We start from the raw sequence: 56,362 nt of genomic DNA on the forward strand, positions 1-56,362 counted from the left end.
CCGAGCGGTTACCCTCTGGCCCGGCTCTGCATGCGGCTGCGCCGAATGAGGCTGGAGCATGGCCGTGTGCGGAGTTGCCGCCTCTCTGCTTTGCTCCTCCTGCCGGTGTATCAGCTCCTCGCCGGGGAGAAGTTCCCCCAATCGCCGCTCCGGCTGGGCTGCCTGCTCCCCGGACTCCGGAATCACGGTTCGGATGTCTCGGGCGGTTACTTTCTGGCCCGCCTCTACATGCGGCTGCACCGAATGAGGCTGAGTCATGGCCGTGGGCGGAGTTGTCGCCTCGCTGCCCGGCTCCTCCTGCCGGTGTGTCAGCTCCTCACCGGGGAGAAGTTCTCCCATTCTCTGCTCCGGCTGGGTCGCCTGTTCCCCGGACTCCGAAATGACAGTTCGGATATCCCGGGCGGTTACTTTCTGGCCCGCCTCTATATGCGGCTGCGCCGAATGAGGCTGAGTCATGGCCGCGGGCGGAGCTGTTGCCTCTCTGCCCGGCTCCTCCTGCCGGTGTGTCAGCTCCTCACTGGGAAGAAAATCGGCTCTGTGCTGCTCAGGCCGGCTTTCCTGGTTGTCAGAGTCAGGAATGACCGTTCGAATGTCTTTGGCTGTGACCGTCCGCGCTTCTTTTCCTGGTGGCTGCTCCGTCAGAGGTTTGGCAGAAGTCTGCCTCTGCGGCTCCATCTGCGGAAGCAACGTCTCCGCAGTCCGCACCGCACGCTCCACGGCACGGCTTATCTCGCTCTGCTCCTTCAAAGAAGGCGGTTCCAATGTATGTAGGCTGCCGGTAGGTTCCCCACCCTGTCGGGCAGAGAATTTCGGCAGATCATGTCCTTGCTCGGGGCCCGTATGTTGAGATACGGGCGTATGCTGTGTCTGCTGTATGGTCTGCGTTTTGGTAGGACGGACATCTTTCTGCCGGAGCTTCCGCTCCAGCTGTTCCGCCGTCTGTATCAATCTTTTGGCGGCCTGAGCGCCGCCCTGTTGGGCGGTTTCCGCCGCCTGCTGCGCGGGAAAGGATTTGCCCTCCTCCCGCAGAGTCTGCAGCATCTGGGTAAACACTGCGGTCTTCTGCCCCAACTGGCCAGGACGCCCGGTCTCCCCCGCTGCGGCTCCAGGCTGCTGCCGGAACCCTTCACCCGTCCGATATCCATCCGGGCGCTGGAATAAAAAAGTCTGATGCAGGGTCTGCATGATGTTCTGCTGGAAACGCAGGGCCGCCTGGGCCGTTGCAGCGGGCGCCACAACGGCGGCTGCCGTTGGAGCGGACCGTGCCGCCTCCCGCTGAACCTCCTGCCGCTGAACAATACGCTCCACAATACGTTCGGTGGCCCGCAGATACTCTGTATTCGGTCTGTCTTTCCGCAGGGCGTCCAGCACCAGCTTGAGATTGAACTGGAGCACCGTCTGGGCCGGCGGAACCGGCGAGACAGGCGGTTCTTCCGCCTCCTGAAGCAGCTCCAGAGGCACAAAGGACCAATATCCCTCCTCCTGTCCTGCCCGGGCCATCAGTACCTCCGCAAAGGACTGGGCCAGGGCGCCAAAGGGGGACAGCGCCAGTCTCTCCTGAGAGAGCACTGCCATATTGGGTTTTGTCACCGCAATGGAATCCATCAGTAGCACCCGTTATGCATCAATTCAATCCGCGAAACGGCCACGCTGGCCTGGTTGCTGTTCAGCTGGGGGCCCACATATTTGACCAGGTGGGCGCCCACAATACTCCAAGTTCGCTGAGCGGAGCCAAAGCTGTCCTTGAGTATGATGGTGCCTGACAGCGGAATGGACATGCCCTGGTTCACCAGTCCCATCAGGATGGAAACACTGTCCACCGTGGTGACCACGCCACGCTCCAGAATCAGGCGCTGGGGCTTTACATTCTGGAAGTAGTAGCGGGGATAGTTGCTCCCGCCCTCCGCATAGACCTCGTACTCCACTTCCATGTCCAGGCCGGACACAGCGGAGAAGCCGCCCTGCAGGATGCCTCCCGTGCCAAGCAGATAGACGTCAAAATAAGCGCCGGAAAGTACCATGCCGCTCTCTCCTCCTTCCTGTCGCCGCCTTTAAGATAAATCACTATCTCATTCCTCGCCCTGGTTTGCCCTGGGAATCGGGCTCGGATTGGGTCTTTGCCTCGGTTTGATCTCTTTTCTGGGCTTGGGGCTGGGCGAGACTTTTTGCCTCGGCGCCTTCTTTGCCGGGATCTCATGGGAGAAGCTGTTCCGCTCCAGTCCGGTAAAGGCAAAGGTGACGTTTTCCATCAGCACCTCGCTGCGGCTGCCATCCAGTTCTGACAGCTCATAGCCAATGGGCATGGCCTGATTCAGGGTCCAATCCACTCTGGTCTTTCCGTACTTATCCAGGCCGCACACATGAATGGTGCGCCGCAGATTGTTGCCCCTTGGTCCGCTGCTGGCATTGGCAGAGGCCTCCAGAATCCAGTTCCAGAATTCATAGTCCCCCACCACACCTTTGCTGAAGGTGATCGGCGCATATCCGGTAAACACTGGTGTATACTCCTTCACACCCCGGCTGTCGTCGCCGGAGCGGAACTGAAGGGTCTCCACCTGCATCCGGATACCGGAGCAGCGGGCAAACGCGGCCTCTACTTGCTCGCCATCCCCTATTTTGATCAGAAAACGGAAGGCCTGCAGCGGCTCCAACGGCTCCAGAGGCACCGTTGTCTCCATTCCTGTCTCATTCGCCATAGTGTCTCACCTGCCGTTTTACCGAAATTCAAAGGTCTTGTTGTTGTCGCCGCTGAGCTTTTTGTTGATGGCGGACACCTCACGGCACCAGCGCCGCCGCTCCCAGTGATCCAAAGCCATCAGCGCCTCGTTGGACCAGTGCAGATAATAGGCCAGAAACGCCATCTCCTGATAGAGGCGCTCCTGGGGGTAGAGCGACACCCCCCGGGTGTGCTTCAGAGACAGCGGGCTGCCCGTCTGTCGGGGAAGGTCCTGCCAGGCGGCAGCGCCCTCCCGGGACGGCTCCTGGGGTCTGACCCGCCGGATGGGAAGCCCTTCATTCTCCGCGGAAGCCCACTCTAGCCCAGCAAAAAATCCAGCGGTACCTCAAACTGCTGGTTGCAGTGGGGGCAGGTCAGCTGGTAGTGGGGCATTTCCGACATATTGATACGCTGATACATATCCTGCAGATAGGCCAGATCCATGGTGAACAGCCGCTCGATCACCCGGGTGTCAATCCCGTTCAGCGTACCCAGCTTGGTGACCACCCGGGAGAGCAGGATGATGGTAAGGTAGCCGGAGTTCTGCTGAACCCGAGGGTCCCGCAGAGGCAGGATCTCGTCCGCCGCCGTGGCCAGACGCATGACCCCCCGCTTATGTACCTCCCCATTCTGATCCACATAGCCCTTGGGCAGTTCAAATTCAAATTCGGTCTGCATGGCGTCCTCCTAGGTGAGATTCCCCACAGCCCACAGGCAAAAAAGCCTGTGGGCTGTAGAGATGTTATAAGACTCAGATGGTGGAAGCGGCACCGGCCATAGCGCCGGGGGTATGCTCCAGACCCTCGTGGCACAGCTCCAGGGACTGGATGGCCACCTCGCCGCCCATACCGTTCAGGTCGGGCACGGTGTAGCCCACGGGCCAGGCGTTGATCAGCCGCCAGGAGGGACCGGTGTTGCCGGCGTCGTCAATGAGGGTAATGGTCACGTTATGCCGCACCATGCCGGTGGGCGGGGCGTTGTTGGTAGGAGCCACGGAATAGAGCCAATCCAGGAAATCGGTGTCGTCGGACACGCCCCAGCGGAGGGTCACGTTACCGAACTTGGTCAGGCCCGCCAGCTTGCGGGGGGTGTTGCGCAGGTCGTCGCCTTCGCGGTACTCCACGGCGTCGGTGGAGGAGCTCATGCCGGAAACCTCCGAGAAGCCCGCCCGGCTGATTCCGTCGATCTCCACCCTATATCGAAATACTCTGTAGGGATAATTGATGGCCATTCTTATTTTCGTCCTTTCTGTATCAGTTTAGGAGGAGGTCGGCTCACTCAGAAGCGGTCTTCTGGGTGATGCGGAAGATCACAAACTCAGCAGGCTTCACCGGGGCAATGCCGATCTGGCAGATCAGCCGGCCGTTGTCAATGTCGTCCTGGGTCATCGTGGTGGGGCCGCACTCCACAAAGAAGGCCTCGGAGGGCGTGGAGCCAGCCAGAGCGCCGTCCCGCCAGCAGGTGGACAGGAAGGTCTCGATGGTGCGGGTGACACGGTCCCACAGTTCAGTGGAGTTGGGCTCAAAGACCACCCAGCTGGTGTTGGCCTTGATGGACTCCTCCACATAGATGAACAGTCGGCGGACGTTCAGATACTTCCACAGGCCGTTGGAGCTGATGGTGCGGGCGCCCCACACCCGGATGCCCCGGCCGGTGAAGGCGCGGATCAGGTTGACGCCGATGGGGTTGAGCACGTCCTGCTCGCCCTCATTGTAGGCACAGGACAGGCCGGTGCAGCCCCGGACGACCTCATTGGCGGGCGCCTTGTGGACGCCCCGCTCCACGTCGGTGCGGGCATAGATGCCGGCCATGGCGCCGGAGGGCGGGAAATAGGCCGAACGCTTGGAACCGGCGTCGTACATCTCCAGCCAGGGGTGATACATGGCGGCATAGGTGGAGTCGTACATATCCCGGAAGTTGGCCACATCGTTGGTCTTCTTCAGCTCCATGGGCACGTCCAGAATGGCGAAGCAGCTCTTCTTGCCCTCACAGAAGCCCACCAGACCGGCCTGGACCTCGGGCATGGTGACGCCGGGGATGGCCATGATGGAGACATTGCCGTTCTCCTGGAAGGCCTGCAGGCCGGTGCGCTTGCCGGGGCCGTCATCCTTGCCCAGGAAGGCGTCAGGAGTGGCAGTGCGCACAGAGCCGTTGCTGCCGCCCTGCAGGGTGAGCACCAGGTCGGCCCCGTTGCCGCCGCACAGGGCAAACGGCACGATGGAGGGCGCCTTGGGGGCGGGAGCGGGAATCTCCTTGCCGTCCTTATCCTTCTCCTTGACAGGCGCGGGGGCAGCCTTGCTCTCCAGCACCTCCACGGTGATCAGGTCGGACTTGGCGGTTTTGGCCACGATGTCATTCAGGGCGTCAGGCTTGAGAGAGAGGTTCTCAAAGGTCTCCACATTCTCGCCCAGGCGGACGGTGAGGGTAATCTCACAGGTCTTGATGTACTTGACGGTGCCCACCTTGGCGTCGGCCACATCCAGAGAGCAGGGGGCGTCCAGGGTGATCACCTTGTCCAGCACGTTTTTCACGGTGGCATAGGCCGTGGTCTTGCCGTCATAGAGCTCCACCACATCGCCGGCGTTGAAGCCGTCGGCGTTCTTCAGGGTCAGGTCAGCCCCGCTTACCGCCAGGACCTGGGTCTTGGCCTTGGAGGCAGGGGAAACCACCACCCGCAGATCCTCCGCCCAGGCGCCGGGGTTGGAGGCGGAAATCTTCAGCACACCGGAGACGCAGCTGCCGGTTCTGGCATCGCCGGGCACCGCCCGCATGATGTACGCCCGGGCGCCGCCGTTGCTGAAAAACTGCTCCACAGCATAGGGCAGGAAACGGTTGCTGCCATAACCGGCCTCGCTGAGGTAGCCGCCGTACATCCGCTTGTAGTCGGCAAAGCTGGTAACCAGCTGGGGCTGGCCCATAATGGGCCCCCGCTCCGCCAGACCCACAAAGCCAGCGGTGCTGGTGCTGACGCCCTGCATAGGCGTGGCACCGGAATCATACTCCTCTACGTAAACGCCCGGGGATAAATACTCTGCCATGTCTTTGCTTCACGCCACATATTGGCTGGGGGCCAGACGTGAAGCGCCCCTCCTTTCTATTGATAAAAATTGCTTATTATAAGGTATCATCCAAAGGCACGGCGGAACTGCGCCTGGATTCCAATGGGAAAGGGGAGCCCTGGGCTCCCGCCGCCAACCGCTCCCACCAGTGGGAGAGCACGGCGGCGTTATATTCCAGCGCGGCGGCAATGCGCGCCTGCGCTTCAAAGCGTTCGGTCAGCCGGGCGCTGGTACGGAAGATCAGCCGCCCCTCCTGAAGGAAAAAGCTGCCCTCCACCACCTGGCTGTTGAGTTGGCTGCACATCTCCAGGGCCTGCTGCGGATGGGTCACGGGGGTGGGGTGAACGCCGTAGATCAGCACCCGCTGGCCCTGACAGTCGCAAACCGTCTGCCAGGTGCAGCCCCGGCTGGAAAAGCGCAGGCGAAACCGGCTGCCATCCCGGAGAAAGTCCACGCCGCTATGCTGCAGCAGCGCCTCCAGCTCCGCCCCTCCGTCAGGCGGCACGTCAAACTCTTGCGCCATGGGACCCACCTCCTCAGAAGGAAAGCGCCGCCGGGTCAAAGGCTCTCCCCGCCGTCTCTCCTGTCGTCACATCCTGGGGCGGCCCGGTCATCAGAGGCTCTGTCTCCGGGACGGGAAAAGGCGCCGTCTCCGGCGCTGCCTCCGGGAGTACAAACCGGGCTTCCACCACGGCTCCTCCCTGGGCCTCCAGCAGAGCCGCCATGTTCTGGTTGCCCAGCCAACCGGCCAGTTCCTCCAAACGAGCTGGGGGCATATCCAGCAGGGACGCCCCCTCCACTACGGCCCGGATCACATATCCGGCGCCGCTGAGCCGTTCCCGCTCAGGAATCCGGCTGGTCTGCCGCTCCGTCTCCCGGGTCTGCTCCGTCTGGCGGGTTTTCTCCTGACTCCGCTGCTCCATCGTCCCCTCCTTCTCCCTGGTCCGGAGGCGGCTCCTCCGCCCCCGTCGCCTTCCGCAGGGCCTGATCCAGCTCTGCGGAAAACCCAGGCTGGGAAAAAACCGTCAAGGCCTCGGTGGCCCGGTCGGAGAGGAAACGAAGCTTGTTGATAAACTCCTGCTTCATCTGGGCCTTCTTCCCCACCAGCGCCTCCATGCGGGCAATGGCGCTTTGCAGGGCGGCCTTCTCCCTGGGGTCCTTCGTCTGCTTCAGCTGGCCCCGGTACTGCTCCAGCAGCTCCCGCTCCCGGCTGTCATCCAGAAAGGGGTACATGGTCCGCAGGGTATCCGCCCCATAGGCTCCCCCTTCGGTCTGGCTCAGACTGCCCTGAACCAGGCCCTGCATATCCTCTACGGTGCGCCGGGCATCCCGCAGGGTATCCACCACAAGCCCCACCGCGCTGTCGGTGAAGCCCCGGTTGAACACCACCTTGTCGGGCGAATGCCCCGGCACGTTGCGGATGGGAGAGCTCTTTTCAAAGAGCTTCTGCTGCTGCCACCGGGTAGGCTGGGACTGGCCGATGGTCTTTTTCAGGCAGGAAAACAGCATCATCTTGCTGGAGCCCTGGAGCACCGCGCCCGAGAGGGTGCCGCGCTGAAAGGCGTTCTCGGAAAACCGGCGGAGCATGTCCTGGTCCTCCGGTGAGGAGCGCTCATAAAAAGCCCGGGAGGAGGTATCCCCCAAGCCCTCAGCCGGTTCCCGGCCTGTCTGCTCCCCCCCGGCGTTCTCCTGCGTCTCGCCCTGGATCTGGGCCGCATGGCGGCGGCCCATCGCGTCAAAGGTCTGCTGAAAATTCTCGGTCACATGGTAGAGCGGATCCCTGTGCTGAAATTGCTCGGTGCCCGCCGCCCACGCCATCTGGCGGTGGAGGGCCTGCTCCATCGGCTGCCCCTTGGGGACAGAGTCCGCCTTTCGTCTGAGGTGAATCCGACTCATCGCATCCCCCCTGCCGTAGCCAGGCCCATACTCCGGACAATATGCCGGAACTCTACCGGACGGAGAATGAAATCCGTACAATGAATCCGCACGCCCTGCACCGCAAACTGCTGGGTGTCGTCCAGCAGAATGATCCGGCAGCTGTGGTCCCGTTCCCGCAGCATTCTGGCCTGGAGGAAACCTGTGTTTCCGCCAAAGCCCACAAAGGCCACGTCGAACCTTCCTTTACAGCCGGAAAAAGCCTCCGCGGTCAGGAAGCACTGAACATCCGCGGAAAGCTGATAAAGCAGGCAGTATTGTTCGATCCATCCCCGGAGCCGCTCCACGGCGGCCTGGGTGTTTTCACATACGGCAATTCTCATTTGTCCGTCCTCATACCGCTTCCTTCTCTTTTGACCTATTTGTATTGTATGGAATCCGAAGAAGCATTTCAACGAAATTGACCTGAACGCCCGTTATGTGGTGCAAAATGACCTCCCTCGACAGACGCAAGGTTAGAAAAAACAAAAACCCCTGGAACTATTACGGTTCCAGGGGTTTGCTTGGCAGCGGGAGAAGGATTCGAACCCTCACATACAGAGTCAGAGTCTGCTGTGCTACCCTTACACAATCCCGCTATTTTGGCGCCGCTCTCGCGAGCACGAGCACAAGCGATATTATACGCATAGAGGAGCAATTTGTCAATAGCTTTTTCAAAGTTTTTTCAGATTTTTTTGCACGCCCTCCCAGCTGCCTCAAAACCCATATACGGCACGTATAATTCCGTCCGTTTTGCCAGACAAGCTGCAAACCACAAAACGCCAGACGCTCCTATTTTTCCAGCACGCATCTGTCTCGCCGTCACCCCCTCTACCGGGCAAGCCAAAAACACACCGGAAATCTTTGATTTTCCCGGTATTTATAACCCATTTTTGCAGGAGCTTTCCGCTTATTGATTTACATAATATTAAATTATTACTATGTTTACAATTAGTTATCCACATTATCCACACGTTTTTCCACACTCGTTTTCCCGCATACTACAGAAGTTTTTTCACTTATCCACAGCTTTTTCCACCCCTTTTTCAGCCAATTATTTACCAAAATCCCCCTGCACTCTGTCTACATAATACATTTTCCAGCAGGCTTTGCACCCCCTGGAGCTGTCTCCTGCACGTCAAAAGGGCTGACCTAAGTCAGCCCTTTTGGATATCCCGGTTGGCATAGGCGTTCAGATCCATCCCGCCTCTGACTCCGACCAGATACTCATAATACCCCTGGCAGCCAATCATGGCTCCATTGTCCCCGCACAGGAAGAGCTGGGGCAGATAGAGCTTGTCCCCCGATGCGGCGCAGGCCCGCTCCAGGTCGGCCCGGATACGGGAGTTGGCCGCCACGCCGCCGGCCACCGCCAGTTTGCCGTATCCCTTGCATTTGGCTGCCTCCATGGCCCGGGGCACCAGGGAATCGCTGACAGCGGCAGAAAAAGAGGCCGCCAGGTCTTTCAGCTCCAATTGCTCACCCTTCTGCTGGGCATTGTGGACCAGGTTGAGCACAGCCGTCTTGAGCCCGGAAAAGGACATATCCAGCGGCGCGTCCGCCACATGGGCCCGGGGCAATTCATACCGCCGGTCATCCCCTCCCTGGGAGAGCCGGTCCACCGGGGCTCCGCCGGGATAGCCCAGCCCCAGCACCCGGGCCACCTTGTCAAAGCACTCCCCCGCCGCGTCGTCCCGAGTGGCCCCCATAATCTCCATGCGGGTATAATCCTTTACGTCCACAATCAGGGTGTTTCCCCCCGAGACGCACAGACAGACAAAGGGCGGCTCCAGCTCCGGGTGGGTGATGTAATTGGCGGCAATATGTCCGCGAACATGGTGGACGGGGATCAGGGGCACATTCAGACCAAAGGCGGCAGACTTGGCAAAATTCACACCCACCAGCAGGGCCCCGATGAGGCCAGGGGCATAGGTTACCGCCACGGCGTCAATATCGGCCCTGGTCACTCCCGCCTGGGCCAAGGCCTGCTCCGCCAGCGCGGCAATGGCCTCAATGTGCTTGCGGGAGGCAATCTCCGGCACCACCCCGCCGTAAATGGCGTGCATATCCGCCTGGGAGGCGATGGCGTCGGACAGGACGGTACGGCCATCCTTTACCACAGCCACCGCCGTCTCATCACAGGAGGATTCAATGGCTAAAATATTCATTCCGTTCCCTTCGTTTCCTCAGAAAAAGTAATGGTCATCAGCAGGGCGTCCTCATGAAGCTCCCGATAATAGTTTTTCCGGCGGCCCACCACCTGAAAGCCCAGCTTCTCATAGAGACCAATGGCGGGGGCGTTGCTCTCCCGCACCTCCAGGGTGAGAAAGGCCAGATGGGCCTGCCCCAGCCGGAGGTAGGCCTTCAGGATCTCCTCCGCCACCCCCTGCCGGCGGAAGGGAGGGGCCACGGCGATCTTTTCCAGGGTGCCCTCGTCCAAAATGGCACGCACCTCTCCGTAGCCCAGCACGGTACCGTCCTCCCCCTCGGCCACCACCAGGGAGATCATATCGTTGTAGAGCTCCTGCTCCAGCAGGGCCTCCGACCAAGGGTGAGAAAAGCATATGCGCTCAATGGCCGCCACCTGGCTCAGGTGGGACTTGTCCATGGGGACCAACTTATACTGCACAGGAATCGCTCCTTACGACGCAAGATAGACTGCCAGAGACACCGGCATGACCAGACAAAGCACGATGCCCACCAGCAGCAGGACCACGCCCAGCACCTGGGTCGCGGACGGCTTTCCCAGCTTCTGATAAAACGCCGTCTTTTCCCACAGCTCATCCAGGCGGGCAAACAGGGCGGGCCGCAGCAGCATCAGTATCCCCCCAACGGCGGCGGCCAGACCCAGCAACAAACACACAATCCGAATGGCCACAAAAGGCCTCCTTTCCTTCTCTATCTATGGCTCCTCAGCGTTCCATCCAATAGGGCTGAGGGGGTATTGCGCCGGGAGGCGGGTCTATAACCACATCTCTACGGGAGGGGCCATAAATGGCCCGGTGGGCCTTCCCCAGCGCGGCCAGGTCCGCCGGAGCCTCCCCCAGCACAAACACCTGGCACAGCAGGCCGCAGTTGAAGCTCAGATACACCGGCGTACAGCCGTGCCGCCGGTAAAAGGCCAGCCGCCGCTCCCGCAGGGGCCGCTCCTCCGGCGGCCCGCCGGAGTCAGGGGCCTCTGCCTCCACGATCAGAACCGTTCCGGACCCGCAGCGCTCCCGCAGCAGACCCAGCATCCGCCCGCCCAGCCCGCCGTTTCTCCGGGCGGCCGTCACCCCCAGATAGTCCAGCAGCACATAGCCCGGACACTCCGGACAGCTCCACAAGGTGGCGTAGCCCTGCAGCAGAGGACCGTCATACAGCCCCAACAGCTCATACCTCCCCTGAGCCATCAGCTCCTGGATGGCGGACAGGGGCTTCTGCTCACAGGGAGGGAATGCGGTACACAGCTCCTTGGTGTACCAGGTCTCCAGCTCCTCCGGAGGAACGGCCCGCAGCTCTGTCATCACCTTTCCCTCCCCTATCAGCCCTTGGCCTCCGCCCAGCTGCGGCCGGCGTGGGCCTCGGCGATCAGGGGCAGGGCCAGCTCCACCACCCGCTCCATCTCCCGCTCCAGCAGCTCCTTGACCCGCTCGGCCTCTCCCTCCGGGCACTCCACGATCAGCTCGTCGTGGACCTGGAGCACCAGCTTTGCCGCCAGCCCCTCCGCCGCCAGGCAGTCCCGGACGCGGATCATGGCCAGCTTGATGATGTCGGCGGCGGTACCCTGGATAGGCATATTCAGGGCCACCCGCTCCCCGAAGGAGCGCATATTGAAGTTGGAGGACTTCAGCTCAGGCAGCCACCGGCGGCGGCCGAAGATGGTGGACACATAGCCGTCAGCCTTGGCCTGCTCCACCACCCGGCTCATATAGGCGCGGACGCCGGAATACTTCTCAAAATACTTCTCCATATACTCCTTGGCCTCGGCGCGGGTGACCCCGATATCCTGGGACAGGGAGAAGTCGGAAATACCATAGACAATACCGAAGTTCACCGCCTTGGCCCGGCGGCGCATCTCATGGGTGACCTGCTCCGGGGCCACCCCGAACACTTGGGAGGCGGTGACGGTGTGGATGTCCTCCCCGGAGCGGAAGGCGGCGATCATGTGCTCGTCCCCCGCGATATGGGCCAGCAGCCGCAGCTCAATCTGGGAGTAGTCGGCATCCACCAGCATCTTCCCCGCCGGGGCCACAAACATCTTCCGCAGCTCCGCTCCCAGCTCGGTGCGGACAGGGATATTTTGCAGATTGGGCTCGGTGGAGGACAGCCGCCCGGTGGCAGTGACGGTGTTCTGGAAGGAGGTGTGGATCCGCCCGTCGGGGGCGATCACTTTGGTCAGGCCGTCCACATAGGTAGACTTCAGCTTGGCCAGCTGCCGGTAATCCAGCACCGCCTCCACAATTGGATGCTTGCCCTTCAGCTTTTCCAGCACCTCTGCGTTGGTGGAATAGCCCGTCTTGGTCTTTTTCACCGGGGGCAGTCCCAGCTTGTCAAAGAGAATGTGGCCGAACTGCTGGGTGGAATTGATGTTGAAGCTCTCCCCCGCCAGCTCGTAGATCAGGGCCTCGTCGGCCTTGATCCGCTCATCCAGCATGGTCCCGAAGGCGGTGAGCGCCCCCCGGTCCACCAGCATGCCCAAATGTTCCATCTCGGCCAGCACGGGACACAAGGGAAGCTCCACCTCATAGTACAGCTTGTCCATGCCCAGCTCGGCAAGCCGCGGGGCCATGGCCTCCTTCAGCGCCCCGATAAGGGCGCAGTGGGACAGGAAGGCGCCCAGCACCGCCGCCTGATCGCTCAGGGGGGTGAATGCGTCGGGGGCCAGATAGGTGTCCTTGGCCTTGGGGTACTCGTGGTTGAACCACCGCATCCCCAGCGTCTCCAGCTCATAGCCGCCGTCGGTGGGGGCCAGCAGATAGGCGGCGATGGCGGTGTCAAAGACGAAGCCGCCCCCCACAATGCCCTCGGCCAGCAGCCGGGAGAGCAGGGTCTTTACATCATGGGTGTTCTTCTTGACATCCGGGGCGAAGAGGGCTTTTAGCACGTCATTGTACCCCTCCAGCCGATCGGCTCTGAGGATGGCGGCGTGACTGTCCCGCTCGTTCTCCCAGTGCTCCACCACCACCACGTCCAGACTGGGCAGAGCCAGCACATCCACGCTGTCCTTTGTCCTCCAAAGCGCCAGCAGCTCCTCCGCCCGGGTCCGGTCGGTCACATCCTCGCTGGTACAGGTCCCGGTAAACTCCTCCTGCTGCTGCACCTCCCCCTGGGGGGCTTTCAGGCCCAGCTTGTCAATGAGCTTGTTGAATTCCAGCTTCAAAAACAGCTGATACAGTTCGGAGACGTTGGGCTCCTGCCGTATATTGGCCTCCGGGGTAAAGTCAATAGGGGCGTCGGTGTGGATGGTGGCCAGGTCGTAGGACAGCTTGGCCTGGTCCGCCCCCTCCGCCAGCTTCTTCAATACGGCAGGCTTGGCCTCCACCCCGTCCAGATGTTCGTAGATAGCCGCAACGCTCTGGTACCGCTGGATCAGATCCATGGCAGTCTTTTCTCCGATGCCCTTGACGCCCGGAATATTGTCGCTGGCGTCCCCCATCAGCGCTTTCAGGTCGATGATGTGGATGGGGTCAAAGCCATAGGCCTCCCGGAAGGTCTCAGGCGTCATCTCCTTGGTGGTGGTCTGACCCATACGGGTGGATACCAGCTTCACCCGGGTGGTATCGGTGACCAGCTGGAGGGAGTCCTTGTCCCCGGTGACGATAACCGTATCCCACCCGGCGGCGGTATCCTTGACGGAGATGGTGCCGATGAGATCGTCGGCCTCCCAGCCGTCCATCTCATACCGGGGGATATTCATGGCCTCCAGCACATCCTTTAAAACCGGCAGCTGGGCGGCCAGCTCATCCGGCATTCCCTTCCGCTGGGCCTTGTAACCCTCATAGGCCAGATGGCGGAAAGTGGGGGCCTTCCGGTCAAAGGTGACGCACAGGGCCTCCGGCTTCTCCTCCTCCAGCAGCTTGAGCAGGATATTGACAAAGCCGTACACCGCGTTGGTGGGCTGTCCGTCCTTGGTGGTAAGCATACGGATGCCGTAAAAGGCCCGGTTGATGATGGAATTGCCGTCGATAACCATGAGTTTCATGGAAGAACCTCCCACGCCCGGCTGGCCGGACATAAAATCACAAGATACAGTATAGCAGTTTTCCCGTTCTCCGGCAAGAAAAACCGGAGCATCGCCCGCACGCAAAAACGGGACCACCCCTCCCCTTCCATCGGGAAGAAATGGTCCCGTCTCTTGCCGAGGCCTGTCCGGCAGCGTCAGAAAGTGCCCCGCTTCAGCTTCTTGCAATCATTGCTCTCCGGTTACTCCGCCGGGGTCTCCTCACTGCATTCACCCACCAGGGAAGCTCCCATCTCCCAGGTTCCCTCCGCCGGGGCCACATTGGTAATGGTCTGGAGCGCGCCCTGCTCATCCAGATATACCTGTACACTGACTTTGGCTCCCTCGTCCTCATAGGTCCAGGTATAGGTACCATCCCGGGCCATGGCGTCGGTAATATCCATTTCCTGCCCGTCCACGGTGAGCACCGTACGGCCGTCCCGCTCCTCTGCTGTCACCTCGGGAAAGCGCAGGGCGGTAAGCTGCACGCCGTCCTCCATCACCAGCTCCTCCCGGTACTCCCCCACCGTAAAGGAGGAACGGATCGTCGCCACCAGTCCCTCCAGCACCTGGGGATTGGCGGCGCTGACCGAAACGGCCAGCAGGGCGCACAGCGCGGCGGCAATCAGGCCCACCCGCAGGGGGCGGCGGCCGGTTTTGCGGCTGGTTTGCTCTGTCATATGAATAACCTCCTGTAATTTTTCCTCGGAAAGGCGCAGCTCCGAGCATGTTTCACGGTATGCGTTTGGGTCGAACATATAGGTTCCCCTCCTCTTCTTCCTCGTCGGACAGGGTTTTCCGCAGTCGGTCCCGGGCCCGCTGCAGCCAGGTCTGGACGGTGGACGGCTTGACTCCCATGGCCGCGGCGGCTTCTCTGACGGAACAGCCCTCATAATAATAGAGGTAGATGCTCAGCCGGTATTTGGCGTCCAGCGCCATTACCGCCTCAAACACCTCGTCTTTCCGGCTGTCCGGCTCTAAACACCCCTCGTCCCGCTCCTCCAGGGACACGGTCCGGCGGCGCCAGAAGGAGCGCAGCAGCTTCCGGCTCTCGTTTACCGTCACCCGCAAAAGCCAGTGTTTCAGATGCGCCTCACTTTCAAAACCGTCTGTTTGCTGGTACAGTTTGAGCAGCACGGTCTGGACCACATCTTCCGCGTCCGCCCGATTTTTCAGCGCGTGGTAGGCCACCCGATAGAGCATGTCGCCAAACATCCGGGCCGCCCGTTCAAATGTCTCATCCGTCATGGGAACTCCCTTTCTTCATGTTGGTCTGTGAAAGGCCTTTCACTAGGAATACCCGCCGGAGGGCCAAAAAATCTCACCCATCCGAAAAAAACGCGGGACGCTCCCAAAAGCGTCCCGCGCGGCTCACGACTTCATTTTTCCCAACGGCCGGTAAACCACCGCATACATGGTCAGCAGGCAGGCCAGGCCGCCCACCACGTTGGAGATCGGCTCGGCCAGAAACACCCCGTCCACCCCCAGGCCAAGAGCCGGCAGCAGCAGGGTCAGGGGCGCCACGATAAAGGCCTTGCGCAGCAGGGAGAAAAACACCGCCTGCCTGGACCGGCCCAGGCCCACAAACACCGACTGGCCGATAAACTGAAAGGACATGCAAAAGAACGTGGCGAAATAGATGCGGAATGCCGGAATTCCGGCAGCAATCAGATCTGGCTCATTGTTGAAGGTACGGATGAGAAACTCCGGAAAGAGCAGCACCAACAGCCAGACCACCAGGGAATAGGCCATGGTCAGCGCCGTGGTAAAGCGGATCCCCTGGCGCACCCGCCGGTACTCCCCGGCCCCGTAGTTGTAGCCCAGCACCGGCTGGCAGCCGTTGGTGATCCCCTGCACCGGCATAGAGATCACCTCCCGGATGGAGTTGATCACCGTCATCACGCCCACATACAGCTCCCCGCCCCAGGCCTGGAGGGTAGCGTTGCACAGCACCTGGACCAGGCTGTTGGTCATGGACATGGCAAAGCCGGAGGAGCCCAGGGACAAGATCCGCTTCACCCGCCCGGCGTGAAGCCGCAGAGCCGACAGCCTCAGCCGCAGGATGGCCCGGCGGCCGGTGAGAAACCGGAGCACCCACACCGCCGAGCACCCCTGAGAAATCACTGTGGCCAGCGCCGCTCCCCGCACGCCCATGCCCATCCCAAAGATGAAAATGGGGTCCAGAACGATGTTCACCACCGCGCCCACCGTCACCGTCATCATCCCCATCCGGCTGAACCCTTGGGAATTGATGAAAGGATTCATGCCCAGGCCCACCATGACAAAAACGGTGCCCAGAATATAGATGGTCAGGTAGTCGTTGGCGTAGGGAAAGGTCAGGTCGCTGGCGCCAAATAAGTACAGGATGGGACGCCGGAAGGCCAGACACAGGCCGGTCAGGCTCAGCCCGAACAGTATCAGCAGGGTGAAGGAGTTGCCCATGATCCGCTCGGCCTCATCCGTCTCCCCCCTGCCCCGGTGAATGGAGCACAAAGGCGCGCCGCCCATGCCGCACAGGTTGGCAAAGCCCATCAGAATGGAGATGATGGGCAGGCAAAGACCCAGCCCCGTCAGGGCCAGGTGGCCGGGCAGGCGGCCCAGATACATCCGGTCCACCACATTGTAGAGAATGTTGATCAGCTGAGCCACCGTCATGGGAACCGCCATATGGATGATATTGCGGGCCATGCCGCCCTGTGAAAAATCGTTTGTTGCCTGCGTCCGCGTAGCGCTCACCCCATTTTCTCTCTTGCAATACCGGAGCATTTGCAATATAGTATGAAAGATGATTTTTCATTATATAACAACGGGCAGCTGCCCGCAAGACGGAAAGGATGGGATGACGTGGAACTGCTGGATCAGGCCCAGGCCATGAGCGGAGCGCTGAAGGCCCTCAAAGACGAACTGCACCGCCACCCGGAGCTGAGCTTTCAGGAAAGACGTACCACCGCCCTTTTACAGGAAAAGCTGACCCAGCTGGGGCTGGAGCTGGTGGACCTGGGAATGGAGACCGGAGTTGTGGCGCTGCTGCGGGGCGGAAAGCCCGGCAGCACGGTGGCCCTGCGGGCGGATATCGACGCCATTGCCCAGCAGGAGGCCGCCCATGATGGCGCTCTGTCCTGCGTGGATGGGGTGATGCACGGCTGCGGCCACGACTTCCACACCGCCGGTCTCTATGGCGCGGCCAGTCTGCTGTGCCAGCGGCGGGACACGCTGCCGGGCAGCGTGGTATTTCTCTTCCAGCCGGCGGAGGAGGTCACCCAGGGCGCCCAGGCCATGCTGGACCACGGCCTGCTGGAAAAGCTGCCGGAAAAGCCTCGCTACCTCTTTGGCCTCCACAACCGCCCGGAGCTGCCCGCCGGCACCATCGCGGTGATGGAAGGGCCGGTTATGGCGGGTAAAAGCCATTTTACCATCACCCTCCACGGAAAATCGGGCCACGGCGGCTCCCCCCACAAGTGTACCGACGTGATCGTGGCCGGAGCGGCGGTGGTAAACGCCCTGCAGACCGTGGTAAGCAGGGACACAGACCCTCTGGACAGCCTGGTATGCTCGGTGCTCTCCATCCGCGCCGGAACGCCGGATAACTTTGTCCCCGACCTTCTCACCATGACGGGCAGCATCCGTTTCCACCAGGAGTCCGCCCATCAGCGGGCCAGGCAGCGGCTGAAGGAGCTGACCCTGGGGGTGGCCGCCGCCTATGGCTGCACGGCGGAGGTGGCCTTCCACCCCGGCGTGCCCGCTACTGTCAACGGCCCGGAGCTGACCCTGCTGGCCCGGAAGGCCGCCGTAGGACTGGTGGGCCAGGACAAGGTGGTCTCTCCCCGGCCTGACATGGGTTCGGAGGACTTTGCCGTCTTTGGCCAGCAGATCCCCGCCTTTTTCTACTGGCTGGGCTCCGGCGTCCCCGGGGCGGAGAATCCCTGCTGGCACAACGAGCACTTCCGCACCGACGACTCCGCCCTGCCCCTGGCGGCCGCCTTGCTGGCCCGGTCCGCCCTGCTTGGGCTGGAGGCTATTTCCCTGCAAGGCAACAGTTGAACTGGAGGAACCGGAAATGAACCTGTCTACTTATTATACACCTACGAAAATCGTATTTGGAAAGGGCGCGGAAGAGCAGGTGGGCGCCCTGATCCGGGAGCAGGGCTGCCGGAAGGTCCTGCTTCACTACGGCGGCGGCAGCGCCCGGCGCTCCGGCCTGCTGGACCGGGTGGAGCGGTCTCTGGAGGAGGCAGGCGTGGCCTATGTCTCCCTGGGCGGGGTGGTACCCAACCCCCGGCTGAGCCTGGTATATGAGGGCATCCGGCTGGCACGGAACGAGCAGGTGGACCTGATTCTGGCTGTGGGCGGCGGCAGCGTGATCGACTCGGCCAAGGCCATCGGCTACGGCGCCGTCACGGAAGGGGACGTATGGGACTACTATACCGGAGCCCGCAAGCCGGAGGCCTGTCTGCCCATCGGCGCGGTACTCACCATTGCCGCCGCAGGCAGCGAAATGAGCAACTCCTCGGTGATCACCAAGGAGGAGGGCGGGCTCAAGCGGGGCTGCAACAATGACCTGTGCCGGCCCGCCTTTGCGGTCATGAATCCGGAGCTGACCCTGACCCTGCCCGCCTACCAGACCGCCTGCGGATGCGCTGACATTCTGATGCACACCATGGAGCGCTATTTCAACCACGGGGACAATCTGGAGCTGACCGACGGCATCAGCGAGGCGCTGATGCGTACGGTGCTGCGCAACGCTCTGGTGCTGAAGGACCACCCCGAGAACTATCGCGCCCGGGCGGAGATTATGTGGGCCAGCAGCCTGTCCCACAACGGCCTCACCGGCTTCGGCACCGATGGAGGCGACTGGGCCACCCACAAGATGGAGCACGAGCTCAGCGGCATGTTCGACGTGGCCCACGGCGCGGGCCTCACCGCCATCTGGGGCAGCTGGGCCCGCTATGTCTGCCAAAACAGGCTGGACCGCTTCATGCATTTTGCCCTGCGTGCGATGCAGGTTGGACCGGGAGAGGGGATGGAACAGACCGCCCTCCGGGGGATCCAGGCCACGGAGGACTTCTTCCGTTCCATCGGACTGCCCACTTCCCTGAGTGAACTGGGCATCTCCCCCACTGACGAGCAGCTGGAGCAGATGGCGGAAAGCTGCATCCAGGCCGTGGGCGGCAGGCCCCTGGGCACTGTAAAGCCGCTCACCGCCCAGGATGTGGCCGCCATCTACCGTATGGCGCGGTAACAACCCCGGCACATCTTGTCACAATAAAGCCCGCGGCGCCCGGAATTTTCCGGTGCGCCGCGGGTTTTCTGTTGTCAGGCATGCTGGAATAGTTGGGCAATCATGTTGACGCAGCCTTCCATACCGATCTTCCTGCTGTCCAGGCACAGCTCATAGTTATCCGCCTGGCCCCAGCTGGTGCCGGTGTAAAGCTCATAATAGGCCTTCCGCTTCCTGTCCTTATCCCGCAGCCGCTGAACAGGAGATTCCTCCCGCTGGCCGTACACGGACACGATCCGCTCCGCCCGCCGCTCATCGGAAGCGTGGATAAACACCGTCAGGCAGTCGGCGATATCCCGGAGGATATAGTCGGCGCAGCGGCCTACGATGACGCAGGACTCCGCCTCCGCCAGATCTGTAATGACCTTTTTCTGTGCCAGCCACATTTTATCCGCCGCGGACTGGCCATCCTGCTCCCGTCCAGCCATTGCGTTTTCATACAGGCTGTCGGAGGCGGCGTATTCGCTGTGCTGCTCCACGTACTCTTTCGCCAGACCGCTCTCCGCCGCGATCTTCTCGATGAGCTCGCTGTCATAACATGGAATGCCCAGTCTGGCAGCCACCTCCTTGCCGATGGTCCGGCCGCCGCTGCCAAATTCCCGGCTGATGGTAATGACCCTGTTGACGGCTGCAGGCGGAGCGGCAGGCTTCGCCGCCGCCTCCAGCTCCCCGGCAAGGGATTTCTTGAAGCGGATGTACATCGCCATGGCGATGAGGCAGGACAGGGTATCGGTAATGGCCTGCACCCACATCAGGCCGGTTACTCCAAACAGGGCGTTCAGTACCACACACAGCACCGAAAAGATCACGCCCAGACGGAGCACTGCCAGCAGCAGCGAGGTCTTCCACTTCCCCACCGCCTGAAAAATGGAGTTATATATATTGAACAGGCTCATGCCGATGACGCACCAGGACCAGCAGCGCATGAACACGCTGCCCACCTCAATGGTCTGCGCATGGTCGATGAACAGTCTGACAATGGTGCCAGGGAACAGCTGCACAATCACCAGGAAGATCAGAGAGAAGATAAACAGGATCAGGAAAGAGAGGCGGCACGCCTCATGCACCCGCTTGTGGTTTTTCGCGCCGTAGTTATAGCCGATCAGGGGCATGACGCCCTGGGCAATGCCGATGCTGATGTGCAGGGCGATGGTGCCGCACTTGGAGGTCACGCCGTACGCGGCGGACAGGATATTGCCGTTCTCATGGCTCAGCAGCAGACCATTCAGCAGCATAATGGAGACAGAGACCAGCAGTACCGAAATGGCAGCGGGAAATCCCACCGACAGAGTCCCCCAGGCCACTTTCTTCTCCAGAGAGACATACCTGGGCGCCAACGTCAGCACGCTGCTCTTTCTGAGCTTTGCCAGCACCACGAAAAAGTACAGCATGGAGATTACATTGGAGAGCATGGTGGCCACCGCCGCACCGGCCACATCCATCTCAAACACAAAAATAAAGACAGGGTCCAGGATAATATTCATGACGCCACCGATGGTCAGTCCGATGCCGGCCTCCTTGGTCTTTCCCACCGAGCGGACCAGGTGCCCCAGCACCAGCCCCGCCACCGTGGGAATCCCGCCGATGACAAACACCCAGAACAGATAGTCGGTGGTAAAGCCCAGAGTAAACTCGTCCGCGCCGAAAAACAGCAGAATGGGCTGCATGAATACGGCCAGCAGCACTGACAAAACCGCGGTCAGGGCAATGCTGGCCCAGAAGGAAAAGGCGGACGCCTTTTTGGCGGTGGTCTCATCATTCTGTCCCAGGCTCCTGGCAATGACGCTGTTGGCGCCGATGCCGAACAGATTGGCCACGGCGGTCAGCAGGGTATAAATGGGAAAGGTGATGGACAGGGTGGCAATCTGGTTCGGGTCGCCGATCTGTCCGATGAAAAAGGTGTCCGCCAGGCTGTAGAGAATGACGATGATCTGGCTGACCACTGTAGGCACGGCCAGCTTGGCCACCGCTCTGCCCACAGGCATGGATGTAAACAATTCGTTGTCTTTTGTCATGGCTTACTCCTCTGAATTCCGATACTTGTCTCCGAGTTCCGCATGCAGGCCGTCCAGAAAACACTGTACGGCAATATCCCGGCTTTTTTTCAGATCAATGGATTTGTAATAGTAGAAGTATCCCAAATCCTCCTCCGAAATAAAGCCGTGCAGAATGGCACGGAACACCCGCTGCCAGTGGGCCACACTCTCCTCTGTCAGGCCGTAGTCCGTCAGAATCTCCACCACCGTTTCCAGCAGCGGAATGGCCACCTCTTTCGCCCGTTCATCCTCCTCCGAGGGAATGGACATGATCAGCCGATACAGTCCCTTGTTTTCGGTGGCAAAGGTGTGATACGCCTCCGCAAACGCCCTTACCGCCTCGTCCTTTCGCTTGTTTGCCGTTGCCGCCCGCTGGTTGGCCACAAATTGGCCGATGGCATACTGAAAGATCTCATACCGCAGCTCTTTTGTGTTTTTGATATGATTATAAAGAGACGGCGTCTTTACCCCCAGCCTTCTCGCCACCTCGTGCAGCGAGACCACCGGCTGGCCGGTGCTCTCCATGCAGGCCACCGCCTCCGCCAGAATGAGGTCTTTCGTCAGCCCTTTCGCACTCATTCCATTTCCTCCTTAAAACTAATGCTATTAGTTGTCAAGAGAAATGACACATTTTTGTTTTGCAAAAAAGCGCAAAAAACCCGCGAAGCATTGCAATGCAATGCTTCGCGGATTTTTCAGGTCACTCCCACTCGATGGTGCCAGTAGGCTTCGGCGTCAGGTCGTACAGAACCCGGTTGATGCCCTTCACCTCATGGGTGATGCGGTCGGTGATATGCTGGAGCAGGGCAAACGGAACATCCTCCACCGTGGCGGTCATGGCGTCCACGGTATTGACTGCCCGGATAATGGCGGGCCACTCATCGGCACGCTTGCCGTCCCGGACGCCCACACTCTTGATGTCGGGCACCACGGTGAAATACTGCCACACCTTGCCCTCCAGGCCGTTCTTGGCAAACTCCTCCCGGAGGATGGCGTCGGACTCCCGCAGAGCCTCCAGCCGATCCCGGGTGATGGCACCCAGGCATCGCACACCCAGGCCGGGGCCGGGGAAGGGCTGGCGGTACACCATGTTGTCCGGCAGGCCCAGGGCCTTGCCGCAGGCACGGACCTCGTCCTTGAAGAGCATCTTCAGCGGCTCCACCAGCTCGAAATCTAGATCCTCCGGCAACCCGCCCACGTTGTGGTGGCTCTTGACCGCCTTCACGGTCTTGGTGCCGGACTCAATGATATCGGGGTAAATGGTACCCTGACCCAGGAAGGAAATCCCCTCCAGCTTGCGGGCCTCCTCGTCAAAGACCCGGATGAACTCCTCGCCGATGATCTTGCGTTTGCGCTCCGGGTCGGCCACACCGGCCAGCTTGTCCAGGAAGCGGTCCACCGCGTCCACATAAATGAGGTTGGCGTCCATCTCATGGCGGAACACCTGTACCACCTGCTCAGGCTCCCCCTTGCGGAGCAGACCGTGGTTGACGTGAACGCAGGTGAGCTGCTTGCCCACCGCCTTGATCAGCAGGGCGGCCACAACGGAGGAATCCACGCCGCCGGAGAGGGCCAGCAGAACCTTCTTGTCCCCCACCTGGCGGCGGATCAGCTCAATCTGGTCGGCAATAAAGTTCTCCATATTCCAGTTGGCCTGCGCGCCGCACACGCCAAAGATAAAGTTGGACAGCGCCTGCTTGCGCGCCTCCAGGTCCTCCGGCCAGGGGGCGTCCCCCTTGTGGTCGGCCAGCAGCACCGGCACCTCGCAGTTGTAGATATCTTTGGAGACGTCAATCTCCACCCCGTCCACCACACGGTTGGGGCCGCCGTTGAGAATGATGCCCTTTACATTGGGCAGGGCATGGAGCTCCTCCAGCGTAATGTCGTGGGGATGGATCTCGCTGTACACCCCCAGCGCCCGGATCTCGCGGGCCAGCTGGGCGTTCTGGTCGCTGCCCAGGTCTAAGATAAGGATCATATCTTGCTTCATCCCGGTTCCTCCCTGTTACATAGTTTACCGGCCCCGATTATACCATACTCCCGGAACAGATGCATCCCTAAGTTTCAGAATTCGCCCCTTCCTCCGGCACATACTCCAGCAGATCCCCAGGCTGGCAGTCCAGCGCTCTGCAGATGGCCTCCAGGGTGGTGAAGCGCACCGCCTTGGCGTGATTATTCTTCAGGATGGACAGGTTAGCCAGGGTGATGTCCACTTTGGCGGAGAGCTCGTTGAGGCTCATTTTCCGCTTGGCCATCATCACATCCAGATTGACTATGATCGGCATGGCTCCACCCCCTAAATCGTGAGATCGTTTTCCGCCTTCAGCTCCGCTGCCTGCCGGAACAGGGCAGACATCACCAGGCAGAGCAGCCCCGCCATAAAGAATACAGGGACAAACAGGGCGTTATAGGACAGCAGCGGCTCAATGGTGCGGTAGTACGCCAGACCCCAGATCAGCCGCACTAGAGCAGCGGCGGAGATGAGGAAGCTACACACCGCTGAGCGGCGGAGGCTTTTGCTGTTCTTCTCCTGAAAGGGCAAGCCCTCCAGCACCGTGTCCAGCACCCGCCGGGCCTGCCACAGCACTACAGCGGTACACACGCCGCAGAACAATAAAAAGGCTGTCAGTACCAGAGCGTAGGTTTCCTCCAACAGCCAGATCTCCTGCCAGGAGGCCAGAAAATAGGCCGCCAGCCGCAGGATAATTATGCCGCCCTTCTCTCCTTCCGCCCCAAAATAGCTGATACCCGCTGTCAGCTCCTCCAGGCTCCTCAGCCGGGCCAGCCCGGCCAGCAGCGGCAGCACCAGCAAATTGCATACAAACGTGATGCTTACCAGCACCTTCAGTGCCCCCGCCAGCTTCTGCACGGCAGTCTTTTCCATGGTATCTCCCCCTTTGGGGAGAGTATACCACTTATTTTATCGTTTTTCAATAAAAACAAAAGAGCGTCCCAAGGACGCCCTTCTGTTATACTTGAATGGCCCCCAGCACTTCTCCGATGGGAGCGTTGATCACCAAATCGGCCTCCCTGTCGTAGGGGGTGGGGCTCTTGTTGATGAGGGTCAGCTTTTTCCCCCGGTAGTAGCGGATCAGCCCCGCCGCCGGGTATACCGCCAGAGAGGTGCCGCCGATGATGAGCATATCTGCCCGGGAAATGGCCAGCACGGCAGCCTCGATGGTCTCCTGATCCAGCGACTCCTCATAGAGCACCACGTCGGGCTTGATGGTGCCGCCGCACACCGGGCAGCGGGGCACGCCTTCACCCTTCATCATAAAGTCCAGATCGTAAAACTGATGGCACTTCATGCAGTAATTGCGGTGAACGGAGCCGTGAAGCTCATAGACGGTGGCGCTGCCCGCCGCCTGGTGCAGTCCGTCAATATTCTGGGTCACCACCGCCCGCAGCTTGCCCGTCCGCTCCAGCTCCGCCAGCTTCAAGTGGGCGGCGTTGGGTTTGGCATGGGGAAAGAGCATCTTGTTGCGGTAGAACCGGAAAAACTCCTCCGGATTATCCTCAAAAAAGGTGTGGCTCAAAATGGTCTCCGGCGGGTACTGGTACTGCTGGTGATACAGCCCGTCCACGCTGCGGAAATCAGGGATGCCGCTCTCGGTGGACACCCCGGCCCCGCCGAAAAAGACGATGTTTCCGCTTTGGCTGATCCAGTCCTGAAGCTGTTTGCGCTGCTCGTCCATGAGAGCTCCTCCTTTTATTTCGTTTTCCGGTGGCGGCAGTAGGTATGGGGACAGCTAGAGCAGCCGCCGCAGTCGCAGCCCCGTTTCCCCTTCAGACTCTGGTGGAACCGGTAGATGAGGTAGACCGCCGCCCAGATAATGAGGGCGGCTACCCCGATGTAGATGGCAATTTTCAGCATAAGCTTACCTCAAAAACAGAGAGCCGATCTGGTACACCAGGAAGGACCCGAGCCAGGCGGCGCACAGCTGCCAGCCAATGGAGGCCAGGGTCCACTTCACCGAGTTCATCTCCTTGCGGATAGTGGACACCGCCGCCACACAGGGGACGTAGAGCAGCACGAACACCAGGAAGGAGTAGGCGGCCAGGGGGCTCTGGAAGGTACCGCCCAGGGCGGCGGCAATGGCCGCCCCGCTGGCGGTGACGGAAAAGCCGTAGAACATGCTCATGGAGGACACCACCATCTCCTTGGCGATCAGACCGGAGAGGAGGGCCACCGCCGCCTGCCAGGTGCCGAAGCCCAAAGGTACAAAAACAGGGGCCAGGAAGGAGCCGATGGCGCCCAGGATGGAGTATTCCGCATTGGACACCATACCGAACGCCCCGTTTTCCACGCCGAAGGTCTGGAGGAACCACAGCAGCACGCTCATGGCCAGAATCAGGGTTCCCGCCTTAACCAGGAAGCCCTTTACCTTCTCCCACACATGGAGGGCGATGTTTTTCAGGGTGGGCAGGCGGTAGGGGGGCAGCTCCAGCACGAAGGCGGCGGGCTCCCCCTTGAACACCAGCTTTTTCAGCAGGACGCCGGAGATAATGGCGAAGATCAGCCCCAGGAAGTACAGGGAAAATACCACCAGTCCGCCGTACCGGGGGAAGAAGGCGGCGGTGAGCAGGCCGTACACCGGCAGCCGGGCGGAGCAGGACATGAAGGGCACCAGCATGATGGTCATGCGGCGGTCCTTCTCATTTTCCATGGTGCGGGCGCCCATGACAGCGGGCACCGTGCAGCCGAAGCCCATCAGCATGGGAATAAAGGCCTTGCCGGACAGGCCGAACCGGCGCAGCAGCCGGTCCATAATGAATGCCGCCCGGGCCATGTAGCCGGAGTCCTCCAGGAAGGAGAGGAACAGAAACAAAATCGCGATCTGGGGCAGGAATGTCAGCACGCCCCCCACGCCGGCGATCACGCCGTCCACCAGCAGGGCCTCCACCCAGGGGGCGGTACCGGCGGCGGCCAGAACACCCCGCACCCACTGGGCGAAATAGCCGCCGATGAGGGTATCCACCCCGTCGGCCAGCACCTGACCGGGGCCGAAGGTAAGGGCGAACATGGCCAGCATCATCAGCATAAAGACTGGAATGGCCAGGAATTTGTGGGTCACAATGGCGTCCACCCGGTCGGACAGGGTCGGGGCGCCCAGGGGCCTGCCCCGCTTGACGCAGCCCTCCACCACCTTCTGGATAAATTGATACCGGGCGTCGGCGATCAGGGTCTCCCGGTCGCCCAGGTCATAAGCCCCCTCATATTCCCGGCACACCGCCTCCAGCTTCTCCTTGGTGCCGCTGTCCAGGCCCAGCGCCTGCTCCACCAGGGAGTCCCCCTCAATGAGCTTGATGGAGGCCCAGTGGGCGGGGATATGGGCGGCGTAGGCCTTGTCGTGGATCAGCTCGCCCACCTTGTGGTGGATCTGGTGGGTGAAGCCGTCGTACAGATCATCGGGCTCCACCGTGACCCCCACGTGCATCTGATTGTGGGCCACCTCCAGCAGCTCCTGAATATTCTTCCCCGACCGGGCGGTAATGGGGATGACGGGCACGCCCAGGGACCGGGACAGCCCCTCCACGTCGATCTTATCCCCGTGCCGCTCCACCTCGTCCATAAAATTCAGGGCAATCACCATAGGCCGCTCCAGCTCCAGCAGCTGGGCGGTGAGGTACAGATTGCGCTCGATGTTGGTGGCGTCGATGATGTCGATGATGGCGTCGGGCCGCTCCCCCACGATGAAGTCCCGGGCTACGATCTCCTCCATGGAGTAGGGGGACAGGGAGTAGATACCGGGCAGATCCACCACCGTCACCGGCTTGCCGTCTACCTCCGCCCTGCCCTCCTTCTTCTCCACCGTCACGCCGGGCCAGTTGCCCACATACTGATTGGAGCCGGTGAGGGCGTTAAAGAGGGTGGTCTTGCCGCAGTTGGGGTTGCCCACCAGGGCCAGCTTCATCTCCCGGGTGTCGTGGCTGGCGTAATCCGGCTCCCCGCCGTGCTCCGCCGCCTCGTGGGCGTGGTCGGCGTCCATGCGGCGCAGCGTCTCCTCGTCCGGAATATGCTGCACCATACCCATGCGCTGGCGGCGCGCCCTAGCTCGCCGCTCCCCCTCCTCGCCGGTGGCGATGAGGATCTGAGCCGCGTCCGCCTTCCGCAGGGACAGCTCATAGCCCCGCAGATTCAGCTCCAACGGGTCCCCAAAGGGGGCCACCTTGCGGACCGTCACCTCCGTGCCGGGGGTCAGTCCCATATCCACCAGCCGGCGCTTCACCGGCCCGTTTTCATTGCCCACCCGGAGAATGGTGCCCCGCTGACCGGGAAGTACCTCCTCCAGGGTCTGTTGACTCTTGTTTCTCTCTTCCGTGTTCATGCTTTTTCCATCCGCCCTATCAAAAGTTAAACAAGTCTAATCGGCCGCTTCATTATACTACGATACAAGGCGGACACGCAAGGGATGGGATCTGCCATTTTTCACAAATATATCAAAAAAGAGGGATGGCCAACTGCCATCCCTCTCGTTTCATATTCGGATTACTCCTCGTGGTGGTCCTCACAACCACAGCCGCAGCCGCAGTCGTCGTCCTCACAGCCGCACTCGTCGGACAGGTCCAGCGCAAACTTCTGCTTGCAGCCGGGGCACTGGATCACGCCCTCCTCCAGCACGGACTCGTCGATCATCAGAGTCTCCCCGCAGTTGGGGCACTCCACCTCAAAGAAATCGTCGTCGTCGCAGCCGCAGCCGCACTCGTCGTCGTCCTCATCCTCGTCGTCATACACGACCTTCTCCACGTCGGAAAGGTCGTCGGAAATGGCGTCGATCTCCTCGCCCAGGGCCTCGGCACTCTCCTCCAGGTCCTCGATGGACATGCCGATCTCCTCCAGGATGCCGATCATCACGGAGATGAGCTTGCCCTCCTTGGACTTCTCGGTGTCGATGTTCAGGCCCTCGGCCAGGCCCTTCAGGTATGCGACCTTCTCAGAAATCGTCATAGCACGCTCTCCTTTTCGTCAGCAGGCAATCTCAGGCCTTGCAGCGCTCCAGATACTCGCCGGTACGGGTGTCGATCTTGATCTTGTCGCCGGGGTTGATGAACAGAGGCACCTTGATCTCGGCGCCGGTCTCCAGGGTGGCGGGCTTGGTCACGTTGGTGGCGGTGTCGCCCTTGAAGCCGGGATCGGTCTCGCTGACCTCCAGCTCCACGAAGGTGGGGGGCTCCACGGCGAAGATCTTGCCCTTGTAGGAGTTGATCTTGCACACCATGTTCTCCTTCACAAAGCGGAAGTTGTCACCCAGCATCTCGGAGCCGATGGGCACCAGGTCATAGCTCTCGGGGTCCATGAAGTAGTACAGATCGCCGTCGTTGTAGCTGTACTCCATGTCCTTGCGCTCCACATAGGCCTGCTCGAACTTGGCGGTGGGGTTGAAGGAGGTCTCGGTCACGCCGCCGGTGATGACGTTCTTCATCTTGGTGCGAACGAAGGCGGCACCCTTACCGGGCTTGACGTGCTGGAACTCCACCACCTGCATGACCTGACCGTCCATCTCAAAGGTCACGCCGTTGCGGAAATCACTGGCAGTAATTGTAGGCATTGGTATTCATCCTCCAGACAGGTATTCATAAATTCAGCTAAGCTATTTTACCCTATTATTCCCCTGTTTGCAAGGCTTTTTACAGAATAATCAGTTCTTTGGGGGATTTGGTCAGATCCACGGTGCCATCGGCGGTATAAATGAGCACATCCTCAATGCGAACGCCAAACTTTCCGGGCAGATAAATCCCCGGTTCAGCGGACACGGCGGCCCCTACGGGCATGGGAGTCTCGTCCCGGCTGTTGGCGTTGGGAGACTCGTGGATCTCGATGCCCACGCTGTGGCCAAAGCCATGGCCGAAGTAGGGGCCGTAGCCAGCCTCCTCGATGACCTTGGCAGCTGCGTTGTGGATCTCCTTGCCGGGCACGCCCGCCCTGGCCTTGGCAATACCCGCCAGCTGGGCCTTCAGCACGGTGTCATAGACCTTCCGCATCTCCCCGGTAGGCTCGCCCAGGGCGATGGTACGGGTCATATCAGAGCAGTAGCCCCCCACCTTGCAGCCGAAGTCCATGGTGATAAACTCGCCCTTCTGCACCTGCTTGTCCCCGGGGATGCCGTGGGGCAGGCTGCCGTTGGGACCGGACACCACGATGGGGTCAAAGCTCATCTTCTCCGCGCCCCGGCACAGCATCTCATACTGGAGCCGGGCGGCAATCTCCCGCTCGGTCATGCCGGGCTGGATGAATTTCAGGATGGCGTCAAAGGCCTGGTCGGTGATCTCCTGGGCCTTGGTCATCAGGGCGATCTCCTCCTGGTCTTTGGAGGCCCGCAGGGTGTTGAGCAGCCGCTGGGCGGGGACCAGCTCGCAGGGCAGAGCCTTTTCATAGTCCCGCCAGGCGGCCACCGTCAGATAGCCGTCCTCAAAGCCCATCTTCCGGATACCCAGCTCCTCCACCGCCTGGACCACCAGGGGCTTCTGGGCGGCAGAGGCGGTGGTCATGGTCACCTTGGCGCCGGTCACCTGCTTCTCCGCCGATTCAATATACCGGGAGTCGGTGAAGTAGCGGCACTCGCCCTTGGTCACCACCACCGCGCCCTCGCCGTGGAATCCAATGGCGTAGTACTCCCCGGGATCGCTGAGGATCAGCATGGCGTCCAGGCCATACTCGTCCAGCTTGGCGGCAATCTGCTTGAGATGATTCATCAAAAAGACTTCCTTTCTTCCTATAAGCGGCCTTACAGGGCCCCTTGATATAACTGTTTCATAACCAGCGCGTCCTCCGCCTGGGTACCCGCCGACTCGCAGATAAAGGTGGGGCTCCAGCCCCGGCGAGCCACCTCCGCCATCAGGGGGGCGGGGTCGGGCCCGAACTCCTCCTGGGCAAAGGTCAGGTGCATCTTCTCTCCCCCGTTGGGGGTGAACTGGATCTTGGAAAAGTGGCTGTGGAAGCGGGAGGCCCGCTCCTCCCCCAGCACCGCCTGGATCCGGTCCAGCATCTGCACGCAGGCCTCCCGGCCCTCCAGCTCCCCCAGGGAGCGGGCGTACAGATGGCCGAAGTCCACGCAGGGGGTGAGCCGTTCATCCAGCGTACACAGCTCCAGCACCTCGTCCAGATCCCCCAGCTGGTTGATCTTGCCCATGGTCTCCGGGCACAGGGTTATGTGGCCGTACCCGGCGCCGTCGCAGGCGGACACCACCTCTTTCAGGGAGTGCAGGGCGATGTCCTGGGCCTGACGGCGGGTGCGCTTCATCAGCGCCCCGGAGTGGATCACCACCCGGGTGGCCCCCATCCAGTCCGCCGCCTGGCAGGCGGCGGTGATATAGCCGATGGTCTTTTTCAGGCTGTCCGGGTCGGGGTTGGCCAGATTGATAAAATAGGGGGCGTGGAGGGACAGGGCGATGCCCGCCTCCCGCGCCGCCGCCCCAATTTTCCGGGCGGTCTCCTCCCCCACGTTGACCCCCTTGCCGCACTGGTACTCATAGCAGTCCAGCCCCAGTCCGGCCAGCCAGCGGGGGGCCTCCGCCGAGGATTTATAGGGAAAGGACTCGGCGTTGCCCGCCGGGCCAAATTTTGCGCTCATAGTGGTTTTGTTCTCCTTTTCGTCAGGGCGCGGAAGGGCCACTCCACGGCGTACCGCAGATAGCGCCCCGGATTGCCCGCCAGCCGGATGGGCTCCACCAGCAGGGTGAATACCCCGGCGTTCCGCCCCCCCAGGATATCGGTAAAGATCTGGTCTCCCACAATGGCGGTTTCCTCCGCTGTGCGGCCCATCTGCTCCATGGCTTTGTAAAAAGAGCCCGGCTTTGGCTTTCCGGCGTGGCCGATAAAGGGGACCCCCAGAGCTCGAGAAAAGCGGCCGGGCCGCTCCGGATGGCGGTTATTGGACAGAACGAACAGGGTGACGCCGTGGCGCTCCAGCGCCGCCGTCCATTCCCGCACCTGCTCCGTGGGCTCCGGCACCCCGTAGGGCACCAGGGTATTGTCCAGGTCGGCCAGCAGCAGGCGGATCCCTCGCCGGGCCAGGGCCGCGGGGTCGATATCATAAATGCTCCGCCCGGCCCAGTGGGCCGTCAGGGGAAAGGCCATGGTGTCACCTCGTCTATTTCTGGTTTGGTCCGCATAGAATTATACACATTTCTCATCCCATGGACAAGGGGGTTGCTGGAATATGCAAGGAAAATCTGACCTGCTCCTCACCGCGCCGCCGGGAGACAGCCGGGCGGCCCTCCGCTTTGGGCTGCCGGTAGCCCATGCCGCCTACCGCATCGGAGGCGGGCCCCACCTGTTCCGGGCCAGTCTGCCCGTCCCCATCCGGGGCGGGGTGATGGCGGTGGACTGCGCCGGTTTCGACGGTCGGGGAGAACCGGGTCCTTTCTGTCAGGAGGTGCTGCGGGAGTGCGCCGCCCGGGGCTTTACCGGGGTGCTCTGCGACTTTGAGGGCCGTCCCCTCCCGCTGCTGGTCCAGATCCTCCGGGAGCTGGAGGAGCTGCTCCAAAAGCGGGGGTGGCCCCTCTACGTGCCCGAGAGCTACGGCTCCTACACCGCCGGGGCCAGGGTGCTGATCTCCTCCGCCCTGTCCGGCGGCTCTCTCAGCCAGCGGCTCCGGGACGCACTGAATCAGTACGGCCAGGGCCGGGTGGTGCTGGCGGTGGAGCGGGTGGCGGAGGACTTCTTCCTCCCCTCCCCCGACGGCCAGGGCACCCCCCTGTCCCGAGAGGCGCTGAGCGCCATGCTGGAGCAGCGGACTCCCTCCATCTTTTTCTCCAACCAGCTGTGCGCCCACTACTTTACCTACATGGCCCGGGACAACGGCGCCCACTTCGTCCTGTTCGACGACGCCGGTTCCATCCGCAAAAAGCTCCTTCTGGCCCGCAACCTGGGCATCCGGCAGGCGGTGCTGGCCTATTCCCAGGTGGACGACCTGCTGGAGGACATTCTGCGGGAGGCATGAAAAAACGGCGGAGCGCTCCGGGCGCTCCGCCGCTTGACACCGATTATTCCCAGAGCTGAAGGTTCTCGTCCAGCACCGCCCGGCGGTGATAGCTCACGTAATCCGGGGAGGCGTCGGGACAGTGCTGGCGGATGGCCGCCATGATCAGCTCCGGATTCAGGCCGGGGTTCTGGGCCTTCAGGATCAGGTCCAGAGCGATGGTATCCCGCCGCTCCTCCACCGTGGCCTGGCGGATGAGTGGAATCAGATCCACCTCCACCTTGCCGCTCTTGGCCTTCTTGCTCCGCTTCTCCATCACCAGGGACTTTTGAGCCAGCAGATCCCGGATGGCGCTCTCCGTGCCGTAGGGCGCGCCCGCCTCATACTCCATGGTGACGATATAATTGACAAAGCCCAGCTCTTTGACCGGCCGGGTCCCCTCATAGCAGCGCTGGACGGTGATCCCCGCCGGAAGGGCGGCGTTCATTCTGGCCGGCACCTGGTCCAGAGGAGTGTCCAGCACCTGGCACTCCAACACCTCGCAGGAGCTGGAGAATCCCACCGACAGGGGCAGGGGGATGGAGACAAAGGCGTGGGGATTGAATCCCTCGGTATGCTTGATAGCGATGCCCGCCCGGAGGAAGGAGCGCTGAAAGGTGCGCATCAGATCCAGATGGGAGATAAATTTGGCGGTGTCCGCCTTGGAAAAGGCCAGTCTATGCATCGCATTTCCCTCCCGGACAGAAGTGATTGGCTCCGCAGCCGGAGCACTGGGTCCGGCAGTCGGGGGTGGTGGACGCCGCATAGGCCCGCTCCCGCTCCCGCCACAGGAACTGCCGGGACACCCCCACGGAGGTCACGTCCCAGGGGAACCGCTCGTCCTTGTCCCGGACCCGGTTGGCGTAAAAGGCCGGATTCACCCCGCAGGCGGAGAAGGCCTCCAGCCAGCGGTCAAAGTCAAAGCCCTCGCTCCAGGCGTCAAACTTGGCGCCGCTGCGCCAGGCGGTCTCGATCACCTCGGCCACCTTCCGGTCGCCCCGGGCAAAGACCGCCTCCAGGAAGCTGGTCTGGGAGTCGTGCCAGTTGTAGCGGATGGACCGGCCCCGCATGTGGTCCCGCAGCAGCTTGACCCGCCGCTGATACTCCTCCATGGAAATCTGGGGCTCCCACTGGAATGCGGTGTGGGGCTTGGGCACAAACCAGGCGGTGGACACGGTGATGGTCACCCCCCGCTTGGGGTTGGGGGTGGTCTCCTTCCAGGCCTGATACACCTTTTCCGCCAGGTCGGCGATGCCCAGCACATCCTCGTCGGTCTCGGTGGGCAGGCCCAGCATAAAGTAGAGCTTCACGCTACTCCAGCCGCCGGAAAAGGCGGTGCGGCAGGAGCGGAGGATCTCCTCCTCGGTGAGGTTCTTGTTGATGGCGTCTCGCAGGCGCTGGGTGCCCGCCTCTGGGGCAAAGGTAAGCCCCGACTTGCGCACGTGCTGCACCCGCTCCATAAGGCCCAGGGAGAAGTTGTCCGCCCGCAGGGAGGGCAGGGACAGAGAGACCTTGTTGGGCTCGCACCACTCCAGCAGGCCGTCACACAGATGCTCCAGAGGCCGGTAGTCGCTGGTAGACAGGGAGGACATGGTCATCTCCTGATAACCGGAGTCCTTGCAGGCCTCAATGCCCTGCTGAATGAGGATTTCCGGGTCCCGGGCCCGCACCGGCCGGTAGGCGTACCCCGCCTGGCAGAACCGGCAGCCCCGGATGCAGCCCCGGAAGAGCTCCAGCATCACCCGGTCGTGGACGATCTCGGTGGAGGGCACAATGGTCTTTACCGGGAAATAGCTGTGGCTGAAGTCCTGGACGATCCGCTTGGTCACCACCGCCGGGGCCTCCTCCAGCGGGGTCACCGACGCCAGGGTGCCGTCCGGTCCATAGGTCACTTCATACAGAGAGGGAACATAGACCCCGGGAATCTGGGCGGCGGCGGCCAAAAACTCCTCCTTGGTCCAGTACTCGTCCCGGGCCTTGCGGTAGAGGTGGATGATGTCCTGACTGACCTCCTCCCCCTCTCCCAGCACAAACAGGTCCACGAAGGGGGCCAGGGGCTCCGGGTTATAAGCGCAGGTACCCCCCGCCACCACGATGGGGGCCAGGTCGCACCGTTCCTCGCTGCGCAGGGGCAGCCCGGCCAGGTCCAGCATGTTGAGCACATTGGTGTACGCCATCTCATAGCCCAGGGAGAAGCCGATCAGGTCGAAATCGGAGATGGCGTCCCCGCTCTCGAGGCCGTACAGGAGGATCCCCTCCCGGCGCATCTCCTCCTCCATATCCAGCCAGGGGGCGAACACCCGCTCGCACCAGACGCCCTCCATCTCATTCATGACGCCGTAGAGAATACGCATGCCCAGATTGGACATGCCGATCTCATAGGTGTCCGGAAAGCAGAGCGCGTAGCGCACGTCCACGCTGCGGCGGTCCTTGACCACCGCGTTATATTCTCCCCCGGTGTAACGGGCGGGTTTCTGCACCCGCGGGAGGATATGTTCCAATGTACGATTCATGCCGAACCCTCTCTATGTTCCAAAAGTTAACGAATCCCAATAGGGCATGTTATTATACTATACAAAATGGTAGAAAGCAAGTTCAATTTCTTCCTCAGCCCGGCAGCAGAAACACTGTCAGGCACAGCACCGCTATGCCCACCACGTTGGCCGCCGTAAAGACCAGCAGATACCGGCCGGGCCGGGCGCCGGGGGATTTCAGGTAGCCCTTCAGCGAGATCAGGCTGGCCAGGGAGGCGATAGGCGTGCCCAGTCCCCCCACGTTGGTGCCGATAAGCAGCCCCCGCCAGTCCGCCGTGAAGCCGGACAGCAGCACCGCCGCCGGCACGTTGCTGATCACCTGGCTGGCCAGCCCCGCGGTCAGGGCGGTGCGGCCCTCCATCGCCGCGGCGATGGCATCGTGAATGGGCGGACAGGCGCCCACGTTGCCCGCGAACAGGAAGAAGCAGAAAAAGGTGGCCAGCAGGCCGTAGTCTACTTTGCGGAACAGAGGCCGGTCAAAGATGAGCATGGCCGCCAGCACCACCGCCAGCAGGGCGGGATAGGGCAGCACCCGGAACACCGACAGCAGGCACAGGACAAACAGGCCGGCCATCAGGCCCAGCCGGGCCGGCGCCTGGATTTCGGCCTTCTCCGCGAAGGATACCCGGATCCCCTCCGGCTTGACGCACAGGGCCGCCACCGACAGTCCCGCCAGGCTCACCAGGGACAGGGGCAGCATGACGGAAAAGAACTGCCCGGCAGTCAACTCATAATTGGCGTACAGATACAGGTTCTGGGGATTGCCCACCGGGGTGGCCATGCTGCCCAGGTTGGCGGCGATGGTCTGGAGCACCACAATGTAGATCAGCCGCTCCGTTCGCCCGATCAGCCCCAGCACCAGCACCGCGAAGGGCACAAAGGTGATGAGCGCCACATCGTTGGTCACCAGCATGGACACAAAGAAGGGCAGCAGCACCAGAACCAGCGTCACAAAACGCATCCGCCGCTCTCCGCTCAGCAGCCGCTGAGCCAACACCGCAAATACACCGCACTCCTGCAGCCCGGCCACCACCGCCATCAGGCTGAACAGCAGCGAGAGCACCCGCCAGTCGATATAGTTGAGATAGGCCGCCGAGGGCGGGTTGAGGGCCACGGACGCCAGCGCACACACCGCCGAGATACAGAGGACCGGCTCCCTTTTCCAAAAGCACAGGATACCGTTCGTTTTCTCTTTCATCTGCCTCTCTCCTCCGGACACAACGAAAAAGCCACCCTGGCGGGTGGCTTTTTCACCTTTTTTCAGCCGATTGCCTTGTGTACAGTTTACTGGATTCCCGCGCCCTGGTCAAGAGTGGACCAGGGCTTTTTTCGCTCCCCCTCAAGAACGCCGGAAATCCTCCACCACGTCGGCCAGATGCACCGGTGAGAGTCCTGCGCTGTTGCAGCACTCCGCCAGACGATTCACTTCCTGAAAATCCGTGGAAATCCGCCCGACACATACCCCGCCTCGGCTTCGGATGCCGTACATTTTCGGCCGGGAGGTCTCATCCAGAAAGACCCGATACATCACGCGGTTGTGTTTCATATCTCCTCTCTCCTCATTTCACATAAATTCCGAACAGAACCCTTACTCCGCGGGCAATCGACACCGTTCGACCGTCCTTGAATGACAGACATGCTATAATACCCCAAACGGTCCCCGCCGTTCGCCCGCTGCGCACATTTGCTGCCGCTCTCAACCTCCTCCACATATGGTGTCTCCCTCTCTCCACGCATTCTATATAGTGTATTCCGCGCAGGATGTCAACGGCTGGCGCACATTTTGGACCGCTTCTCCGGAATTTTTACCACATCCGGTTTTGACCGGAGGACAGGAGGGGTACTATGTCCCTGATGGTAGAAAAGTTGGCCTATTTGAAGAAATGCTGCCGCATGACCACAGAACAAGCCGCCCAGCTCTCTCAAATCCCGGTAGGCACGCTGAACAAGATCTTTTCCGGCCAGACCAAGCATCCGGCGGCGGAACATCTGGACAGGCTATCCAGGGTGTTCCGGGTCTCCACCCATTATCTGCTGGATGATGAGCTGCCCACCGAGTGCTGCTTCAGCGGGGAGACGGAGGAGGGCCTGTTCCACCTGTCGGCGGAGGAGGTGCGCTTTGTCTGCCAGTACCGGCGGCTGAGCAGCGAGGGCAGACAGGCCCTGGCCGCCATGGCCAGCCTGCTGCGGATACCCGCCGGCGCGCTGGCAGGCACCGTACCCGTCAAGCGGACCTTCTGCTATGCCGCCCCCACTCTGGACGGATGCGCGGCCCGCCCGCTGCGGCCCATCCTTCTCCCTGAGACCGACCCCGCCGTCCGGCAGGCCGACTTCACCGTGCTGCTGGGCGACGGATGCATGGAGCCACTCTATCCCTCCGGCTCTGTGGTGCTCTGCCGCCGGGGCATGGGCAGCCGGGAGGACTACGGCGTCTACCAGCTCAACCAGGCTCTGCTGCTGCGCCGCCTGATCCGGCGGCGGGGCGTCACCAAGCTGGTGGCTCCCAACCTGAGCTACAAGGATATTGTGGTCTCCGACGACGACTATCTGGACTGTTTGGGAGTTGTCATCGGACTGGTACGCGGCTACCGCTGGGGATAGCACCTTGACACAGACATGCGCATATGCTATGATACACACATCAAATTTCTTTGATATGAGGTGAGGAGTTGGACCCCGCTTATCGCGTTCAGGCCCGGATCTTCAAGGCCCTCAGCGACCCCAACCGGCTGGCCATTCTGGAACTGCTGCGCAGCGGGGAGCAGTGTGCCTGCGTACTGCTGGAGCAGCTGTCGCTCACCCAGTCCGGGCTTTCCTATCATATGAAGATCCTGTGCGCCTCCGGCCTGGTGGACAGCCGCCAGGAGGGAAAGTGGACCCACTACCGGCTGAATCCCACCGGCGGCGAGCGGGCCATTGACTTTCTGCGGCAGCTGACCACTCCCCTTCCCCCCAGCTGACTTTTTACCGCCCCTGCGGGGCGGTAAAATTTCCCCGGTTATATCAAAAATTTTTGATCTATCAGGAGGTCTCTTATGTCTGTTTGGCAGTTCATTCAAACCCAGGTGCTGGGGATGCAGTGGCTCAGCGACCTGGTGGGCGCCGGCCTGTCCGCCCTGGGGCTGGACCTCTCCTCCTGGCTGGGCGGGAGCATTCACTTTTTTATCTATGACGTATGCAAGATCACCATTCTGCTCTTTACGCTCATCTTTCTGGTATCCTATATCCAGAGCTATTTCCCGCCGGAGCGCAGCCGGAAGATTCTGGGCCGGTTCCACGGGCTGGGGGCCAACTGCGTCTCCGCCCTGCTGGGCACGGTGACCCCCTTCTGCTCCTGCTCCTCCATCCCGCTGTTTATCGGCTTCACCAGCGCCGGGCTCCCGCTGGGGGTGACCTTCTCCTTTCTCATCTCCTCCCCCATGGTGGACCTGGGCAGTCTGGTTCTGCTGACCAGCATATTCGGCGTAAAAATCGCCCTGGTGTATGTGGTCTTTGGCCTGGTGGTGGCGGTGGCCAGCGGGGCGCTGATTGAGCGGCTGCATATGGAACCATATGTGGAGGATCTGGTCAAAACCGCTCCGGCCGCCCTGGGAGAGGCCGCTTCCCTCACCCGGCGGGACCGGCTGAATTACGCCAAGGAACAGGCCCTGTCCACCTTCCGCAAGGTGCTCCCCTATCTCCTGATCGGGGTGGGAATCGGGGCTCTGATCCACAACTGGCTGCCCCAGGCCTGGGTGGAAACCATTCTGGGCGGCGGGAATCCCCTGGGGGTGGTGCTGGCCACGGTGGTGGGCGTACCCATGTACGCCGACATTTTCGGCACTATTCCCGTGGCGGAGGCTCTGTTGTCCAAGGGGGCACAGCTGGGGGCCATCCTGTCCTTCATGATGGCGGTGACCACGCTGAGCCTGCCCTCCCTCATCCTGCTGCGCAAGGCGGTGAAACCCAGACTGCTGGGGCTGTTTATCGCTATCTGCACGGCGGGGATCATTCTGGTGGGTTATCTGTTCAATCTCATACAAATTTTGCTGCTTGCATAAGGAGGAAACATCAATGGGTCTGTTTGGAAAAAAGAAAGCTGCCGCCGCCGGGCCGGAGGAGGCCAACGCCAGCATCAAGGTGCTGGGCTCCGGCTGCGCCAAGTGCAACGCCCTGGAGGAATCCGTCCGCCGGGCCATCGCTGAGCTGGGCTGGACCGAGCCGGTGGGCCATGTGACCGACTTCGGTCAGATTGCCGCCTATGGGGTCATGTCCACCCCCGCCCTGGTGGTGGACGGCAAGGTGGTCTCCGCCGGACGGCTGCTCACCCAGGAGGAGGCCAAAGCCCTGCTGCTCCAGGCCAGAGGGTAAGCCGCCGCCGGTTGACAAGGCGGGGAAAGGATGATACCATAACAGCAGAAACATCGGGGCGCAGTCTGCCCCGGTCACAAGGGAAACTGTGAGAAATGGAGGGGAGATGACGGTACAAGCCGGCATCTCCCCTGTCTTTTCATTCTGCGGGGAGGAATGTGAAATGGAAATCAAGTCCGATATTGAAATTGCCCAGGCCTGTGAGATGAAACATATCCGGGACATCGCGGCGGTGGCCGGGGTGGACGAGGATTATCTGGAATACTATGGCAAATACAAGGCCAAGATTGACCTGAAGCTGCTCTCCGACCGGGCGGAGAAGCCCGACGGAAAGCTGATCCTGGTCACCGCCATCAACCCCACCCCCGCCGGGGAGGGTAAGACCACCACAACGGTGGGTCTGGCCGACGGCATGCGGCGGCTGGGAAAAAACACGGTGGTGGCCCTGCGGGAGCCCTCCCTGGGCCCCGTGTTCGGCGTCAAGGGGGGCGCCGCCGGCGGCGGCTACGCCCAGGTGGTGCCCATGGAGGACATCAACCTCCACTTCACCGGCGACTTCCACGCCATCGGGGCCGCCAACAACCTGCTGGCCGCCATGCTGGACAACCACATCCAGCAGGGCAACGAGCTGGACATCGACGTCAAGCACATCACCTGGAAGCGGTGTGTGGACATGAACGACCGGCAGCTGCGCAACATCGTGTGCGGCCTGGGGGGCCGGATGCAGGGCGTGCCCCGGGAGGACGGCTTCGACATCACCGTGGCCAGCGAGATCATGGCGGTGCTCTGCCTGGCCACCGGCCTGTCCGACCTGAAGGCCCGGTTGGGCCGGATGGTGGTGGGCTACTCCCGCTCGGGGGCCCCCATCACCGCCCACGACCTGAAGGCCGAGGGAGCCATGGCCGCCCTGCTGAAGGACGCCATCAAGCCCAACCTGGTCCAGACCCTGGAGGGCACCCCCGCCTTCATCCACGGCGGACCCTTCGCCAACATCGCCCACGGCTGCAACTCGGTCATGGCCACCCGGGTGGCCCTCAAGATGGGGGACTACGTGATCACCGAGGCGGGCTTCGGCGCCGACCTGGGGGCGGAGAAGTTCTTGGACATCAAGTGCCGTCTGGCCGACCTCCATCCGGCGGCGGTGGTGCTGGTGGCCACCGTCCGGGCCCTGAAGCACCACGGCGGCTGTCCCAAGGCCGACCTGGGCAAGGAAAACCTCACCGCCCTGGAAAAAGGCCTGCCCAACCTGCTCCGCCACGTGGAGAACATCACCAATGTCTACGGCCTGCCCTGCGTGGTGGCCATCAACCGCTTCCCCACCGACACTGAGGCCGAGCTCAAGCTGGTGGAGGACAAGTGCAGAGCGCTGGGGGGCAACGTGGCCCTCAGCGAGGTGTGGGCCAAGGGCGGCGAGGGCGGCATGGCCCTGGCGGAAGAGGTGATCCGCCTGTGCGACGCCCCCAACCAGTTCCGCTTCGCCTATGACCTGGACCAGCCCATCGAGGCCAAGCTGGAGGAGATCGTAAAGAAGGTGTATCACGGGGACGGGGTGGTCCTCACCCCCGCCGCCAAAAAGCAGGCGGCGGAGCTCACCGCCCTGGGCTTCGGCGGCCTGCCCATCTGCATGGCCAAGACCCAGTACTCCTTCTCCGACGACCAGACCCTGCTGGGTGCCCCCGACGGCTTCACCGTCACGGTGCGCAACCTGAAAGTATCTGCCGGCGCCGGATTCCTGGTGGCCCTTACCGGCGACATTATGACCATGCCCGGTCTGCCCAAGGTGCCCGCCGCCGAGAAGGTGGACGTAGACGAAACCGGAAAAATTTCCGGGCTGTTTTAAGGAAAGGAGAACGTTTTATGCATACTGCTGAGCAGACCTGTCAAAACTTTCTGGACGCCCTGGCCTCCAAGGCCCCTGTCCCCGGCGGCGGCGGCGCCTCCGCCCTGGTGGGCGCCCTGGGGGCGGCCCTGTGTACCATGGTGGGCAACTACACCGTAGGTAAGAAAAAGTACGCCGAGGTGGAGGAGGACGTAAAGGCCCTCATGGCCAAAGCCGAGGACATCCGCGCCCGGCTGCTGGCCCTGGTGGACGCCGACGCCGAGGCCTTTGAGCCCCTGTCCAAGGCCTACGCCATTCCCAAGGACGACCCCAACCGGGAGGCAGTGATGGAACAGTGCCTCCGGGACGCCGCCGCCACCCCCATGGAGATCCTGCGGCTGAGCTGTCAGGCCATCGACCTCCACCGGGAGATGCTGGACAAGGGCAGCGTCATGATGCTGTCCGACGTGGGCACCGGCGTGATCTTCTGCCAGAGTGCCCTGTATGGCGCCGCCCTCAACGTGCGGGTGAACACCAAAAGCATGACCGACCGGACTTTTGCCAAGGCCATGGACGAGGAAACGGACGCCCTGGTGGAGCAGTACGGAACCATTGCCCGGCAGGTATACAATGTGGTCCTGGGGAGGTTGGCATAATGGCCCAGCTGTGGAAGGGGGCTCCCGTGGCCGCCGCCCTGACGGAGGAGCTGAGCCAGCGGGCCCAAGCTCTGGTTGCCAAAGGGATAACCCCCACCCTGGCCATCGTCCGGGTGGGAGAGCGTCCGGAGGACCTGTCCTACGAGCGGGGCGCCTTGAAGCGGTGTGAAAAGGCGGGCATTGCCGTGCGGCAGTATTTACTCACCGCCGCCTCCAGTCAGACCGACCTGATGGAGGTCATCGAGGAGATCAACCGGGACGACTCCATCCACGGCTGTCTCCTGTTTCGCCCCCTGCCCAAGCACATGGATGAGGCCGCAATCTGCGCCGCCCTCTCCCCCGCCAAGGACGTGGACGGCATCACTGCCGGGTCCCTGGCGGCGGTATTTTCCGGCAGCGGCGCGGGATACCCGCCCTGCACCGCCCAGGCCTGCCTGGAGATCCTGGACCACTACGGCTACGAGCTGAAGGGCAAGCGGGTGGTGGTGGTAGGCCGCAGTCTGGTCATTGGCAAACCGGTGTCCATGCTGCTGCTGGGCCGTCATGCCACCGTCACCATCTGCCACACCCGCACCGCCGACCTGCCCGCCGAGTGCCGTCGGGCTGACGTGCTGGTGGCGGCGGCAGGCAAGGCTGGAGCGGTGTCCGCCCAGTGTCTGGCCCCCGGCCAGGTGGTGCTGGACGTGGGCATCAACGTGGACGAGAATGGCAATCTGGTGGGAGATGTGGACTTCGCCGCGGCGGAAAACACTGTGGAGGCCATCACTCCCGTTCCCGGCGGGGTAGGTGCGGTGACCACCTCGGTGCTGGCCCGCCACGTCATTGAAGCGGCGGAAAAAGCCATTGGATAACGACAGAAAAGAGCGGACGGCCCCATGCCGTCCGCTCTTTCTTGCTGTTACGGAGCCAGCTTTTCCGCCGCCAGGGCCATCTGCTCCTGGGTCAGCTCAAAATCTGGCTCCAGCTCCACCAGCCGCCCCGGCCAGCAGATCAGATAGGTGCTGGAGGGCATCTCCCCTCCCACCCACAGCTGATACGCCCGCTCCGCCCCCCAGGGAGTGGGGTCAATCTCCACATACTGGTAGTAGGGCGTATCCGGATCGTCCCCCCGCCAGTCATCCCGGTCATGAAGCAGCTCCTCCTCACACCAGCCGTACAGGAAGGACATGTGGACGTCCACAATGGTGTAGTCCAGGAACGCCACATTCTCCCCCGCCTGGCGCTCCTCAAAAGGAATGTGCTGGTAGAAATTCCTCTGGGTGATGAAAAAGGTGGAGTCCGCCTGACACCGGGTAATATATCGGCTGTCCTCCACGCCGGTCAGCACCTCCACCGACAGGGGCGGATCAAGGATTTCCTTCATGCTGGAGATCACGCCGGCGCTGAGTCCCCAGAACAGTCCCGCGGCAATGCCCACCATCAAAGCGAAGGCCAGCACCACATCCACCGCCAGGGTGATCCCCCGGTTGAGGGTTCGGGAGGCTTTCCGCCGCTTGAGGAAGTTCTTCACCCCGTTGACCACCAGGAACAGCAGGGCGTAGCCTGCCAGCATGAGGAGCATTACCAGCCGGAAACCGGGCTTTCGGTCGGCGAGCAGAAGATAGGCAAAGGAAAGCACCGTCACCGCCAGCATAGCCATCAGCAGTTTTTGACACCCCTTTGTGGGGACAAACTCCCCCAGCAAAGCGGCCTTTTTCGCTCTATGCCGCCAGGTGAAGTAGCGAAACAAGTCGGCGGCGCACCACAAAAAGAGCATCAGCCAGATGGCCCCGGTAGCCAGGTTGTAAGCGCTGGACAGCAGATCAATGGGGCGGTGGGTCAGGGACCAGAGCCAGGAGCCCCCCATACAGAAGCCAATAACCAGCAGGATAAACTGGAAGGGCAGAATCCGCTTCATCATTTTCCCGATCCGCTCCAGCTCCAGGGCGGGCTCGGTGTCGATGGGCACCGGGTCGTCCTCCTCATTGTAAAAGACCTGCATCTGCCCGGAGGCAGCCGTTAGCTTCCAGCCGGACTGAAGGCAGAAGTCATGGAACTCCCGCTGCTCCTCAGTGGGCTCCGGGTCGAACTGGGAGGCCCGCAGATAATGGGTGACGGTGAAGTGGATCTTTCCGGGCTGGATGCGCCGGTAGTACCAGCCTAAATTGCTGATCCGCTCCAGCAGCCAGCCCTGAGCCGCCCGCTGTTCCAGATGGCGCTCCATCCCGGTACGGTCATAGTAGGAAAACGGAATAAAATCCCACTTGCGGTCCTTCATCGCTGCTCCTCCTCTCCGAATACGGTCCGGTAGTCCCAGGCCTGGGCGCAGATACGGCGGTACTCCCCCGACAGGGTCTCCTTCCCTTTATCGGTAAGCACATAGCTCCGCCGGCGGCCCTCCGCCTTGGTCTCCCGGATCATCCCCGCCTCCGCAAACTGCTCCAGCAAATTGTACAGGGTGCCGGAGCCCACCCGCACCCGCCCCCCTGTCATGGCCGGGATGCGCTCCATGATGTCCATGCCGCAGCACTCTTTGCTGAGGCACAGGAGAATGTAGTACATCTGCTCGGTCAGGGTCTGGAATTTTGGCCGGGGCATTTGGCCCACCTCCCTATTCTCGAATATCGACATTCCCTATCTGTATTATATTCTCGAATATCGACATTGTCAAGCAGTTCATTGACTCTTGCGTGAATTCCCCAGCAATGGTATGATAAAGGGTACGCACTAAAAAATGACAAGGAGCCGGTGGAAGTCATGGCGGACGCGGATCAAAACTTGCTGACGGTAGGCAGCGTACCCAAAAAAATGCTGGCCTTCGCCCTGCCCATCTTTCTCAGCAATCTGTTTCAGCAGCTCTATAACGCGGTGGACTCCCTGATTGTGGGAAAATTCATCGGGGAACAGGCTCTGGCCGCCGTCAGCTCCTCCGGCAGCCTGATTTTGCTGATGGTGGGCTTTATCAACGGCCTGTCCATGGGGGCCGGGGTACTGATCGCCCGGTTTTACGGGGCCCAGGACGACGAGCACGTGGAGCGGGCAGTCCACACCACGGTGGCTCTGGGCATCACCGCCGGGGCGGTACTGACTATGGTGGGCGTCATCCTCACCCCCCAGATTCTGCGCTGGATCGGCACCCCATCTGACGTGATTGCCAACTCCATCCTCTATTTCCGCATTTACTTTCTGGGCTCCAGCGCGGTGGTGCTCTACAACATGGCCGCCAGCATCCTTCAGTCGGTGGGAGACAGCCGCAGTCCCATGAAGTACCTGATTCTGGCCTCCCTCACCAACGTAGTGCTGGACCTGCTGTTCGTGGCGGTATTCCGCCTGGGGGTGGGCAGCGCCGCCCTGGCTACCATCCTCAGCCAGATCCTCTGCGCCAGCCTGGCGCTGGGACGGCTGACCCGTACCGACCGGAGCTACCGCATCCGCTGGCATCGGGTGCGGTTTGAGCGGGTCATGCTCCGGCAGGTGGTCACACTGGGCATCCCCTCCGGGGTGCAGAACTCGGTGGTCTCCCTGGCCAACGTCATTGTCCAGGCCAACATCAACGCCTTCGGCTCCTCCGCTATGGCGGGCTGCGGCGCCTACAGCAAAATTGAGGGCTTCGCCTTCCTTCCCATTACCTGCTTCGCCCTGGCCCTGTCCACCTTCGTCAGCCAGAATATCGGCGCCCAGCGGTACGATCGGGTACGGGCAGGAATCAAATTCGGGCTGCTGTGCAGCCCCATTCTGGCGGAGTGTATCGGGGTGTGCATTTACGTGTTCTCCCCCATTCTGGTGTCCGCCTTCAACGACCACCCGGAGGTAATTGCCTTCGGGGTCAATTACGCCCACACCGTCTCCCTGTTTTACTTTCTGCTGGCCTTCTCCCACTGCTGCGCCGGCATCATGCGAGGCATGGGACGTCCCATTGTCCCCATGACCATCATGCTGTCAGTGTGGTGCGCCCTGCGTATCACCTACATCACCCTCACCGTCCGGGCCATCCCCTCCATTCAGGTGGTCTACTGGGCCTATCCTCTGACCTGGGCCATCAGCTCGGCGCTGGTTGTCCTCTGCCTGACCAGACTGCGTTTCCCACCCATGCCCCCCAAAGCGGAGGCTGTTACCCACGATACAAGGAGTGTTTCCCATGAAGATCATTGACAAGCTCAAACAGGACAAGGTTACCCTCTCTTTTGAGGTGTTTCCCCCCAAGACCAGCGGCACCTATGAGTCTGTGGCCAAAGCCACCCAGGAGATCGCCGCCCTGCGGCCCGATTTCATGAGCGTCACTTACGGCGCTGGCGGCGGCACCAGCGACTATACCGTGGGCATCGCCGCCGGCATCCAGGATCAGTATGGCGTGGACGTGCTGGCCCATCTGACCTGCGCCTCCTCTACCCGGGCACATGTGGCCCAGGTGCTGGACCAGCTGAAGGCCAGGGGGATCCAGAACGTGCTGGCCCTCCGGGGGGACATCCCCGAAGGAGGCGTACCCGCCAACGACTACCACTATGCCGCCGAACTGGTGCGGGACATCAAGACCCATGGGGACTTCTGCATCGGCGGGGCCTGCTACCCCGAGGGGCACCCGGAGTCCCCCACCAAAAACGCCGATATCGACCATCTGAAGGCCAAGGTGGAGGCGGGGTGCCAGTTTCTCACCACTCAGATGTTCTTTGATAACAACATTCTCTACAACTTTCTCTACCGCATCCGGGAAAAGGGCATCACCGTGCCGGTGGTGGCGGGGATCATGCCGGTGACCAACGGCAAGCAGATCGCCCGCATCTGCAAGCTCTCCGGCACCTATCTCCCTGAGCGGTTCAAGGCCATCGTGGACAGGTTCGGAGACAATCCCCCCGCTATGCGCCAGGCGGGGGTGGCCTACGCCACCGACCAGATCATCGACCTCATCGCCAACGGGGTGAACCATATCCATATCTACTCCATGAACAAGCCTGAGATCGCCGCCGGCATCCAGGCCAGCCTGTCGGAGATTCTGAAATGAAGGTAACCGCTCCCTACGAGGAGGTATGCCGCTACCTGGGCTACAAGAAGGGAGCCCAACCGGAGCCGGAGGTGGAGGCCCTGATCCGCACCTGCACCGCCCGGGTGGAGCAGGCGGCGGAGCCCAGGACGGTGAGTACCCTCCTCCCCCTGACTTTTCTGGAGGGGAATGTCATGGAACTGGGCCCCATCCAGGTAAAGAGCGCCGCCCTCCACCGGAACCTGCTGGGCTGCCAGGAGGTCATCCTCTTTGCCGCCACCCTGGGGCTGGAGGTGGACCGGCTCATTGCCCGGGCGGGCGCCGGACGGGTCAGTGAAGGGGCCGTCTATCAGGCGGCGGGGGCCGCCCTCATTGAGGAGGTATGCGACCGGGCCAACGACGCTCTCCGGCAGGAGAGCGAGGCGGAAGGCTGGTATCTGCGGCCCCGGTTCAGCCCGGGCTACGGGGACTTCCCCATCACCTGCCAGCCGGAAATTGCCCGGCTGCTCCGCACCCCGGAGCGCATCGGCCTGACGGTGACCGACTCCATGCTGCTCCTCCCCATCAAGTCCGTCACGGCGGTGATCGGCCGCTCCCGTGAGGCTCTCCCCTGCCACCGGCTGGGGTGCGAGGCCTGCGGTAAACTAGATTGCGCGTTCAGGAGAGATTGACCATGAATTTGAAACAGAGATTAGGGCGGGAACGCCTGTTTTTCGACGGAGGCACCGGCACCCTGCTTCAGGCCCAGGGCCTGAAGGGAGGCGAGCTGCCCGAAACCTGGAACCTGCTCCACCCGGAGCGGATCGCCGCCCTCCACCGGGCCTATCTGGAGGCGGGCAGCGACATCATCTGCACCAACGCCTTCGGAGCCAATGGCCTGAAATTCCCGGCGGGGGGCCAGTTTGACCTGGAGGCCCTTGTGAAGGCCGCCGTGGACATCGCCCGGTCCGCCCGGGCCGAGGCCGGTCGGGAGAAGGACGCCTACATCGCCCTGGACCTGGGCCCCACGGGCAAGCTGCTCAAGCCCATGGGGGAGCTGGACTTTGAGGACGCGGTATCCCTCTACGCCCAGGTGGTGCGCATCGGCGCGGCCGCCGGGGCCGACCTGGTGCTCATCGAGACCATGAGCGATGGCTACGAGGCCAAAGCCGCCGTACTGGCCGCCAAGGAGAACTGCGACTTGCCGGTGATCGTCACCACTGTGTACGGGGAAAACGGCAAGCTGCTCACCGGCGGCACGGTGGCCTCCACCGTGGCTCTGCTGGAGGGCTTGGGGGTGGACGCCCTGGGCGTCAACTGCGGCATGGGCCCCGCCCAGATGGAGCCCATTGTGAAGGAGCTGGCCGCCTGCGCCTCCCTGCCCATCGTGGTCAACCCCAACGCCGGACTGCCCCGCACCGAGGGGGGCAAGACGGTATTTGATGTGGGGCCGGAGGAGTTTGCCTCCGTGATGGAGACCCTGTCCGCCTACGGCGTCCACCTGATGGGGGGCTGCTGCGGCACCACCCCCGACCACATCCGCGCCCTCACCGCCCGCTGCCGGAATCTGCCCTTCGTGCCCCCCACGGACAAGGGGCGCACGGTGGTATCCTCCTACTCCCGGGCGGTGGAGATCGGCAAAGCCCCGGTGCTCATCGGGGAGCGGATCAACCCCACCGGCAAGAAGCGGTTCAAGCAGGCTCTGCGGGAGCACGACATTGAGTATCTGCTCAACGAGGGCTTTGCCCAGGAGGAGGCGGGAGCCCACATCCTGGACGTGAACGTGGGCCTGCCGGAGATCGACGAGCCCACCCTGCTCACCGAGGCGGTGTGCGCCATCCAGGCGGTGATCCCCCTGCCCCTCCAGTTGGATACCTCCGACCCCGCGGCCATGGAGCGGGCTATGCGCCGCTACAACGGCAAGCCCATGCTCAACTCGGTAAGCGGCAAGGCGGAGAGCATGGAGGCCGTGTTCTCCCTGGTGCGGAAGTACGGCGGCGTGGTGGTGGGCCTGACCCTGGACGAGGGGGGCATCCCGGATACCGCCGACGGCCGGGTGGCCATCGCCAAGAAGATCCGGGACACCGCTGCCAAATACGGCATCCCCGCCCACGACATTGTCATTGACCCCCTCACCCTCACCGTGTCCTCTCAGCCCGACGCCGCCCTGGTCACCCTGGAGGCCCTGGGCCGGATCGGGCCGGAGGTGGGCTGCCCCACCATTTTGGGCGTATCCAACGTGTCCTTCGGCCTGCCCCAGCGGGAGCTGGTCAACACCGCCTTCTTCACCATGGCCCTCCAGAAGGGGCTGAGCTGCGCCATCCTCAACCCCCTGTCCGCCGGAATGATGGCGGCCTACCGCTCTTACTGCGCACTCACCAGCCTGGACGAGCAGTGTGCCCAGTACATCGCCGCCTACGGCGGACAGGCCGCCGCTCCCGCCCCGACTTCGGCCGCCGGGCCTGCCGCTCCCCTGGACGAGTGCGTGCTCCGGGGCCTGAAGGAGGGCGCGGCGGAGGCTGCCAAGGCCGCCCTTGAGGGAGGCGCCGCTCCCCTGGAGCTGGTGGACAAGCTGCTGATCCCCGCCCTGGACCAGGTGGGTCAGGGCTTTGAGAAGGGCACCCTCTACCTGCCCCAGCTGCTGATGAGCGCCGAGGCCGCCAAGGCGGCCTTTGAGGTGGTGAAAGCCGCCATGGCCGGCCAGCCCCAGGAGAAGCGGGGCACCGTGGTGTTAGCCACGGTGAAGGGAGACATCCACGACATCGGCAAGAACATCGTCAAGGTGCTGCTGGAAAACTACGGCTTCCAGGTGGACGACCTGGGCCGGGACGTGTCCCCCGAGACCATCGCCAACGCCGCCGCCCAGCCGGAGGTGCGTCTGGTAGGCCTCAGCGCCCTGATGACCACCACGGTGGTAAACATGGAGGAGACCATCCGCCTGCTCCGGCAGCAGGCCCCCCAGGTTCAGGTGGCGGTGGGCGGCGCGGTACTGACGGCGGAGTACGCCAAGCGCATCGGCGCGGACTGCTATGCCAAGGACGCCATGGCCACCGTCCACTTCGCCCAGCAGGTCTATCCCCAGGGGTAAGTTCTGAATTTTTTGTTTTTTGCAATCTTTATTTTACAAAGCGTCATTTTTATTGTATAATAGTTTCGTTGCGACAAAATGTTGCATGTAATCCAAACATATATAGGAGTGTTGTATTATGAGCCGGATGGTCGGTACCGTATCCATGGGAATCCGGGCTCCCATTATCCGCAGCGGCGACAATTTGGTGGAAATTGTGACCCAATCTGTAATGGAAGCCGCAAAAGACGGCGCGCTCACCGTCCGTGACCGGGACGTGGTGGCCATGACCGAGGCCATTGTGGCCCGGGCCCAGGGCAACTACGCCGCCGTGGACGACATTGCCGCCGACGTGAAAGCCAAGCTGGGGGGCGAGACCATTGGCGTCATCTTCCCCATTCTCAGCCGCAACCGCTTTGCCATCTGCCTGCGGGGCATTGCCAAGGGCGCTAAGAAAATCGTCCTCATGCTGTCCTACCCCTCCGACGAGGTGGGCAACCATCTCATCGACGAGGATGTGATGGACGAGAAAGGCGTCGATCCCTACAAGGACGTGCTCTCCCTGGAGCGTTACCGGGAGCTGTTCGGCTACACCACCCACCCCTTTACCGGCGTGGACTATGTGGACTACTACTCCAACCTGATCCGTGAGTGCGGCGCCGAGGTGGAGGTCATCTTTGCCAACGATCCCCAGGCCATCCTGTCCTACACCAAGAACGTGCTGGCCTGCGACATCCACACCCGCGCCCGCACCAAGCGCCGCCTGCTGGCCGCCGGCGCTGAGAAGGTATTCTGCCTGGACGAGATCATGACCGCCCCTATCAACGGCAGCGGCTACAATGAGACCTACGGCCTGCTGGGCTCCAACAAGTCCACCGAGGACAAGGTGAAGCTGTTCCCCCGTCCCTGCCAGGATCTGGTGGAGGCTATCCAGGCCAAGCTGCTGGCCGAGACCGGCAAGCACGTGGAGGTCATGGTGTACGGCGACGGCGCCTTCAAGGACCCGGTAGGAAAGATCTGGGAGCTGGCTGACCCGGTGGTCTCCCCTGCCTACACCGCCGGTCTGGAGGGCACCCCCAACGAGCTGAAGCTGAAGTATCTGGCGGACAACGACTTTGCCGCCCTGTCCGGCGAGGCCCTGCGGGACGCCATCAAGAACGAGATTAAGAAGAAGGACGGCTCCCTGGTGGGCAAGATGGCCGCTCAGGGCACCACTCCCCGCCGCCTCACCGATCTGATCGGGTCCCTGTGCGACCTGACCTCCGGCTCCGGCGACAAGGGCACGCCCATCGTGTACATCCAGGGCTATTTTGACAACTATACCACCGAATAAAAAACAGCCCGCCTGCCGTCACTGACGGCGGGCGGGTTGTCTCTGTCCATAAGAAAAAACGGGACCGCAATCCGCGGTCCCGTTTTTTGATGCGCTTACTGCTTGCCGGCGCAGGCGGTGCAGCCCGCGCAGCCGGGGTGGGACTCGTTCCACAGCTTCTCGGCAGTGGGCGTCCAGTTGTCGGCGTAGGGGTGGGTCTTGGCGGTCAGATGCTCCACGCTTTCGGGAGACTGGGGATCGGTGGAGTGGGCGCCGGTCTCCTTGACCATCTTCTCAATAAACTCCGGATTCTCCAGCATGGGGCAGGGCCGCAGCATGTTCTCATTGAAGGGCTGGTTGTTGTGGTAGGCCATGAACATGGGGGACTGCAGGCACTCCAGCAGGGTCTTTTCCCGGATATTGGAGTCGGAGTAGTGGATGAACACGCAGGGGTCCACATCGCCGTTGGCGTTGATGTGCAGATAGCGCCGGCCGCCGGCAATGCAGCCGCCCACATACTCGGCGTCGTTCTGGAAGTCCATGGCGAAGATGCCCTTGGTCTGGCGCATGGCCCGGATACGGTGATAGATCTCCTCCCGCTGCTCGGGGGTGGGCATCAGCTCGGGCGCGGCGTCGTTGCCCACGGGCATATAGTGGAAGAACCAGATGAAGTAGGCGCCCAGATCCATGATCTTGTCGTAGAACTCCTCGCTGGTGATATCCTTGTAGTTCACGCTGGTGTAGCAGGTGGAGATGCCGAAGGGCAGCTTGTGGCTCTTCAGCAGGGCCATGGCGTCGGTGACCTTCTTGTAAATGCCCTCGCCCCGGCGGGAGTCGTTGGCCTCCTCAAAGCCCTCCAGACTGATGGCAGGGATGAAGTTGCCCACCCGCAGCAGATCCTGACAGAACGCCTCGTCAATCAGGGTGGCGTTGGTGAAAGACAGGAAGGCCACGTCGTTGTGCTTCTCGCACAGAGCGATCAGGTCCTTCTTGCGCACCAGGGGCTCGCCGCCGGTATAAATGTACATATAGATGCCCAGTTCCTTGCCCTGGGTGATGATGGAGTCAATCTCATCAAAGCTCAGATTCAGCTTGTTGCCGTACTCCGCCGCCCAGCAGCCGGTACAATGCAGGTTACAGGCGGAGGTGGGATCCAGCAGAATGGCCCAGGGGATATTGCAGCCGTACTTTTTGCGGCACTCCTCCTGCTTGGGCCAGCCCACCAGATTGGCGTTGACAAAGAAGTTGTTGAACACCGTCTTGAGCACATTGGGATCGGTCTGGGTCCACACCTTCTCAATCAGCTGATGCCAGCAGGAATCCTTATCGTTGATGACCTGATCAAACGCGGCGCGCTGACGGTCCAGGGTATCCCCGGCGAACTTGTTGACCAGGTCCATTACCTTGCTCATGTTGTTCATGGGATCTTTATCCAGATAATCAAACACCTTGGCCAGGCCATAGCGTTTCAAACTGTCAGGAATCTTCATTTTTCTTTCCCCTTTCACAGTATTTGACCAGAAATGATTGTCATTATGATACCGCCCTTTTTTTGAAAGGGAAATAGACAAAACCCCTTTCCTGTCCAAACTCTATACAAAAACGGCAGTTTGCTTAAATTTCAACTTATAATATTAACCTCTTTTTGTTATTTTAACAACAATAAATGATAATATTAAAAATTATATTCTTGTTTTGCTTGCCTTTCCCAGTCTGCCACGTTACAATGGCACCCAAAGGAGGGGTCCTATCGTGGAGTTCAACGCAGACGCCCGCGCCGCCTTTGATGCCATGCGGGAGGGAATTACCGTCATCAATACCCACGGGGAAATTATTTTTGCCAACCAGGCCTACATTGAATTTCTGCATAAGGAAGTGGGGCAGGACATCGGTCCCATCGAGGGGAAAAAACTGCGGGACCTTCGCCCGGGCGCCCGGCTGCCTGACGTGCTGGAGGCCGGCAAGCCGATTCTACACCTTACCAGACAGGAGATCAAAGACTTCTACTTTGTAAACCTCTATCCCATTTATGAGGACGGCGTCCTGGCCGGCGGGCTGTCGGTGGTCACCTTTCTGGAGGATGCCTACCAGGCCAAGGAGGAGCTGGAGGCCATGGAGGCCCGCAGCCGTCAGGTTCTCCACAGCATCAACAGAGCCAACGGCGCCCGCTATACCTTTGAGGATATCACTGCTGTCAGCCCCGCTACCGTTCATGTCAAGGAGTTGGCTATAAAGATAGCGGAAACGGACGCCACCGTACTGCTGGAAAGTGAAAGCGGTACCGGCAAAGAGCTGTACGCCCAGGCCATTCACAATGCCAGCTCCCGGCGGGACGGGGTCTTTGTGGCCATCAACTGCGCCAGCTTTCACGCCAATATGCTGGAATCGGAGCTCTTTGGGTATGTGGACGGGGCCTTCACCGGGGCCAAACGGGGCGGAAAAATCGGCCTGTTTGAGGCTGCCGCCGGCGGAACCCTCTTTCTGGACGAAATCTCGGAGATGGATCTGGGACTCCAGGCCAAGCTGCTGCGTGCCCTCCAGGAGCACCGGATCCGTCCGGTAGGCGGCGTCAAGGAGGTTGACGTAGACGTACGGGTAATCGCCGCCTGCAACGCCAACCTGCCCGACTATGTGTCCACCGGGAAATTCCGCAAAGACCTCTATTACCGGCTGAACACCTTTCCCATCCACATCCCCCCTCTGCGGGAGCGACCTGGGGATATCCCAGCCCTGGCCCAGGCCATTTTGCAGGATTTTTCCCACAAGCTCCGCCGTACCTTTACCCTGACCGAGGATGCGCTGGACTGCCTCCAGGCCCACAGCTGGCCGGGCAACATCCGGGAGCTGCGCAATGTACTGGAATTTTCCGCCTATCTGACCCTCTCCGGGGTAATCACTTCCAGCTCCTTCCCCGACGACCTGCGCCGGATGGCCGCCGCCCAGTCCACCCAGACGCTGGCCCAGCGCACCCGTGCCTTTGAGAAGCGGACCATCCTCTCCCTGCTGGAACGCAATGGCTCCTCCCTGGAGGGCAAAAAGAAAACCGCCGCCCAGCTGGGTATTTCTCTGGCCAGTCTATACAATAAACTGGCCGCAGATGTCTCATAAATAGTTCTAATTATTTAGAAATTCCTTTTAATATTTTAGAAACCCTTCTCCCCCAGTGGTTTGCGGCTCTCCAATTTTTGATAGCCCGGCTATGATTCTAATAATTTAGAACTCCGTTTGTCTCCAGACCGCTCCGCTTCTCCCCGGAATTTCTTTTCCACAAGGCGTTCCGGGGATTTCTATTCTCCGGGTCAAATTTGGCACACTGTTTGCTATTATCATGGGTGGCAATCATGAGAGAGGATTGCATATCCAGCCGGGCTGTGTCCCGGACGATAAGAGGAGGTACATCCATGTTAGCAGCACTCGGTTTTATCACGGTCTTGGTCATGCTTGTCCTGATCATGACCAAGAAGGCCTCGCCGCTGGTGGCACTGATCGCCGTCCCTGTCATCACCGGCATCATCGCCTGCGCCTTTATTGAGGTTGTCCCCGAGGGGGCTACCGAAGGCGTGGTAGACTTTGTGGCCAACTTCAAGAGCCTGGGCGGTATGATCACCGGCTCTGACGGTATCGGCTCCGTGGCCGCCACCGGCGTCATGTTCATTTTCTCCATCCTGTTTTTCGGCATTCTGACCGATGCCGGCACCTTCCGCCCCATCATCGGCGGTATTGTCAAGTTCATGGGCACCGACCCGGTGAAAATCGCCATCGGCACCGCCATCCTGGCTATGGCCGTTCATCTGGACGGCTCCGGCGCTGTCACGTTCCTGATCTGCGTGCCCCCGCTGGTGCCCCTGTATGACGCGGTGGGCATGAAGCGCACAACCCTGGCCACCATTGTGGCTATGGCCGCCGGCACCATGAACATCCTGCCCTGGGGCGGCCCCACCATGCGCGCCGCCACCGCACTGGGCGTGGACGTGGTCAGCGAGCTGTTCATGCCCATCCTGCCCGCCGTCATTGTGGGCCTGGTGTGCGTGGTTCTGCTGGCCGCCTTCCTGGGCAAGCGGGAGAAGTCCCGCATCGGCACCGTGGCTCTGAGCAGCGCCGAGGTGACCATGGCCGAGCTGTCCGATGAGGAAAAGGCCCTGCTGCGGCCCCACCTGTTCCCCGTCAACATCATCCTCATCATTGCCGCTATCGTCTCCCTGCTGTTCTCCGGCTTTGCGCCCGCCGTGGTCTTCATGGTGTTCTATGTGCTGGCCACCGTCATCAACTACCCCAGCGTGAAAATTTCCAAGGCCCGGGTGGACGCCCACGCCAAAGAGTGCCTGATGATGTGCTCCGTGCTCTTCGCCGCCGGCTGCTTTACCGGCATCATGAAGGGCACCGGCATGATCACCGAGATGGCCAACGCCCTCTCCGCCCTGATCCCAAACTCCCTGGGTCAGTTCTTCCCTGTGATTGTGGGTATCATCGGCATGCCCGCCTCCCTGCTGTTTGACCCCGACTCCTTTTACTATGGCGTGCTGCCCGTGCTGGCGCAGACCGCTGAGGGCTTCGGCGTGGCCGGCGTCAACGTGGGCCAGGCCGCTATCCTGGGCCAGATGACCACCGGCTTCCCGGTCTCCCCCCTCACCGCCTCCACCTTCCTGCTGGTGGGCCTGTCCGGCGTGGACCTGGGCGAGCATCAGAAGAAAACCATCCCTATGGTGTGGCTGATCTCCATTATTATGCTGGTGGTGGCCGTAGTGACCGGCGGCATCACCATCTGAGCCTGTTCCCCATCCACCTTCTTGTCAGAAAGGAAGTCATACTATGAAAAGCATTCGCATCGGCAGCGGCGCAGGCTATGCCGGCGACCGCCTGGAACCCTCCCTGGAGCTCATCGAGAAGGGTAATCTGGACTACATCAGCTACGAGTGTCTGGCTGAGCGCACCATCGCCATCGGCCAGCAGGCCAAGCTGAAGGACCCCACCAAGGGCTATAACGGCCTGCTGGAGCACCGTATGGAGAAGGCCCTCCCCCTGTGCTGGAAGCACAAGGTGAAGCTCATCACCAACATGGGCTCCGCCAATCCTCAGGCCGCCGCTCAAAAGTGTGTGGAGATCGCCCGCAAGCACGGCCTGAAGGGCATGAAGATCGCCTGCGTCACCGGCGACGACCTGTTACCCGTCATCGACAAGTACATGGACACCGAGGTATGGGAGACCCATGAACCCCTTTCCAAGCTGCCCGGTGAAATCGTCTCCGCCAACGCCTACATGGGCGTGGAGGGTATCCTGAAGGCCCTGGACATGGGCGCAGACGTAGTGATCACCGGCCGGGTGGCCGATCCCGCCATCTTCATGGCCCCCATGATCCACGAGTTCGGCTGGTCCCTGGATGACTGGGACAAGCTGGGCAAGGGCACCATCATGGGCCATCTGCTGGAGTGCGGCGGCCAGGTCACCGGCGGCTACTTCGCCGAGCCCGGCAAAAAGGACGTGCCCGGCGTGGGCCATCTGGGCTTCCCCATCATTGAGGTGTC

Annotated in this window: 57 protein-coding genes and 1 tRNA gene (1 of these 58 cut by a window edge); 18 read left to right on the forward strand and 40 right to left on the reverse strand. The window is 61.6% G+C overall.

Going from position 1 to position 56,362, the window contains the following annotated elements; all coding sequences use genetic code 11:
• The 20 genes from B5F88_RS05290 to B5F88_RS05385 form a co-directional block, all read right to left on the reverse strand.
• Positions 1–1,605, reverse strand: a 1,605-nt coding sequence (locus B5F88_RS05290; protein WP_140402060.1) for a hypothetical protein, incomplete at its 3' end; no start/stop codon positions are given.
• Positions 1,605–2,021 (reverse strand): phage tail protein, encoded by a 417-nt coding sequence (locus tag B5F88_RS05295; protein ID WP_087342555.1) that lies wholly within the window; start codon positions 2,019–2,021, stop codon positions 1,605–1,607. The genes B5F88_RS05290 and B5F88_RS05295, both read right to left, overlap by 1 nt.
• Before the next feature lie 48 nt (positions 2,022–2,069).
• On the reverse strand, positions 2,070–2,696 hold the full coding sequence (locus tag B5F88_RS05300) for a phage tail protein (protein ID WP_087342556.1): 627 nt from the start codon (positions 2,694–2,696) through the stop codon (positions 2,070–2,072).
• A gap of 18 nt (positions 2,697–2,714) precedes the next feature.
• Positions 2,715–2,897, reverse strand: a complete 183-nt coding sequence (locus B5F88_RS05305; RefSeq protein ID WP_087342557.1) for a DUF6760 family protein — start codon at positions 2,895–2,897, stop codon at positions 2,715–2,717.
• Positions 2,898–3,034: 137 nt separating this feature from the next.
• A complete protein-coding gene (locus B5F88_RS05310; RefSeq protein WP_087342558.1) occupies positions 3,035–3,394 on the reverse strand; it encodes a hypothetical protein in 360 nt (119 codons plus the stop codon).
• A 73-nt stretch (positions 3,395–3,467) separates the two neighbouring features.
• A complete protein-coding gene (locus tag B5F88_RS05315; RefSeq protein WP_087342559.1) occupies positions 3,468–3,947 on the reverse strand; it encodes a phage tail protein in 480 nt (159 codons plus the stop codon).
• 43 nt (positions 3,948–3,990) lie between these two features.
• A complete protein-coding gene (locus tag B5F88_RS05320) occupies positions 3,991–5,754 on the reverse strand; it encodes a phage tail sheath subtilisin-like domain-containing protein (RefSeq protein ID WP_087342560.1) in 1,764 nt (587 codons plus the stop codon).
• Positions 5,755–5,830: 76 nt separating this feature from the next.
• Complete coding sequence (locus B5F88_RS05325) at positions 5,831–6,298, reverse strand: hypothetical protein (protein WP_087342562.1); 468 nt, start codon at positions 6,296–6,298, stop codon at positions 5,831–5,833.
• A 13-nt stretch (positions 6,299–6,311) separates the two neighbouring features.
• A complete protein-coding gene (locus tag B5F88_RS05330; protein WP_087342563.1) occupies positions 6,312–6,698 on the reverse strand; it encodes a hypothetical protein in 387 nt (128 codons plus the stop codon).
• Positions 6,619–7,671 (reverse strand): DUF947 domain-containing protein, encoded by a 1,053-nt coding sequence (locus B5F88_RS05335; protein WP_140402061.1) that lies wholly within the window; start codon positions 7,669–7,671, stop codon positions 6,619–6,621. The genes B5F88_RS05330 and B5F88_RS05335 overlap by 80 nt, the downstream gene beginning before the upstream one ends.
• Positions 7,668–8,033 carry a hypothetical protein gene (locus B5F88_RS05340; RefSeq protein ID WP_087342565.1) on the reverse strand — a complete coding sequence of 122 codons (366 nt, stop codon included), beginning with the start codon at positions 8,031–8,033 and terminating at the stop codon, positions 7,668–7,670. The genes B5F88_RS05335 and B5F88_RS05340 overlap by 4 nt, the downstream gene beginning before the upstream one ends.
• A gap of 181 nt (positions 8,034–8,214) precedes the next feature.
• Positions 8,215–8,288: transfer RNA gene (locus B5F88_RS05345), tRNA-Gln, on the reverse strand.
• Positions 8,289–8,846: 558 nt separating this feature from the next.
• Positions 8,847–9,857 (reverse strand): tRNA (adenosine(37)-N6)-threonylcarbamoyltransferase complex transferase subunit TsaD, encoded by a 1,011-nt coding sequence (gene tsaD / locus B5F88_RS05350; protein ID WP_087342567.1) that lies wholly within the window; start codon positions 9,855–9,857, stop codon positions 8,847–8,849.
• Entirely contained in the window at positions 9,854–10,318 is a 465-nt protein-coding gene (gene rimI / locus B5F88_RS05355; RefSeq protein ID WP_087342568.1) for a ribosomal protein S18-alanine N-acetyltransferase, read from the reverse strand. The genes tsaD and rimI overlap by 4 nt, the downstream gene beginning before the upstream one ends.
• 12 nt (positions 10,319–10,330) lie before the next feature.
• Positions 10,331–10,567 carry a hypothetical protein gene (locus tag B5F88_RS05360; RefSeq protein WP_087342569.1) on the reverse strand — a complete coding sequence of 79 codons (237 nt, stop codon included), beginning with the start codon at positions 10,565–10,567 and terminating at the stop codon, positions 10,331–10,333.
• Between the two features lie 34 nt (positions 10,568–10,601).
• Positions 10,602–11,195 carry an N-acetyltransferase gene (locus B5F88_RS05365; RefSeq protein ID WP_087342570.1) on the reverse strand — a complete coding sequence of 198 codons (594 nt, stop codon included), beginning with the start codon at positions 11,193–11,195 and terminating at the stop codon, positions 10,602–10,604.
• 17 nt (positions 11,196–11,212) lie between these two features.
• Positions 11,213–13,873 (reverse strand): DNA polymerase I, encoded by a 2,661-nt coding sequence (polA, locus tag B5F88_RS05370; RefSeq protein ID WP_087342571.1) that lies wholly within the window; start codon positions 13,871–13,873, stop codon positions 11,213–11,215.
• A 221-nt stretch (positions 13,874–14,094) separates the two neighbouring features.
• A complete protein-coding gene (locus B5F88_RS05375; protein WP_087342572.1) occupies positions 14,095–14,571 on the reverse strand; it encodes a hypothetical protein in 477 nt (158 codons plus the stop codon).
• Positions 14,572–14,623: 52 nt separating this feature from the next.
• On the reverse strand, positions 14,624–15,139 hold the full coding sequence (locus tag B5F88_RS05380; RefSeq protein ID WP_087342573.1) for a sigma-70 family RNA polymerase sigma factor: 516 nt from the start codon (positions 15,137–15,139) through the stop codon (positions 14,624–14,626).
• A 123-nt stretch (positions 15,140–15,262) separates the two neighbouring features.
• Positions 15,263–16,579 (reverse strand): MATE family efflux transporter, encoded by a 1,317-nt coding sequence (locus B5F88_RS05385; protein ID WP_087342576.1) that lies wholly within the window; start codon positions 16,577–16,579, stop codon positions 15,263–15,265.
• Positions 16,580–16,735: 156 nt separating this feature from the next.
• Between B5F88_RS05385 and B5F88_RS05390 the strand changes: the two genes are divergently transcribed.
• Both B5F88_RS05390 and B5F88_RS05395 read left to right on the forward strand, forming a co-directional pair.
• A complete protein-coding gene (locus B5F88_RS05390) occupies positions 16,736–17,932 on the forward strand; it encodes a M20 family metallopeptidase (protein WP_242959645.1) in 1,197 nt (398 codons plus the stop codon).
• Between the two features lie 16 nt (positions 17,933–17,948).
• The gene (locus B5F88_RS05395) at positions 17,949–19,130 is read left to right on the forward strand and encodes an iron-containing alcohol dehydrogenase (RefSeq protein WP_087342582.1); all 1,182 of its coding nucleotides are present in this window, start codon (positions 17,949–17,951) and stop codon (positions 19,128–19,130) included.
• Between the two features lie 74 nt (positions 19,131–19,204).
• Here B5F88_RS05395 and B5F88_RS05400 read toward each other — a convergent pair whose 3' ends face one another.
• The 13 genes from B5F88_RS05400 to B5F88_RS05460 all read right to left on the reverse strand — a co-directional run bounded on the left by B5F88_RS05400 (position 19,205) and on the right by B5F88_RS05460 (position 31,283).
• On the reverse strand, positions 19,205–21,184 hold the full coding sequence (locus B5F88_RS05400) for an MATE family efflux transporter (RefSeq protein ID WP_087342585.1): 1,980 nt from the start codon (positions 21,182–21,184) through the stop codon (positions 19,205–19,207).
• A gap of 3 nt (positions 21,185–21,187) precedes the next feature.
• Positions 21,188–21,784, reverse strand: a complete 597-nt coding sequence (locus tag B5F88_RS05405; RefSeq protein WP_087342588.1) for a TetR/AcrR family transcriptional regulator — start codon at positions 21,782–21,784, stop codon at positions 21,188–21,190.
• A gap of 121 nt (positions 21,785–21,905) precedes the next feature.
• On the reverse strand, positions 21,906–23,195 hold the full coding sequence (gene guaA, locus B5F88_RS05410; RefSeq protein ID WP_087342591.1) for a glutamine-hydrolyzing GMP synthase: 1,290 nt from the start codon (positions 23,193–23,195) through the stop codon (positions 21,906–21,908).
• A gap of 67 nt (positions 23,196–23,262) precedes the next feature.
• Entirely contained in the window at positions 23,263–23,490 is a 228-nt protein-coding gene (locus tag B5F88_RS05415) for a helix-turn-helix transcriptional regulator (protein WP_087342594.1), read from the reverse strand.
• Between the two features lie 11 nt (positions 23,491–23,501).
• Complete coding sequence (locus tag B5F88_RS05420; RefSeq protein ID WP_087342597.1) at positions 23,502–24,089, reverse strand: DUF2975 domain-containing protein; 588 nt, start codon at positions 24,087–24,089, stop codon at positions 23,502–23,504.
• 85 nt (positions 24,090–24,174) lie between these two features.
• The gene (locus B5F88_RS05425) at positions 24,175–24,900 is read right to left on the reverse strand and encodes an NAD-dependent protein deacylase (protein ID WP_087342600.1); all 726 of its coding nucleotides are present in this window, start codon (positions 24,898–24,900) and stop codon (positions 24,175–24,177) included.
• Positions 24,901–24,914: 14 nt separating this feature from the next.
• Positions 24,915–25,079 (reverse strand): FeoB-associated Cys-rich membrane protein, encoded by a 165-nt coding sequence (locus B5F88_RS05430; protein ID WP_087342603.1) that lies wholly within the window; start codon positions 25,077–25,079, stop codon positions 24,915–24,917.
• 4 nt (positions 25,080–25,083) lie between these two features.
• Positions 25,084–27,534 (reverse strand): ferrous iron transport protein B, encoded by a 2,451-nt coding sequence (gene feoB / locus B5F88_RS05435; protein WP_087342605.1) that lies wholly within the window; start codon positions 27,532–27,534, stop codon positions 25,084–25,086.
• Positions 27,535–27,695: 161 nt separating this feature from the next.
• The gene (locus B5F88_RS05440; RefSeq protein WP_087342608.1) at positions 27,696–28,154 is read right to left on the reverse strand and encodes a CD1247 N-terminal domain-containing protein; all 459 of its coding nucleotides are present in this window, start codon (positions 28,152–28,154) and stop codon (positions 27,696–27,698) included.
• A 31-nt stretch (positions 28,155–28,185) separates the two neighbouring features.
• Entirely contained in the window at positions 28,186–28,755 is a 570-nt protein-coding gene (gene efp, locus B5F88_RS05445) for an elongation factor P (RefSeq protein ID WP_087342611.1), read from the reverse strand.
• Between the two features lie 79 nt (positions 28,756–28,834).
• Positions 28,835–29,899 (reverse strand): aminopeptidase P family protein, encoded by a 1,065-nt coding sequence (locus B5F88_RS05450; protein WP_087342614.1) that lies wholly within the window; start codon positions 29,897–29,899, stop codon positions 28,835–28,837.
• A gap of 32 nt (positions 29,900–29,931) precedes the next feature.
• Positions 29,932–30,777, reverse strand: a complete 846-nt coding sequence (locus B5F88_RS05455; RefSeq protein WP_087342617.1) for a TIM barrel protein — start codon at positions 30,775–30,777, stop codon at positions 29,932–29,934.
• Positions 30,774–31,283, reverse strand: a complete 510-nt coding sequence (locus B5F88_RS05460) for a YqeG family HAD IIIA-type phosphatase (protein WP_087342620.1) — start codon at positions 31,281–31,283, stop codon at positions 30,774–30,776. Before B5F88_RS05460 ends, B5F88_RS05455 begins: the two co-directional genes overlap by 4 nt.
• An 82-nt stretch (positions 31,284–31,365) precedes the next feature.
• On the opposite strand from B5F88_RS05460, the gene B5F88_RS05465 reads away from it, so the two are divergent.
• Complete coding sequence (locus tag B5F88_RS05465; protein ID WP_087342622.1) at positions 31,366–32,148, forward strand: hypothetical protein; 783 nt, start codon at positions 31,366–31,368, stop codon at positions 32,146–32,148.
• Between the two features lie 43 nt (positions 32,149–32,191).
• Here B5F88_RS05465 and B5F88_RS05470 read toward each other — a convergent pair whose 3' ends face one another.
• From B5F88_RS05470 to B5F88_RS05485, 4 genes are all read right to left on the reverse strand, one after another.
• On the reverse strand, positions 32,192–32,851 hold the full coding sequence (locus B5F88_RS05470) for a TIGR03936 family radical SAM-associated protein (RefSeq protein ID WP_087342624.1): 660 nt from the start codon (positions 32,849–32,851) through the stop codon (positions 32,192–32,194).
• Positions 32,844–34,679, reverse strand: a complete 1,836-nt coding sequence (locus B5F88_RS05475; RefSeq protein WP_087342627.1) for a TIGR03960 family B12-binding radical SAM protein — start codon at positions 34,677–34,679, stop codon at positions 32,844–32,846. The genes B5F88_RS05470 and B5F88_RS05475 overlap by 8 nt, the downstream gene beginning before the upstream one ends.
• Before the next feature lie 94 nt (positions 34,680–34,773).
• A complete protein-coding gene (locus B5F88_RS05480; RefSeq protein WP_087342630.1) occupies positions 34,774–35,898 on the reverse strand; it encodes an SLC13 family permease in 1,125 nt (374 codons plus the stop codon).
• A 141-nt stretch (positions 35,899–36,039) separates the two neighbouring features.
• Positions 36,040–36,246 carry a DUF6514 family protein gene (locus B5F88_RS05485; protein ID WP_087342632.1) on the reverse strand — a complete coding sequence of 69 codons (207 nt, stop codon included), beginning with the start codon at positions 36,244–36,246 and terminating at the stop codon, positions 36,040–36,042.
• 299 nt (positions 36,247–36,545) lie between these two features.
• On the opposite strand from B5F88_RS05485, the gene B5F88_RS05490 reads away from it, so the two are divergent.
• The 7 genes from B5F88_RS05490 to B5F88_RS05520 all read left to right on the forward strand — a co-directional run bounded on the left by B5F88_RS05490 (position 36,546) and on the right by B5F88_RS05520 (position 42,376).
• On the forward strand, positions 36,546–37,301 hold the full coding sequence (locus B5F88_RS05490; RefSeq protein ID WP_087342635.1) for a S24 family peptidase: 756 nt from the start codon (positions 36,546–36,548) through the stop codon (positions 37,299–37,301).
• A 68-nt stretch (positions 37,302–37,369) separates the two neighbouring features.
• Complete coding sequence (locus tag B5F88_RS05495; RefSeq protein WP_087342638.1) at positions 37,370–37,660, forward strand: metalloregulator ArsR/SmtB family transcription factor; 291 nt, start codon at positions 37,370–37,372, stop codon at positions 37,658–37,660.
• Between the two features lie 75 nt (positions 37,661–37,735).
• Positions 37,736–38,740: a permease gene (locus B5F88_RS05500; RefSeq protein ID WP_087342640.1), complete on the forward strand. Its 1,005-nt coding sequence runs from the start codon at positions 37,736–37,738 to the stop codon at positions 38,738–38,740.
• A 13-nt stretch (positions 38,741–38,753) separates the two neighbouring features.
• Positions 38,754–39,050 carry a thioredoxin family protein gene (locus tag B5F88_RS05505; RefSeq protein WP_087342643.1) on the forward strand — a complete coding sequence of 99 codons (297 nt, stop codon included), beginning with the start codon at positions 38,754–38,756 and terminating at the stop codon, positions 39,048–39,050.
• Positions 39,051–39,213: 163 nt separating this feature from the next.
• Positions 39,214–40,890, forward strand: coding sequence for a formate--tetrahydrofolate ligase (locus B5F88_RS05510; RefSeq protein WP_204246201.1), 1,677 nt, complete (start codon positions 39,214–39,216; stop codon positions 40,888–40,890).
• A 17-nt stretch (positions 40,891–40,907) separates the two neighbouring features.
• Positions 40,908–41,525: a cyclodeaminase/cyclohydrolase family protein gene (locus tag B5F88_RS05515; RefSeq protein ID WP_087342646.1), complete on the forward strand. Its 618-nt coding sequence runs from the start codon at positions 40,908–40,910 to the stop codon at positions 41,523–41,525.
• Entirely contained in the window at positions 41,525–42,376 is an 852-nt protein-coding gene (locus tag B5F88_RS05520; protein ID WP_087342649.1) for a bifunctional 5,10-methylenetetrahydrofolate dehydrogenase/5,10-methenyltetrahydrofolate cyclohydrolase, read from the forward strand. The genes B5F88_RS05515 and B5F88_RS05520 overlap by 1 nt, the downstream gene beginning before the upstream one ends.
• A 47-nt stretch (positions 42,377–42,423) precedes the next feature.
• Here B5F88_RS05520 and B5F88_RS05525 read toward each other — a convergent pair whose 3' ends face one another.
• Both B5F88_RS05525 and B5F88_RS05530 read right to left on the reverse strand, forming a co-directional pair.
• Complete coding sequence (locus tag B5F88_RS05525) at positions 42,424–43,782, reverse strand: DUF2812 domain-containing protein (protein WP_087342652.1); 1,359 nt, start codon at positions 43,780–43,782, stop codon at positions 42,424–42,426.
• A complete protein-coding gene (locus B5F88_RS05530) occupies positions 43,779–44,102 on the reverse strand; it encodes a PadR family transcriptional regulator (protein ID WP_087342655.1) in 324 nt (107 codons plus the stop codon). The genes B5F88_RS05525 and B5F88_RS05530 overlap by 4 nt, the downstream gene beginning before the upstream one ends.
• A 159-nt stretch (positions 44,103–44,261) precedes the next feature.
• On the opposite strand from B5F88_RS05530, the gene B5F88_RS05535 reads away from it, so the two are divergent.
• The 5 genes from B5F88_RS05535 to B5F88_RS05555 all read left to right on the forward strand — a co-directional run bounded on the left by B5F88_RS05535 (position 44,262) and on the right by B5F88_RS05555 (position 50,861).
• The gene (locus tag B5F88_RS05535; RefSeq protein WP_087342658.1) at positions 44,262–45,656 is read left to right on the forward strand and encodes an MATE family efflux transporter; all 1,395 of its coding nucleotides are present in this window, start codon (positions 44,262–44,264) and stop codon (positions 45,654–45,656) included.
• Positions 45,643–46,503, forward strand: coding sequence for a methylenetetrahydrofolate reductase [NAD(P)H] (metF, locus tag B5F88_RS05540; RefSeq protein WP_087342661.1), 861 nt, complete (start codon positions 45,643–45,645; stop codon positions 46,501–46,503). Before B5F88_RS05535 ends, metF begins: the two co-directional genes overlap by 14 nt.
• Positions 46,500–47,153, forward strand: coding sequence for a vitamin B12 dependent-methionine synthase activation domain-containing protein (locus B5F88_RS05545; RefSeq protein WP_087342664.1), 654 nt, complete (start codon positions 46,500–46,502; stop codon positions 47,151–47,153). Before metF ends, B5F88_RS05545 begins: the two co-directional genes overlap by 4 nt.
• Positions 47,154–47,155: 2 nt before the next feature.
• Positions 47,156–49,549: a homocysteine S-methyltransferase family protein gene (locus B5F88_RS05550; protein ID WP_087342667.1), complete on the forward strand. Its 2,394-nt coding sequence runs from the start codon at positions 47,156–47,158 to the stop codon at positions 49,547–49,549.
• Positions 49,550–49,667: 118 nt separating this feature from the next.
• Positions 49,668–50,861 carry a coenzyme F420-0:L-glutamate ligase gene (locus B5F88_RS05555; protein ID WP_087342670.1) on the forward strand — a complete coding sequence of 398 codons (1,194 nt, stop codon included), beginning with the start codon at positions 49,668–49,670 and terminating at the stop codon, positions 50,859–50,861.
• 95 nt (positions 50,862–50,956) lie between these two features.
• Here the strand turns inward: B5F88_RS05555 and B5F88_RS05560 are convergent, their stop codons facing one another.
• Positions 50,957–52,330 (reverse strand): radical SAM protein, encoded by a 1,374-nt coding sequence (locus tag B5F88_RS05560; RefSeq protein WP_087342673.1) that lies wholly within the window; start codon positions 52,328–52,330, stop codon positions 50,957–50,959.
• A gap of 262 nt (positions 52,331–52,592) precedes the next feature.
• Between B5F88_RS05560 and B5F88_RS05565 the strand changes: the two genes are divergently transcribed.
• From B5F88_RS05565 to B5F88_RS05575, 3 genes are all read left to right on the forward strand, one after another.
• Entirely contained in the window at positions 52,593–53,948 is a 1,356-nt protein-coding gene (locus B5F88_RS05565; protein ID WP_242959647.1) for a sigma 54-interacting transcriptional regulator, read from the forward strand.
• A 293-nt stretch (positions 53,949–54,241) separates the two neighbouring features.
• Complete coding sequence (locus B5F88_RS05570; RefSeq protein WP_087342676.1) at positions 54,242–55,606, forward strand: citrate:proton symporter; 1,365 nt, start codon at positions 54,242–54,244, stop codon at positions 55,604–55,606.
• A gap of 43 nt (positions 55,607–55,649) precedes the next feature.
• Positions 55,650–56,362: the 5' portion of an acyclic terpene utilization AtuA family protein gene (locus B5F88_RS05575; RefSeq protein WP_087342679.1), read on the forward strand. 634 nt of this gene lie beyond the right edge of the window; the window shows 713 of its 1,347 coding nt (coding positions 1–713); the start codon lies at positions 55,650–55,652; the stop codon falls past the right edge of the window.

The sequence above is a fragment of the Flavonifractor sp. An306 genome (assembly GCF_002159455.1).
Taxonomy (GTDB): domain Bacteria; phylum Bacillota; class Clostridia; order Oscillospirales; family Oscillospiraceae; genus Flavonifractor.

Coding starts and splice junctions, on each gene's coding strand:
- B5F88_RS05405 (WP_087342588.1), bottom strand. CDS start 21,784: ATGAGTGCGAAAGGGCTGACGAAAGACCTCATTCTGGCGGAGGCGGTG.
- B5F88_RS05325 (WP_087342562.1), bottom strand. CDS start 6,298: ATGGCGCAAGAGTTTGACGTGCCGCCTGACGGAGGGGCGGAGCTGGAG.
- B5F88_RS05450 (WP_087342614.1), bottom strand. CDS start 29,899: ATGAATCATCTCAAGCAGATTGCCGCCAAGCTGGACGAGTATGGCCTG.
- B5F88_RS05560 (WP_087342673.1), bottom strand. CDS start 52,330: ATGAAGATTCCTGACAGTTTGAAACGCTATGGCCTGGCCAAGGTGTTT.
- B5F88_RS05310 (WP_087342558.1), bottom strand. CDS start 3,394: ATGCAGACCGAATTTGAATTTGAACTGCCCAAGGGCTATGTGGATCAG.
- B5F88_RS05385 (WP_087342576.1), bottom strand. CDS start 16,579: ATGGCCCGCAATATCATCCATATGGCGGTTCCCATGACGGTGGCTCAG.
- B5F88_RS05520 (WP_087342649.1), top strand. CDS start 41,525: ATGGCCCAGCTGTGGAAGGGGGCTCCCGTGGCCGCCGCCCTGACGGAG.
- B5F88_RS05460 (WP_087342620.1), bottom strand. CDS start 31,283: ATGGCCTTTCCCCTGACGGCCCACTGGGCCGGGCGGAGCATTTATGAT.
- B5F88_RS05570 (WP_087342676.1), top strand. CDS start 54,242: ATGTTAGCAGCACTCGGTTTTATCACGGTCTTGGTCATGCTTGTCCTG.
- B5F88_RS05550 (WP_087342667.1), top strand. CDS start 47,156: ATGAATTTGAAACAGAGATTAGGGCGGGAACGCCTGTTTTTCGACGGA.
- B5F88_RS05415 (WP_087342594.1), bottom strand. CDS start 23,490: ATGCCGATCATAGTCAATCTGGATGTGATGATGGCCAAGCGGAAAATG.
- B5F88_RS05430 (WP_087342603.1), bottom strand. CDS start 25,079: ATGCTGAAAATTGCCATCTACATCGGGGTAGCCGCCCTCATTATCTGG.
- B5F88_RS05375 (WP_087342572.1), bottom strand. CDS start 14,571: ATGACAGAGCAAACCAGCCGCAAAACCGGCCGCCGCCCCCTGCGGGTG.
- efp (WP_087342611.1), bottom strand. CDS start 28,755: ATGCCTACAATTACTGCCAGTGATTTCCGCAACGGCGTGACCTTTGAG.
- B5F88_RS05510 (WP_204246201.1), top strand. CDS start 39,214: ATGGAAATCAAGTCCGATATTGAAATTGCCCAGGCCTGTGAGATGAAA.
- B5F88_RS05470 (WP_087342624.1), bottom strand. CDS start 32,851: ATGCATAGACTGGCCTTTTCCAAGGCGGACACCGCCAAATTTATCTCC.
- B5F88_RS05500 (WP_087342640.1), top strand. CDS start 37,736: ATGTCTGTTTGGCAGTTCATTCAAACCCAGGTGCTGGGGATGCAGTGG.
- B5F88_RS05320 (WP_087342560.1), bottom strand. CDS start 5,754: ATGGCAGAGTATTTATCCCCGGGCGTTTACGTAGAGGAGTATGATTCC.
- B5F88_RS05335 (WP_140402061.1), bottom strand. CDS start 7,671: ATGAGTCGGATTCACCTCAGACGAAAGGCGGACTCTGTCCCCAAGGGG.
- B5F88_RS05535 (WP_087342658.1), top strand. CDS start 44,262: ATGGCGGACGCGGATCAAAACTTGCTGACGGTAGGCAGCGTACCCAAA.
- B5F88_RS05420 (WP_087342597.1), bottom strand. CDS start 24,089: ATGGAAAAGACTGCCGTGCAGAAGCTGGCGGGGGCACTGAAGGTGCTG.
- B5F88_RS05525 (WP_087342652.1), bottom strand. CDS start 43,782: ATGAAGGACCGCAAGTGGGATTTTATTCCGTTTTCCTACTATGACCGT.
- B5F88_RS05295 (WP_087342555.1), bottom strand. CDS start 2,021: ATGGTACTTTCCGGCGCTTATTTTGACGTCTATCTGCTTGGCACGGGA.
- B5F88_RS05400 (WP_087342585.1), bottom strand. CDS start 21,184: ATGACAAAAGACAACGAATTGTTTACATCCATGCCTGTGGGCAGAGCG.
- B5F88_RS05490 (WP_087342635.1), top strand. CDS start 36,546: ATGTCCCTGATGGTAGAAAAGTTGGCCTATTTGAAGAAATGCTGCCGC.
- B5F88_RS05480 (WP_087342630.1), bottom strand. CDS start 35,898: ATGAAAGAGAAAACGAACGGTATCCTGTGCTTTTGGAAAAGGGAGCCG.
- B5F88_RS05330 (WP_087342563.1), bottom strand. CDS start 6,698: ATGGAGCAGCGGAGTCAGGAGAAAACCCGCCAGACGGAGCAGACCCGG.
- B5F88_RS05440 (WP_087342608.1), bottom strand. CDS start 28,154: ATGACGATTTCTGAGAAGGTCGCATACCTGAAGGGCCTGGCCGAGGGC.
- B5F88_RS05555 (WP_087342670.1), top strand. CDS start 49,668: ATGAGCCGGATGGTCGGTACCGTATCCATGGGAATCCGGGCTCCCATT.
- B5F88_RS05455 (WP_087342617.1), bottom strand. CDS start 30,777: ATGAGCGCAAAATTTGGCCCGGCGGGCAACGCCGAGTCCTTTCCCTAT.
- B5F88_RS05465 (WP_087342622.1), top strand. CDS start 31,366: ATGCAAGGAAAATCTGACCTGCTCCTCACCGCGCCGCCGGGAGACAGC.
- feoB (WP_087342605.1), bottom strand. CDS start 27,534: ATGAACACGGAAGAGAGAAACAAGAGTCAACAGACCCTGGAGGAGGTA.
- guaA (WP_087342591.1), bottom strand. CDS start 23,195: ATGAAGCAAGATATGATCCTTATCTTAGACCTGGGCAGCGACCAGAAC.
- tsaD (WP_087342567.1), bottom strand. CDS start 9,857: ATGAATATTTTAGCCATTGAATCCTCCTGTGATGAGACGGCGGTGGCT.
- B5F88_RS05545 (WP_087342664.1), top strand. CDS start 46,500: ATGAAGGTAACCGCTCCCTACGAGGAGGTATGCCGCTACCTGGGCTAC.
- B5F88_RS05315 (WP_087342559.1), bottom strand. CDS start 3,947: ATGGCCATCAATTATCCCTACAGAGTATTTCGATATAGGGTGGAGATC.
- B5F88_RS05300 (WP_087342556.1), bottom strand. CDS start 2,696: ATGGCGAATGAGACAGGAATGGAGACAACGGTGCCTCTGGAGCCGTTG.
- B5F88_RS05395 (WP_087342582.1), top strand. CDS start 17,949: ATGAACCTGTCTACTTATTATACACCTACGAAAATCGTATTTGGAAAG.
- B5F88_RS05425 (WP_087342600.1), bottom strand. CDS start 24,900: ATGGACGAGCAGCGCAAACAGCTTCAGGACTGGATCAGCCAAAGCGGA.
- B5F88_RS05505 (WP_087342643.1), top strand. CDS start 38,754: ATGGGTCTGTTTGGAAAAAAGAAAGCTGCCGCCGCCGGGCCGGAGGAG.
- B5F88_RS05530 (WP_087342655.1), bottom strand. CDS start 44,102: ATGCCCCGGCCAAAATTCCAGACCCTGACCGAGCAGATGTACTACATT.
- B5F88_RS05475 (WP_087342627.1), bottom strand. CDS start 34,679: ATGAATCGTACATTGGAACATATCCTCCCGCGGGTGCAGAAACCCGCC.
- B5F88_RS05365 (WP_087342570.1), bottom strand. CDS start 11,195: ATGACAGAGCTGCGGGCCGTTCCTCCGGAGGAGCTGGAGACCTGGTAC.
- B5F88_RS05340 (WP_087342565.1), bottom strand. CDS start 8,033: ATGAGAATTGCCGTATGTGAAAACACCCAGGCCGCCGTGGAGCGGCTC.
- metF (WP_087342661.1), top strand. CDS start 45,643: ATGAAGATCATTGACAAGCTCAAACAGGACAAGGTTACCCTCTCTTTT.
- B5F88_RS05515 (WP_087342646.1), top strand. CDS start 40,908: ATGCATACTGCTGAGCAGACCTGTCAAAACTTTCTGGACGCCCTGGCC.
- polA (WP_087342571.1), bottom strand. CDS start 13,873: ATGAAACTCATGGTTATCGACGGCAATTCCATCATCAACCGGGCCTTT.
- B5F88_RS05380 (WP_087342573.1), bottom strand. CDS start 15,139: ATGACGGATGAGACATTTGAACGGGCGGCCCGGATGTTTGGCGACATG.
- B5F88_RS05485 (WP_087342632.1), bottom strand. CDS start 36,246: ATGAAACACAACCGCGTGATGTATCGGGTCTTTCTGGATGAGACCTCC.